Genomic DNA, 57,671 nt, shown 5'->3' on the forward strand with positions numbered 1-57,671 from the left:
GGTCTGTTCTGTCATGGCTGTTACGAATTAAGTCTGCAAACTTTAAAACGTACAACAGCCGCTGGCAGAACAGATTTTTTGTGTTAAACCGCGTGTACTATCACGCAACTTGAGTTAAGTAATGAATAACAAACCAGCTATACAGCCCATGTATAAACTACTTATACTTAAGCGAGCTATACTTGTAACTATACTTGCTGTGACAGGACTTGTACTTCCGCTGCAGGCCCAGCAAACCTACGCCAACGACTGGATAAAGCACGACCAGACATACTATAAAATAAAAGTAGTAACAACAGGCCTTTACCGCTTAAACCATACTTACCTGAATAACCTTGGCCTGGCTGGTGCAGACCCGCGTAATATCCAGCTGTTCAGGAGAGGGAAAGAAATACCTTTATATGTAGCCGGTGAAGCAGATGGTAATCTGGGCCCTCAGGATTACATTGAGTTTTTCGGAGAACGTAATGATGGAGCGCTGGACCGAGAATTGTATAAGGACCCCACGCACCAGGTACACCAACTATATAGCATCTACACCGATACGGCTGCTTATTTTCTAACAGTAGGCACAATAGCCGGCAAGCGCATGCGCGAAGTAAACCCGGCTGCAAACGGTGCTACTCCGGAGCCATACCATCTACAAAAATCCTTTTACTGGGGAGCGCAGGATTACTACTTGGGGGTGAAGCGCGGCGGTGAAAACCGAATGCCCTGGATGGACAAGGGAGAAGGCCGTTTTATCAATACGTCGCGGTTTGAAAAAACATATCCACTGAGCGGTATAACTAACGTGGAAAGCACCGGGCCAAAGCCATTTATTCGTTACTCAGTTTATGCGAGGAATGATATTGAGCATAACATGGCAATGCGAATCACTAGTGCAAGTGGTGGTATCCGAGAAGTCTCAAGGCATAGGATAGTAGGTGATGGCCACCAGCATGCAACTTATACGGCAGAGTTTACCGATATAACAGCATCTGGTATACTTACTCTTAGAACTTTAGCTGATCCGATGCCTCCCTTTCCAGATGGGCGTCCAGACGAGAGAAATCAGGTAAGTATGGCTCATGCTATTTTAACCTTTCCTCAGAAATCTATCTTCCAGGGCAGCTCCATGATCATTTATACGGATTCATCCCGATCTGTAAATCCATACTATGAGTTTTCGAATATCCCGGCAACAGTGGTAGCATACGATGTAACTGATGTAACGAATGTAACGCGTATTGCTGGTTTTGATGTAAGTGGCAAGCGCGGCTATGTTGTAAATGCAGGTGATGGTAAAAGCCATAAGCTATTGCTGGCAGATACGAATAACCCGATTAACCCTTTACCGGCACAGCGGGTAACTTTCAGGAACATCAACCCGGCTGCTCATAACTATATTATACTTACCAACAAGCGTTTAATGGGTACAGTGAGTGGATCATCATTGCCTGCTCCGAAAGAATATGCCGCATACCGAGCGTCCGCAGCCGGTGGTGGTTATGACACGCTACTTGTGTTTATGGATGAACTGGTAGACCAGTATCACTATGGTGAATTCTCTTCTTTCTCTATCAAGAACTTCCTGAGCTTTATGTCTTCGTCCTCCAGGCCGAAGCAACTACTGATTCTGGGTAAAGGCAGTGACCTTAGCCGTGTAAATTACAGAAACGCTGCACAGAGGCAATTGGATATTGTTCCGACAGGAGGCAGCCCTGGCTCCGATATCATTTTCTCTGCCGACTTTAAGAATAACAAATTTGTGCCAGGTGTACCAACAGGCAGGGTGTCAGCCCAATCAGCGACGGAAATTATTAATTATCTGAACAAGATAAAAGAGTACGAGGCTGTTCCGGATGGCGTAGAATGGCGAAAAAATATACTTCAACTTGGTGGTGGGAAGTCTATCAGTGAAATAAACCAGATTGCAGCATACCTTAAGTCTTATGCCAAGACTGCTGAAGGTCCTTTAGTGGGCGCAAAGGTTATTGAGAAGTACAGGCAAAATGTAAGCGAGGTAACTGAAGTAGTAAACGTATCGGATGAACTGAATAGAGGCCTGTCGCTTATAACATTTTTCGGTCATAGCTCAGCTGGCTCAACCGATCTGGATATTGGCTATGCATCCACAGCTGTAAACAACTATAAGAATAAAGGCAAATACCCCGTTATGCTGATGAACGGCTGTAATGTGGGCGATGCGTACACGCCTAATGCGGTATCGTTTGGGGAAGATTGGCTGAACACAGCTGATAAAGGGGCAGTAGCCCTTATAGCACACGTAGGGGCCGGCTACGCTCACCTCCTGAATCTGTATTCTTCATACTTCTATTCGGCGGCCTTCCGTGAGGAAGAGTTTTATGGTGCTACATTGGGACAGGTGCAGCAAGAAACCATTAAACGTGTAGCCCAGACTGCAGGAAGCAATGAAATTGCAACAGCCATGATCACGGAGATGGCACTGCAGGGCGACCCCGCGATAAAGATTTATAACCCGGCCAAGCCAGATTACCTGTTTAAAGACAACAGCTTTAGTGTAAAAGGCCATAGCGGTGAAACTGTAGTTGCCACTGCCGATGACTTCGTAATTACTGTAAATGTAAACAACCTGGGCAAAGCCATTACAGACTCAGTAACTGTTACTATTAAAAGAACCCTTGCCGATAATACGACTGTAACTTATGATCCTATAAAGATCGGCCCGATCATTAAAGACAGGAAAGTACAGCTTACATTAAATAACAAAGGTATGTCAGCGCTGGGCATGAACTCTTTTGAAGTAAAGCTGGACGGAACAAACGAGATCGATGAACTGAACGAAAGCAACAACACGGCTATTTTTCAGCACTTTTTCCCTGTTAGTGGCCTTGTAGCGCTAAGCCCTTCAGATTTTGGTATAGTAGGCAAAAGCAATGTAAAACTGTCTGTACAGGCAACACAGCTTAACACTAATACCAAAGGGTTTTATTTTGAGCTGGATACTACACAGACTTTCAACAGTCCGCTTAAGCAAAGCTTCTCTACAGGGTATGCTTTGATGCCAGCCTGGGATGTGGCGTTACCCAAAGGGGCAGCAGACAACGACAGCACCGTATACTACTGGCGTGCCAGGTTTGATGCCTATGCTGTGGGAGAGGATACTGCCTGGGCTCAAAGCTCTTTCCGCTACATTCCTAATGCGGGTAACGGCTGGTCGCAGAGCCATTATGGGCAGTTTACAACAGCCTCTACCGATAAAATAGCAAACCAGGGTAAGCAAAGTATAAACTGGAATTTCCAGCAAACCAAAACAGAAGTTTCTATTAAAACAGTTGGCGGCGACTATAGATATACGAACCCGCCTTACGGTCTCTTTTTTACCGGCGAGATGCTTTTTCAGGCTGCTTGTGGTAACCCGGGAGGAAGTGCCACCCCACGAATCTTTGCGATTGTGGTAGATAGTAAAACCCTGCAGATGGTAGAGGGCATGGGAAGCTTTTACTGCTCTAGTTTCCCGTATCTGTATGAGTTTGGCGATATGAATGTGGCTGCTAACAGAGATAAGATCGTGGCTTTTATGAACTCGGTGCCAGAGGGTCATTACGTAGTGGCCATGAGCGTGAACAAAGTGCCGTTTGAGAGTTTTACAGCTGCACAGAAGGCGGCCTTCGGTTCTATTGGTTCTGCTCTGATCAAGGATTTGAAAAACGGCTACCCGTTTGGGATAGTGGGCCAAAAGGGAACTGCCCCTGGTGCAGCCAACGAAAAGACTGGCCTTGCTGATGACAGTACACCTATTACCTCACAGGTAGTTGTCATGGATGATGTGCTGTTTTCACGCCAAACAGAGGGAGTTATTACCTCAACGCTTATTGGCCCTGCCCTTAAATGGAGTAGCCTGCACCATAATATAGAGAGACATAAAGCCGGAAACGATACCTATAAGCTAAGTATAATCGGTGTAAATGGTGCCGGCGAGGAAAAGGTACTTGTAGAAGAAGTGCCAGGGAAGGCGTTTGATCTTTCCGGTATCAATGCTGTTGAGTATCCATCGCTGAGGTTAAAAGCTACACTAACCGACTTACAGGACAGATCTGCTCCTCAGCTTAGAGAGTGGTTTGCGTTTTATGATGCGGCACCTGAGGGTGTGATCAGGCCAGACCTTGTAAATGTAAGTGAGCCTATACTTACAGAGCAGGCACAGAAAGGAAGTATAACAGTACCAATGGCTTTCCAGAACCTTACTTCGACTGCATTTTCAGACTCCCTTACGGTAGAAATGACCCTGACCGGTGAAAAGTCTGATCCGGTTGTTACCAGGTTTAAGATCAAGCCGGTTGGGCCAAATGAGATCGTAAACTTCCAGTATACCATGTCTACGCTGCAATTGGAGGGTGAATACAAGTTGAACATGTTTGTGAACCCGCGCATTTTGCCGGAGCAGCAGTATTTTAACAATATCTACGAAGTTAACTTTAAAGCCAAAACAAGGCTACACCCTATACTTGATGTTGCTTTTGATGGCGTGCATATTCTGGATGGGGAGCTGGTAGCGCCAAGCCCTTTGATAAGTATAACCGTAAAGGATGAGAATCGCTTTGTGCATTTGCAGGACCCGTCTACGATGCTAGTTGTGATGATTGACCCGGATGGAAATGAGCAGGAAGTAGACCTGATGGGTAACCCGAATGAAGTGCGCTATTTCCCGGCTGATGAGAAGAATGACTTTAGAGTAGAGTATAAACCGGAAAAACTAAACAACGGAAAGTATACCATGGAAGTACGCGCCAGCGATGCCGCAGGCAGAGCATCCGGAGTATCGCCTTACCGCATCAGCTTTGAGGTGGAGAATGCTTCGAAGATCACAAACTTCTATCCATTCCCGAACCCGTTCTCTACTAAAACCAACTTTATCTTTACCCTGACCGGTAGCCAGGTGCCGGAGCATCTTAAGATCCAGATTATGACGGTAACAGGCAAAGTGGTGAAGGAGATCATGAAGGAAGAGATTGGGCCTATAAGAATTGGTAACAACAAAACAGAGTATGCCTGGGATGGTACCGACATGTATGGCGATAAACTGGCCAATGGCGTTTACCTGTACCGTGTAGTAATGAGCCAGGTAGACGATGGCATGAAGCACATGTACAAAACCGGCGACAAATCGTTTAAGAACGGTTATGGCAAACTTTATATACTTCGTTAAAAGTATAAGCCTGATTATCAAACAGAAGAGGCCGCTAGCAGTAGCGGCCTCTTCTGTTTGATACTACTTCCTTTTTAGCGTCAGGAAAGTATAACTATACTTGTTCTTTTCGTCGGGCTCGTGTTTCTCTTCAGCTACTACTTCCCAATCCTTTTCATTTATTTCCGGAAAAAAAGTATCGCCGTCAAAGCTGTGGTGTATTTTAGTAAGCTCAATACAATCTGTTAGCGGCAAAGCCTGCTTATAAATCTCAGCACCACCGATAATACATACTTGTTCGTCCAGTTCTTTTGCTTTTTCAATGGCCTCCTGCACAGAGTGGGCTACGATACATCCTTCTGCTTCAAAATCTTTTTGGCGTGTGATGATGATGGAAGTACGTCCCGGCAACGGCTTGCCAATGGACTCGTAGGTTTTACGGCCCATAAGTATCGGGTGCCCCATGGTAAGCTGCTTAAAGTGCTTCAGGTCGGCGGGCAGGTGCCAGATAAGTTGGTTGTCTTTGCCGATTACGTTATTCTCTGCGGTGGCTACAATAATGTTTACCATGCTTACACGTTAAAAGTATAACCTCTTAATAGATCCTGTACCGGCATACGTTTCTTGCCTTCCATTTGCAGGTCAAGTACAGAAATGGCACCTGCCGCAGTTTGCACGTGCAGATACGTTTTGTTGTCGGTGTGGATGGTTCCGGGTTCTGAAGTATAAGCTGTATTCTCCAGCGCCTCTGCCTTAAAAATCTTGAAGGTCTTATCCTGAAAACGAGTCCAGGCGGCAGGGTAGGGGCTCAGGCCACGGATAAAGTTGCGAACCTGCTGAGCCGGCTGGTTCCAGTTAACCTCGCAGGTTTCTTTAAAGATTTTAGGTGCATGCTTGGTCTCGGATGTGGTTACCTGTGGTTGTGTTATTACCTCACCAATTTCGATAGCCTGTACCGTACGCAGGGCCAGTTCGGCACCGGTATACTTTAGCTTTTCATACACGCTGCCAAAATCGTCCTCCTCCAGCACAGGCACCCGCTCCTGGAAAATAAGGTCACCGGTATCGATCTCGTGCTTCAGGAAAAACGAAGTAACCCCTGTTTCTTTCTCGCCATTGATGATGGCCCAGTTAATAGGCGCTGCGCCACGATATTGAGGAAGTAAAGAGCCATGTATGTTAAAAGAGCCTAGTTCCGGCATACTCCACACCACCTCCGGCAGCATACGGAAGGCCACGATGATCTGCAGGTTAGCTTTGTAGCTGCGCAACTCCTCCAGAAAAGCCTCCGATTTAAGGTTGGTTGGCTGCAAAACCGGAATACCTTGCGAAGCGGCATACTCTTTTACAGGCGACTGATGGATTTTTTGTCCGCGGCCAGCTGGTTTATCCGGGGCAGTTACAACAGCTACTACATTATACTTATGCTCTACAAGTGTTTGCAGGGTAGGCACGGCAAAATCAGGCGTACCCATAAATACTATCCGTAAATCTCTCTTCATGTATGATAAAAGTATAAAGCAACTCTGCGTTTCATTACAGAGTTGCTTTTGTTTTATACTATGATATTAGGTTAAAGTAAATCAGAAATTATCTGGCTTACTCAAAATCCGGGTACATCAGGTACTGCTTGCGCATCTTTTTATAGTCGCTAAGGCCTGGCTCCCAGGTTGCTCTTATCTCAGCTTCTGTTTTGCCGGCAATTACCTGCTCTCTCAGTTTAGATGTGCCTGCCAGCTTCTCAAAGAAGTTATTAAAGAACTTATCTTTATTCGTTGAGTTCTGGTACATGTCCAGCAAGTAAGAAAGATCAACTTTATCGGCAACTTTCACATTAGTTAAGTCTTTGCCATAGCAAACCACATCTTTGTGAGGCGGGTTGGTAGCGCCAGGTGTACTTACCGGTGTAAAGCTAAATTCTTTCTTCGTATAGTATGGGCTGCCAATAACCTGGAACGGCGTTGGTGTGCCACGGCCTACACTCACATTGGTACCTTCAAAAAAGCAGATAGAAGTATAAAGTTTGATAGCCTGGTCGTTTGGCAGGTTTGGTGACGGTTTGATTGGCAGTGAGTAAGGCATCTTGTGGTTGTAATTGGCAACAGGTATAACCGTAACCTTAGCCTGGCGCTGTCCTTCCAGCCACTTCTCACCGTTGATCATATTAGCCAGCTCACCTACCGTTAAACCATGCACAATCGGAATCGGGTGCATGCCTACAAACGAAGTATGCTCCTTCTCCAAAACAGGGCCATCTACATAATGGCCGTTCGGGTTAGGACGGTCAAGTATAAGTACTTCTTTGTTGTTCTCGACGGCAGCCTCCATTACATAATGCATGGTGCTGATGTAAGTATAATAACGGGTTCCTACGTCCTGAATATCGAACAGAAGTACATCCAGGTCTTTTATCTGCTCGGCTTTTGGTTTTTTGTTAGCGCCGTAAAGTGAGATGATCGGAAGGCCTGTTTTCGTATCTTTTGCGTCTTTTACGTATGCACCTGCATCAGCATCGCCTCTAAAGCCATGCTCCGGGGCAAAAATGGTTGTGATCTTTACACCACGGGCAAGCAACGTATCAACTAAATGCGTGTTGCCAATAGTAGACGTCTGGTTTACTACCATGCCTACGCGCTTACCGGCCAGCTTTGGCAAGTATAAATCCAGCTGCTCGGCGCCGGTTTGCATTTTTTTGGCTACAGGTGTAGTTGTAACTTCTGTCTGGGCTTGAGGCGTTTCCTGCTGGGTGGCAGGAGCCTGTTTTGGAGTGCATGCGTTAAAGGCAAGCAGCACCGAAGTATAAAGGAATAGCATAGGCTGTGTCATAGTTGTAAGGGATAAATCAAAATTCATACCTATCTTTAAGGCAGATTAGAAACAAGCGCGAGTGAACATCTCCAAGTACATATCCGATAAAATATCCGAAGTGCAGACCGGTACGTTTACAACGTCGGTTACAAAAATAGCAATTATAAGCATAGCAGCAGGCATTGCCATCATGATTGTGTCTTTTGCTATTCTGGAAGGCTTCCGTAACGAGATACGCGATAAGATATTCAGCTTTGGCTCGCACCTGCAGGTATCCAAGTATGACACCAACAACTCCTACGAAGGCGCACCCATCAGTAAGAACATTGGCCTCACTGACTCAATCCCTGGCATAAAGAAAATTCAGCCCTTTGCCCGTAAAACGGCCATCATTAAAACAGATGACGAAGTGCTGGGCGTGGTGCTGAAAGGCGTAGGCAGAGACTATGACCTGAGCGCGATGCAGCAGAACCTGCAGGAAGGTGAACTGATTGCCTACAATGATTCTGCTTCCTCGATGGATGTGCTGCTGAGCCAAACCATTGCGTCTAAGTTGCGCCTTAAAGTTGGAGACGAGACCATCTTCTACTTTATTCAAAATCCGCCTCGTGCCCGAAAAATGAAGGTTAAGGGTATTTTTAATACCGGCCTGGAGGAGTTTGACGAGGTTTTTGTGATCGGGGATATCGGGCTGATACGTGAACTGAACAACTGGCCGGACTCTTTGGCCGGAGGCATCGAGATTGTACTCACAGATTTTAACCAGATAGACCAGGTGGCTGAACAGGTTTTTGATGAGATGAACTATGATCTACAGCTGGAAAAGATTACAGACCGCCACGCACAGCTGTTCGATTGGCTCAAGCTACTGCAGAAGAACGTTATCATCTTCCTGGTGCTTATTGTTTTTGTAGCCACCTTCAACATGGTGTCTACGGTGTTTATCATGATTATTGAGCGTATAAACATGATAGGTGTGCTTAAAGCTGTTGGTGCCACCGATGCGCAAATACGGCAGATATTTGTTTTTAGAGGGCTACGCCTGACGTTGAAAGGTCTTTTTTGGGGCAACCTGATAGGGCTCGGGTTTTGCGCGTTGCAATATTACTTTGAATTTATCCCTCTGGACCCAGAGAACTATTACATGGACCGCGTTCCAATCAGCTGGAATTTTGGGATGATACTGGCGCTGAATGTGATAACGTTGGTGCTGACGATGCTGGCCATACTTATACCTGCCGCCATGGTAGCCAGAATAAAGCCGGTAAAAGCGATCAAGTTTGACTAAGTATAAAAAAGAAGCCCAGACAGTTGCGTGGGCTTCTTTTTTATTATGATAGGCATAAAACATAATCAATAAAAAGAACATCCTATTGAGATGAAGGATGTATCATTCTTAATCAGTATACTTTTATCAAGAAAGATATTTTAGTGGCAGATTGATCCATAGGGGAGCCAAACCATTGTTCATAATAATTTAGGTTTGAGTTTTCATTAGTCAGGATTGTTTGAAAAGAAGCTTTAACGCACTTGTCATTCATTCTGCCCTTACTTAATCCGCTGCCTATCCCCATAAGATAAATGCCCGGCTTCTTGGGAATGAGCCCCACGCGCAATTTGTACTTTCCATCATTCTCCTCATACCGGAGCTGTTGCATACGTTCGGGAGAAGGGATGTCAGTAGAATTATAAATCCGGCCCCACACATTGATATAATCGAAACTGGATACAGCGCCAGAAGTGCTTTTCACGCTTTCCAGGCGCAGAAGCCCCAAGGTGTTACCTATGGCTGTGGATTTGCTGTAGTCTACAGCATCCTGTTCCCCTATAGGCACTAAGAAGTTAGGGAACTCGGAGACAAGATAAAGTGTATCGCCCACCCTTATGCTGTCACGCTCGGGAGTGAAGTGTGCGGTGACGGCGAAGGAATAGCTAGGGTTGGGGTTGAGGCACAGCGGACTGGGGCAGCCTGTGAGGGCTATGCCCACCAATACGAGAAGAAGTTTTATTACGTGTGTTTTCATGCTGCTTGAACTATTTGCTCTATGTTAAAATAAATATAGTCACACTTGACTATAATTCAAGCGATAGTGGTTAATAAATATTAGAAATATCCTATGGTTAAACTTTGATGTTGTTTAAATTTTAGCATTAGTAATATTACTCAGCATTTCTCTACGTGGCACCGGAAGCGCAATGTTATTGGTCTCAAAAGCAGCCTTAGCTTTCTCGGTCATGTCCCAGAACAGGGGCCAGTAATCTGTGCGGTTACACCAGACGCGGGTGCTAATGGTAATGGCATGCTCTGCAAAATTAGTAACTACAATAGCTGGTTCAGGCTCCGGCAACACACGGCTGTCGTCGTTAATTAACTGCTGTATGAGCTGGCGCACTTTGCCAATATCATTGTTAACCGAAATAGTAAAAAGCAACTCTACACGTCGGGTATTCTCTACAGAGTAGTTAACCACCACCGAAGAAGCCAGCGGGCCATTTGGCAGGTAAATCGTTTTGTTATCGCCGGTTTTAAGAACGGTGTTAAAGATGTTAATGATATGTACTGTTCCGCTCTGACCCTGGGCATCAATAAAATCGCCTACCCTGAAAGGTTTGATGGTAAGTATAAGCACACCACCTGCAAAGTTGGAAAGGCTACCCTGCAGCGCTAAACCGATAGCCAGGCCTGCAGAGCCGAGTATAGCAATAAAGGAAGTCATCTCTACTCCAATTTGAGAGATAACCACTACAATTAGCGAAACCCAAAGCAATACCCCGATAATGCTGCCCAGGAAAGGCCTTAACGAAGGGTCCACATTTTTGCGTACCATCATGTTGTTAAGGAATCTGTTCAAGCGCCTGATTACCCAGGTACCAATGGCAAGTATAAAAATGGCAACAATCAGTTTCATGCCGTACAGCACCACGAAATCTACTAACACGCCACGGTACTTCTCAATGTCAAACATGTTTTCTAAAGTATAAATGAAAGGTAAAACAAAAAGGCGCTGCCTGCGAAGCAGCGCCTTAAAAGGCATTTTAATCAAAAATTAAGGGTTTTGCAAAATCAGGAAAGATGGCGACACTTCAGAATAAGGTTCGGGTTGGGGCAAAGTGCCTCATACTTAGCTTTTTCTGCCGTAGTGGCCACACCTGGGTAATCGCCATACTTTTCGTCCATGGCACACATCACCTGAAAGTGCAGGTGCGGCGGCCAATTTCCATTTTCAGGGTAAGGACCAACCTCGGCAATCTTGTCGCCTTTGGCAAAACGCTTTCCAACTTCCAATCCATCCAACGATGCCCGGCTCAAGTGGCCGTACAAAGTATAAAAGGTAACGCCTTCGAGTTCGTGCTCCAGAATAATGGTAGGGCCGTAGTCTCCGAAGTTGTCGTTATCCTTAAAGCTGTGCACCGTAGCATCCAGGGGTGTAAACACAGCGGTGCCTGCATCCAGCCACACATCTACACCAAGGTGCAGGTTGCGGCTTTCGGCGGCAACGTCAAAGTGCTTGCTTCTCCGGTAAATAAACCGGTCTTCCAGGTAGCCGCCTACGCCTATACTTGCCTGCTTTTCATGCAGCATTTGTTGTACTGCATTGTTAAAAGCTTCGGTGTCGAGTAAGTCGGTTTGTTGCAGGCGGTTATTGCCAGCTGTAAAGTCTAGAGAGCAAACTGCATCTGTGTTCAGGTCGGCATCCAATACGGGTGCAAAGGCATGCCTGTGCCGGCTTAGTATAGCACTAAGATTTTTTGAGTTATCCATAAGTTATTGAAGACGCGGAAAACGCAGATGCAGTTTGCAGGAGGGCTAAGCCATCTCTTCCTCTACATACTTAGAGAGCGTTTTAAGGCTCTTGGTTTTACCGAAAAGTTCTTCTGATTTTTTACTGTAGGCAAGAGCTGCCTCCTGCAAAGTTTCGAACGTGCCTAGGTTAATGCGCTGTTTGTTGTAGTGTATGATGGCCCGGTATTTCTGAGCCTCTTTGTGTACACCACGCACACCCAGTTTGTTTTCTGTTTTGGCTGTGTTTCTTACAATTTTACAGAGCGGAGCCCATTCCAGGTTCTCACGGCGGCAGTCCAGCTTATTGCCATTTATAAAATGGACATAGAGCTTTATGTCGCTCTCAGGCTTCTCCAGCAACTGCTCACCGATCATCTTGTGCAGATAAATGGTTTCGTTACGGTACTTGCCGTCTTTTAGCGGCCAGTTCTTCTGAAAGAAGGCGTAGCCATTAGAGTGAATGCGCAGGTGCTTCAGAAATTCGATCTGCTGCAGGTACGCGTTGTTTTGAATGTACTCGTAGGTGCGGTCGTCCACCACTACAGTTTTTTCACAGTTTTTGAGTGTCAGTTTGTAGAGCATTATTGTTTTCAATAGTTGTTATTGCAAAGGGCGGCGGCTTGACCTTGGGTAAGGCCAGGTCTCGTTTCGGTGCCCGAAAGCACAATGCAAAGGTGCATCTTTTTTTTATATCAATTGCAACTAATATTTATTTAATTACATTAAATATCAAAAAAATTTAGTGAAGGTTGATTTTTTGCCCGACACGCTAAAAGAAGAAGCTATATTATCGTAACTTTCAACTCCTAAAAATGTTTAAAGGCAAAATTATTAAGCGTTAAAATATAGCAAAATGAGTAGTCCATACTTAAATCTGAAGGTAGTAGAAATCACCCGCGAAACTTCAGACGCCATCACCATACATTTCGAACATCCTGAAAAGCAAACAATACCTTATAAACCAGGCCAGTTCCTGACCCTGATCCTGAACATAGATGGTAAAGAAGTTCGCCGTTCTTACTCCCTGAGCAGCACCCCGCACGAAGGTCCCCGGTTGGCTGTAACTATAAAGCGTGTTTCGGGTGGTTTAGTATCAAATTACCTGATGGATCATGCAAAAGTTGGTGAAGAGATTAGGGTAATGCAGCCTATCGGTAACTTTTGCCTTACCTGCGCCCCGGATAACCAGCGCCATGTACTTTTGTTTGGCGCCGGCAGCGGTATTACGCCGCTCATGTCTATACTTAAGTCTGTGCTGCGCGAGGAGCCAAACAGCCGTGTAACCCTGCTTTACGGCAACACCGACGAAGACTCCATTATCTTCAAAGACCAACTGCAAAACCTGGAGGCTGAGTATGTCGACAGATTTAAGGTAGCCTATATTTTTAGCCAGCCGAAGCAAGCCTGCGAAAACCGCGGCCGCATGAACCAGAGCCTGATCATTAAGATTCTGGAAAGGCTGCAGTTGGCCAAGGTCGACAACGCTGTATACTACATGTGCGGACCAGAGGGAATGATGGATGAAGTGCGCCATGCGCTTAATGTGCTGCATGTGCCTGCTGAAAATATTTTCAGGGAGAGCTTTGTCAGCAATAAATTGATAGAACAGCAGCAGCAGCAGGCCCAGCACGGCGATGTGCTGGCGTCTGATGATGACGGTGAAATTACTGCCCAGACTGTAACCATAATTTATGAAGGCGCCGAGTACCACGTAGAGGTGCAGCCGGACCAGACCATACTGGAGGCTGCACTGGAGCAGGACGTTGATTTGCCGTACTCTTGCCAGGCCGGACTTTGTACTGCCTGCCGTGGCAAATGCCTAAGCGGGAAAGTACACCTAGATGAGCGGGAAGGCCTGTCGGATGCGGAACTTGACGAGGGTTATGTGCTTAATTGTGTAGGTCATCCGTTAACAAGTAACGTAGTGATAGAGATCGGTTAACAAAAAATAAACGTATATACATGTAATAGGGCCACATCTTATAAATGTGGCTTTATTATTTTTTGCACTTTCGTATGAAGTAGCTATATTACCTCTTTATAATGTACTTTATAACTATGACCACAGCCTCCAAAACCTTAGATATACCTAAACGAAAACAACGCACTTATCTTTCCCATGACTTTAAAGTTGAAAAATGGGAGACCATTGAGCCATACTTCGAAGAGCTTAAATCGAGGCAGATTAATAGTGCGCAGGAGTTAGAGAAGTGGATGTATGACCGTAGTGAGTTGGAAAGTGTATTGTCAGAGGAAATGGGTTGGCGCTACATCCGGATGACCTGCGATACCCAGAACGAGGAAACAACTGCCGCATTCCAATATTTTGTGTCGGAGATCGAGCCTAAGATTGCGCCCCTGGATCATGAGCTGAACCTGAAGCTGATGCACTCGCCTTATGAGCCTGCTTTGGAGCGTGAGAAGTATAAAATATACCTGAGAGGCGTGGAGCGTGCCCTGGAGATTTTCAGGGAAGACAATATTCCGCTGCAGACGGAGATAAGTACGAAACAGCAGCAGTTTGCAGCCATTTCTGGTGCCATGACGGTGACGCTGGATGGCGAGGAGATGACGCTGCAGCGCGCCGCTGACCGTTTAAAACGTACCGACAGGGCTGTACGCGAAGAAACTTGGCGAACTGTGCAGGAAAGACGCTACGAAGACCGTGAAAAGCTGGACAACTTGTTTGATGAGTTGCTGAAGCTGCGTCACCAGGTAGCGGTTAATGCCGACTTCGACAACTTTCGCGACTTTATGTTTGCTGCCATGGGCCGCTTCGATTATACCCCAAAGGATTGCTTTAATTTCCATACTTCCATTAAAGAGACCATCGTACCTCTGCTGACAAAGCTTGATGAGGAGCGCAAACAGCAGCTTGGTGTAGAAGAGCTTCGCCCATGGGACCTGGATGTGGACCCGACAGGCAAAAAGCCGCTGGAGCCCTTCCAGACAGGAGAGGAACTACTTGAGAAAACGGTGCAGGTATTCTATAAACTTGATACATACTTAGGCGACTGCCTTGCCATCATGCGCGAAATGGGCCACCTGGACCTGGAGTCCAGAAAAGGGAAAGCACCGGGTGGGTATAACTATCCATTAGATGAGATTGGTGTGCCGTTTATTTTTATGAATGCTACTTCCAGTCTGCGTGATGTGATTACGATGCTGCACGAAGGCGGCCATGCGGTACACTCGTTCTTAACCCGGGAACTACCGCTTAATGCAGCAAAGCACCCACCTTCAGAAGTGGCAGAGCTGGCATCTATGTCCATGGAACTGATCTCGATGGATTACTGGGATACTTTCTTTGAAGACGAGGACGAACTGAAACGGGCTAAGCGAACGCACCTGGAAAGTGTTTTAGAGACCTTCCCGTGGGTGGCTACTATAGATAAGTTTCAGCATTGGATTTACGAGAACCCGAACCAGACGCAGGAAGAGCGCCAGCAGGAGTGGGTAAAGATATTTGAGACATTCAACCACCAACTGGTTAGCTGGGACGGCATTGAAAAGTATAAACCTTTTATGTGGCAAAAGCAGCTGCATATTTACGAGGTGCCTTTTTACTATGTAGAGTATGCCATGGCCCAGTTAGGTGCTATCGCTGTCTGGAAAAACTATAAAGAGAACCCTGCCGAAGGGCTGGCAGCCTATAAACGTGCGTTGAGTCTGGGTTATACTGTGTCGATAGGAGAAGTTTACGAGGCAGCCGGTATTAAATTTGACTTTAGCACAGCTTATATTAAAACGCTTGTAGATTTTGTGAAGGAAGAAATGGCGAAGATATAACTTGTCGGACCACTTTTTCCTAAAGCTCCCTTGCTACGTATCGTGTGGCAAAGGAGCTTTTCATTTTGTCGACATCAATGTTAAAAAAACAGCTACTATGTTTGAGTCGTACTACATACTATGAAAATACAGAATATAATGCTTTGGGTTTGGGTGGCGCAATGGTTTGTCCTTGCCTCCTGCTCTAGAAGCTCAGTGATGGATGTGGATGACTGGGAGGATACCGAAGCTGTTGTCGTAGATAAGAATGTTGCACCCAATGATGTAGTAGGGTCGTGGCACGGATTTATTCCTTGCCCGGGCTGCATTGGCTATACTTACGGCCTGGTGCTGATGGATGACTACAGTTTTGAAGAAAGAATAATTTATGAAGACAGAGAAGGCGAACCTGTTACCCGTATTGGAACGTGGAAAGTAACTGAGGGTATTGTAGAACTAAGTGGTAATGAGGCTGAGCGGAGACGTTTTTCTCTGGATGCTGCAGGCAAACTACGTATGCTAGACTTTGACGGAAAGCCAATAAACGAGGATCTGAAGGTACAGTATAGTCTAAAGCGTGGTGCAGCCTTTAATGAGGAGGATACCCAATTTTGGGAGGGCAGCAGAAAAGCAGGAGTTGACTTTGTAGCTACAGGGCACAACCCAAGTTGGGTACTGGAGGTTGATAAAGAAGGAGAGATGCTGTTTAAAACAAGGCCTGAAGAGACTGTGAAGCTACAAGTTAAAACCCCTGTGCCCACTACCAATGGAAGTACAACCAGTTATCGGGCTCCAACAGATGCTGGAGAACTGGCAGTAGAACTGACTGAGCAAACCTGCGCCGATGCGATGTCGGGAAAGGAGAGGCCTTATACCGTACGCGTAACTGCCAATGGTAAAGTTTATACCGGCTGCGGGTTATACTTAGGAGATAATCAAAGCAAATAAATATACTTTACCGATAAAACAGAGGCGCCTGCTATACTTTAGCAGGCGCCTCTGTTTTATGTATACTTCTGTTAAAGCGGCTTAAACTGCTCAAACATCTGCTTGCAATTGTTGCAGTAGTGCATGGAGCGGCAGAGTGTTGGCCCGAATGGAGTTCTCAAGTCTGTGTTGTCGCTGTCGCAGTACGGACACTTTACATGCTCCAGAATATCCAAGTCCAGGATGAGATCATACTTTGGAGGCGGTGCCAGGCCAAACTCTTTCAAGTGCTGGCGGCCTTTATCACTCAGTTTGTTGCTATCCCAAGGCTTATCGAAGGTCATATTAACCGTATACTTGCTGATGCCGTGCTTCTCCAGCGTTCGCTCCACATCCTTTTTCATGTAGTCCATGGCAGGGCAACCAGCAAAGGTAGGGGTCATGTTCACGGTAACGTGGTCTTCATCAGAAATCTCCACACCCGTGATTACGCCCAGATCCACCAGCGACAATACCGGTATTTCAGGGTCTTTTACCTCCTCCAGCAGGGTTAATATGTTTTCCTTGGTCAGCATTTTCGTTATTGGTTACTCGTTGTTCGTTATTCGATATAATGTAAGTGGAAGGCACTGATAAGTATGGCGATCAACGAATAACGATCAACGACAAATTACCACTCGGCAGTTGGGTCTATCTTAAACACTTCGGCCATTTCGTCAAGCAGCGGTTGTAGGTGCTCGGTGTGTTCGCCGTAGCGACCGCCAAACTTAGGCTTTATACTTTCCAGGTCTGGTAGCTTCAGGTCTGTCTTTTCTATCACTGCTGTTATGCGCTTCAGCCATTCTGCTTTTACAGCTTCTTCACCGGCATAAACACCGGCATCGATCAGTTCCTGCTCAAACTTCGATTTTTCGAACATACCCAAAGCATAAGGCAGCGCCTCATTCAGCGAAGACTGTAAACGAAGTATAGCTTCCTCAGTAGACGTTCCCAGATTCTTAATCCAGGTATTGGCATGCAGCACATGGTACTTTACCTCGCCCTTTAGTTTGGTAGCTACCTTGGCAATTGGCTCGTAGCTTGACTGACTCAGCATCTCAAAGCGGATGATCTCAGCGTTGTCGTACAGAAAGTGACGGATCAAACTGAAATCGTACTCGCCGTTTGGCAGTTCTACCAGTTGGCTGTTATGAAACTGGTTAGCATTGCGGGTAAAGGCAACGGTATCCGGTTCGGCTTCGCCAAGTTCCTGCAGCAATGTATAAAATGCCAGGCTATGGCCGATCTTATCCTGCGCCATCGACGAGAAAGCAATGTCCTCTTCCAGTATGGGGCCGAAGCCGGTCCATTCGGAGTTGCGGTGGCCAAGTATAAGCTGGTCGTCTGCCAGTTTGTATAACAGGTCTTTTATCGCTTGCTCGTTCATTATTGGGCTGTTGTTGGTTTGTTCTCTTCTTTATACTTCGTGATCTTATCCATTACTTTATAGGCAATGGCTTCGCGGTATTTCTTCTCCGGAATGGTGGTCCACATGTCTTTATCCTCTTCCGCAGACTGCAGCACATCTTTCGATCTTACTACCCACACATTCACGACAGGGCCTTTCTCTCCGAATTGCTGTTTTGCCTCTTGTAGGGCTTCTAAATACGAAGTTGCCATTACTCTACCAGCATGTACATGTGCCTTGCCACGTTTCTTCAGGTGGAAGATCTCGTAAGGTTCCGGTTGCTCACTACGCTCCGCCGGTTCCTCTACTCGCATCATATCATACACATTTTCGCTATCGTTGCCATAAAGCGTTAATTGTATATTTTCGGTGCGTGCAATCCAAATACCAGTACAGGCAAAACGGCGGCTATACTGCTCCTTAGCAAACAGAAATGCCACATCTTCGTTTGGGGCATGTACAGGGCCTACATAAGTATAAGCCGCGCCTTCTTTTTTTTGATGGAAGGCTTCATATGTTTCAAACTGATCCAGCTCTGGCTTCGGCTCCATAGCAGGCACTTCGCCTTCTGGCAGGTTCAGTCGTGTTACTCTTGGGTCTAATGATTTTAAGCTCATAGTTTTATATCCTTAGGCTAGCGGCTTCACGTATTTTGCTTTTGGGTTAAGCAGGGCTCTGCGTACCCAGGCACCACGCTCTTCTGCGGTACGGCGTACAGCAAGGCGCTCAGCGTTGCACGGGCCATCACCGTTGATCACACGCTTAAACTCATCCCAATCCGGTTCGGTATATTCCCACTGGCCGGTTTCCATATTCTTTTTCAGGTTCGGATCCGGCACAGTAAGGCCTAGTTCCCAGATCTTAGGCACGTACATATCCAGGAACTGCTGACGGCACTCATCATTGGTTGCCATCTTTACTTTCCAGCGAACAAGTGTTTCAGTGTGCGTACTCATTTTATCAGACGGGCCAAAGAATGTCATGATCGGAGGCCACCAGCGGTTAAGGGCAGCCTGAATCATTTCGCGCTGCTTTGGTGTACCGGTTGCCATGTGTACAACAGCATCGTGGCCATACTTCAGGTGAAAGGCCTCTTCGGCGCAGATACGCTCCAGAGCTCTGGAGTAAGGTCCGTAAGAACCTTTGGCGTTGGCCATCTGGTTTACAATTGCGCCCGCATCAATCAGCCAGGAAATAATGTTGGAGTCTGCCCAGGTAAAGGCAGGGTAGTTAAATACGTTTGAGTATTTCGATTTACCATTGATTAAATCAGTAAGCATTTGCTCTCGAGACTTACCCAACGTTTCAGCAGCAGAGTATAAAAGCTGAGCGTGACCTACTTCATCCTGAACCTTGGCCATTTGCGCCATTTTGCGGCGGAAGCCAGGGGCACGTGTAATCCAGGTGCCTTCCGGCAATGCACCGATAATTTCAGAGTGCGCGTGCTGCTCGATCATGCGAATCAACTGCTTGCGGTATAATTCCGGCATCCAGTCAGTAGGCTCAATCTTTTCGCCTCTGGCAATGCGTGCCTCAAATTCGGCTAATTTTGCAGGATCTTCAGTCTGCAGGTCGTCGAATTTTGTGGCTTCAAAAACGTTTCCTCCTCCGTACATAATATCTATAGTTTAAAGGTTCAGTAAAAGGTGCCGGGCCGCGTTACCAGCCCGGCGGTTAGTTAGTTTAGTTAGGTGTATTAAGGTGAATCGGGTTAACCGATGTATTATGCTGTGTATTATTCAATCCTGTTAAAAGCATTGCCGATAAGTTTTCAGCAATTTCCTCAGGGTTCATTTTGCCGTCTGGTTTATACCAGGTATGGATCCAGTTAAGACCAGAGAATATCATCAGGGTTGCAAACTTCTCGTCAGGTACAGAAAATTCACCGTTGCTAATGCCCTCACGGATAACCTCACGGAAGCGGCCTTCATACCTATCGCGCAGCGAAAGGTACTCTGTTAAGTATGGCTCGCTTAGGTGGCGCCATTCATGCAGGAAAACTGCCGAGGCAGCTGTGTTCTTAGTTAACACTTGCACATGCGCTGCAATAGCCCGCTGTAAACGCTCAGTGGCCGTTCCGTTTATACTTTCAGCAGTATCCAAGGCATCAAAAAACTCCTGCGCCATTCTAAAGCAAACCCGCTGCAAGATCTCTTCTTTAGACTTAATGTGCGAGTAAATACTGGCAGCCTCTATGCCCAGAGCATTGGCCAGATCGCGCATCGACGTAGCTGAGAAACCCTTCGTTTTAAAAAGGGCCGTAGCTGTTCTTTCGATTTGTTCTTTTCTGCTCAAAACTGCTTCCATGTATAATTAACAAATATAAGCAACCTAACGTTCGTTAGCAAATATATTTATTCCTTAACGGTTGTCCGGCACAAAGGTTAGTGACGTACGTAAGCGGTAATAAGCCTAAAAAGTATTTGAAAGTGCTTTGGCTTCTGCTATACTATTTATACTTTATTATATTTGAATGAATTGTTAACTTAATTAAATGATGACTGAACCAACTAACGATACAATAGCACATACCATGGAGTTTGTACATTATGAGCTAAAAGAACGGATAGGCTACATTACGCTGGCACGCTCCGAAAAAAGAAACGCCCTAAACTATGAAGTAGTAACACAGCTGAAAAAGGCGTTTGCCTTTGCCGAAGATGATGAGAAATGTAAAGTGATTGTGCTACGGGCCGAAGGAAAAGTGTTTTGCGCCGGCGCCGACCTAGAGTATATACAGCAGCTGCAGGAAAACGACTATCACGAAAATCTGGCTGACTCTACACACCTGATGGAGCTTTTCAGGCTTATTTATACTTTAAAGAAAGTAGTAATTGCCCAGATACACGGCCATGCCATTGCTGGCGGTTGCGGCCTTGCGGCAATATGCGATTTTGGCTTTACAGTGCCAGATGCAAAATTTGGCTACACAGAGGTTAAGATCGGTTTTATACCTGCTATTGTTAAAGTGTTTCTGCTACGCAAAATAGGAGAGTCCAGGGCAAAGCAACTATTGCTTACCGGTAATCTGATTTCAGCAGCAGAAGCAGAAAAGTATGGCTTGGTGCATTATATAGTGCCTGCAGAAGAGTTAGAAGATCAAGTGTTTGCCTTTGCGCAGAAACTGTGTGCAGAAAACTCGAAGCAATCGATGGAGGTGACAAAGGAGATGATCGCGCGCGTACAGGAGATGAGCCTGGAAGACGGATTGCAGTATGCCGCTGAAATGAACGCCATTGCCCGTGGCAGTGAAGACTGCCAGCGTGGTATTGCCTCTTTTTTGAACAAAGAACCTATTAGATGGTAAGTTTTGTTTAATTTCTTAAAACTAAATATTAAACTTGTTGTTTGCTTAGTATGATTGCAGGCATCGGAATTATGTTGTTAACCTTTGTAGCCATGGAGGGCGTAGCCTGGCTAATGCACAAGTATGTGCTGCATGGGTTTATGTGGTTCCTTCATAAGTCGCATCATACGCACCATAAGCATAAATTTGAGCTGAACGACCTGTTCTTTGCCTATTATGGCCTGTTGGCGATGCTGTTCTTTATTTTTGGCACAGAGCCCCTGGATTACAGATTTTGGATAGGAGCCGGAATTACGCTGTATGGTGTTGCTTACTTTTTTATTCATGATGTATTTATACACAGGCGCCTGAAGCTGTTCGGTAAATCGTCTAATGTTTACCTGAAAGCTTTAAACATAGCCCATAAGGTGCATCACAGCAAGGAAGGAAAGTATGGCTCAGAGTCTTTTGGGATGCTATGGGTAGCCCCGCAATATTTTAAGAAGGCGAAAGAGATTGTTCAAAAACAACAAGAAGGAGAAACGTGGCCCAGTACACCATTAAAGAATTAGAGCACCTGTCAGGTATAAAAGCGCATACCATTCGCATTTGGGAGCAGCGCTATAGCATACTTAGCCCCAAGCGTACCGAAACCAATATCCGGTACTACGACGATGCCGACCTAAAATCTATACTTAATATCTCGCTGCTGAACGAGCGTGGGTATAAGATATCTAAAATAGCACAGATGCCACCGGAGCAGATCATGCAGAAGGTGCAACAGCTTTGTGAGGAATCCTGCCGCGGGTCGCATCATATCAGCACCCTTGTAAAAGCCATGGTCGATATGGACGAAGAGGCTTTTGACAAAACGCTGTCAACGGCTGCGCTGCAGCTTGGCTTAAAGGAAACTATGAGCGAGGTAATTTACCCGTTTCTGACCAAGATTGGGATATTATGGCAAACTGGTAATATAACTCCCGCGCACGAGCATTTTGTAAGTAACCTTATACGGCAGAAGCTGATTGTGGCAATAGATGGGCAAGTGGTGAGGGCTCCTGAAGATGCACCTGTATATATATTATACTTACCCGAAGGTGAATTGCATGAGTTAGTGCTTTTGTATGTGAACTACCTGCTGCGCTCCTCAAACAAAAAAGTTGTTTACCTGGGGCAGAACCTGCCATTCACCGATCTGGAACTTACTTATCGCCAGTTTAATACAAAGTATATATTTACGGTACTAACAGCCACTCCGGAGCGTGACCAGGTACAGGGGTATATAAACAAAATGGCAGCCACATTCCCAGAATGCATTGTTTACATGTATGGGCATCAGCTACAAAACACTAACCTCACCTTTCCTGAAAGCATTAAAAAAATCGGATCTCCTGAGGAATTACTGACTTTGTTCAGATAAAATTATTTAACAGAAATCCAAGCCCCCTGTCGCTGACGTTTGTTAATGGCAGGGGGCTTTTGCTTTGTTGTTTACAGGGTATAAATGTGTATACACATGGTTTTAAAGGTTGTTTGTCTGTTTTGTTTAATAACAATGCAAAAAACATTTAACTAAATTGACTTAATTAAAATATTGACCGTATATTTGTTTATGATTTAATGATAAAATGATAAACAAAATGACAGCTATAGAATTTAATAACTTGATACAGGCTGTAGCGCAATCGCTTAATCCTGCTGCCATGAACCTGACCCGGAATTCTGACGATGCAAAAGACCTGGTGCAGGAAACAATGCTGAAGGCTTTGTCGAACAAGGATAAGTTTAAGGCAGGCACAAACTTAAAGGCATGGTTATACACGATTATGCGCAATACGTTTATCAATAACTACAATAAGATAACCAAGCGCAGCAGTAACATAGATAGCGCCGAGTACTTGAAATACCTGAATACCGACGAAAATTATGTGACGCAAAACAAAGGCACCTCAACTTTCGTCATGCATGATATTAACAAGGCAATTGCTGACCTGAGCGAAGAGCACCGCACTCCGTTTATGATGTACTATGTAGGGTATAAATACCTTGAGATTGCCGAAAAGCTTCGTATACCTATCGGAACTGTTAAAAATAGAATCCACATAGCCCGTAAAGAGCTGAAAGAAGTACTTAAGGTATATAACCAAAGTGCATAACATATAGATCATCTCTATGTCTTTAACCAAAGTTGTTGTTATCGGATCCGGTTTCTCTGGGCTTTCTGCAGCTACATGTCTTGCCGATCAGGGCTATGAGGTAACTTTGTTAGAGAAAAATGACAGCCCTGGCGGCCGTGCCCGAAGCTTTACCACTGATGGTTATACTTTTGATATGGGACCAAGCTGGTACTGGATGCCCGATGTGTTTGAGTCATACTTTAACAGGTTTGGCAAAAGCACTTCAGACTATTACGAGCTAAAGCGCTTAGACCCTTCTTACACAGTTGTGTTCGGAGAAGATGATTTTGTAGACATACCCGCCACTATGGCAGATCTGCGGCAACTCTTCGAAAAAATGGAAAAAGGCAGCGCTGCACAGCTGGATCTTTTTCTGGAGCAGGCAGCTTACAAGTATGAGGTTGGCATAAACCGGTTGGTGTACAAACCTGGCCGCTCTGTAACTGAGTTTATGAATCCGCGCCTGTTGCTGGATGTGCTTCGGATGGATATTTTCCAGTCGTTTTACAAGCATATCAGACGTTACTTTAAAAACGAACGCTTGCTTAAGCTGATGGAATTTCCGGTGCTTTTTCTGGGAGCCTTACCACAAAATACGCCTGCCCTGTATAGCCTGATGAACTACGCCGATATAAGCCTGGGAACCTGGTACCCAATGGGAGGCATGTATAAAATTGTGGAGGGCATGGTAGCCCTTGCTAGGGAAAAAGGAGTGAAGTTTGAGTTTAACCAGGATGTACAGCAAATAGAGGTTGCCAATGGTAAAGCCACACATGTTGTAACATCCTCCGGATATTATGAGGCTGACGTAGTAGTAGCCAGCGCAGATTATCATCACGTGGAACAGCACTTGTTGCCGAAAGCCTATCAGAGTTATACAGAGAGTTATTGGGACAGCCGGGTAATGGCACCGTCGTCGTTGTTGTTCTACCTGGGTGTTAATAAGTTATTGAAAAACCTGCAGCACCACAATTTATTTTTTGACGAAGATTTCGGGCCGCATGCCCATGAGATATATACCGATCCTAAATGGCCTGATAAGCCGCTCTTCTATGTTTCGGCACCATCTGTAACCGATGCATCGGTAGCACCGACTGGTTGCGAGAACCTGTTTATACTTATACCTGTGGCGCCTGGCCTGAAAGATACGCCTGAAGTACGAGAGCTATACTTTAACAAAGTAATGGACCGTCTGGAGCGACTTACAAAGCAGGATATACGTAATGCCATAGTATACAAGCGCAGTTACGCCCACAACGATTTTATATCGGATTACAACGCGTTTAAAGGCAACGCCTACGGTTTGGCAAATACCCTGATGCAAACCGCCTTGCTTAAACCAAGCCTGAAAAGCAGGAAAGTAAATAATCTATACTATACCGGTCAACTCACCGTGCCAGGCCCGGGGGTGCCGCCGTCGCTTATTTCGGGGCAGGTAGTGGCAAAAGAGATTGCAAAAGAATACGCAGCCCCGGTTGCGGTTAGAGTATAAAGTCGTCGAACCAAACACAGGTATATGGAACTCTTCAGGGATTGTTGTTTACAATGCAGTAAAGTTATTACCGAGGCTTACAGCACGTCGTTTACGCTGGGCATTAAAACGCTTAACAAAAAATTCCATTTGCCTGTTTATGCCATTTATGGTTTTGTGCGCTGCGCCGACGAGATTGTAGATACCTTTCATGACTACGATAAAGCCAAGCTGCTCCGGGAATTTAAGCAACAAACTTTTGAAGCTATTGATAATGGCATCAGCCTGAACCCTGTGCTGCATGCTTTCCAGTGTGTGGTAAATGAGTATAAAATTGATAAGGCATACATAGAGGCTTTCCTGAAAAGTATGGAAATGGACCTAGAAGACCATTCTTACGACAGGTCGTTGTACGAAGAGTATATTTACGGGTCTGCTGAAGTGGTGGGGCTAATGTGCCTGAAAGTGTTTTGCGAAGGCGACGAAGAGCAGTTTAAAAAGCTTGAAAAACCAGCCCGCAGCCTTGGAGCCGCCTTCCAGAAAGTAAACTTTTTGCGGGATATGCGCAGCGATTACGACGAACGGGGCCGGGTATACTTTCCGAAGGTAGATTACAAAACTTTTAACAATGCCAGCAAAGCCGAAATAGAAGCCGATATCCTAAAGGACTTCGAGGATGCGTACATTGGCATCATGGCGCTACCCAAGTCGGCCAGAATGGGCGTGTACCTGGCGTATGTGTATTACCTCAAGCTTTTCCGGAAGATACAAAACCTGCCGGCAACCCATATCCTTCAAGAACGCGTAAGAGTACCTGATAACACGAAGCTGGCATTGTTGCTTGGCTCATACCTCAAGTACAGACTTAACGCTATTTAATGATTACTTTATCTCTTTTTATACTGCTGGGCTTATTTATTGATAATCTGCCGGCAGAGAATACCCGGAATTATACTTTAAAAGAACTGCGCAATGAGTACCTGCAGGCAAGCAAGGATGAAGAGGCAGCCAGGCGTTTCCATAAAAAGATGGCTGCTTTTAACGAAAAGCAGCCAGTTAAGCTAGCCTACAAAGCATCATCTGAGGCTGTGATGGCCAAGTATGGCTGGAACCCTTACAACAAGCTAAAGCACGTAAAAACTGCTGCGGCTATTTTTGAAGAGGCAGTTGCCATGGACAGGTCTCATCCAGAAATTCGCTTTTTAAGGTTTACCGTAGAGCATTATATACCGCGCTACCTCAACCTTAGCGAACACATAAAAGAAGATAAAAAACTGATTATCGAGGGCTTGAAAAAGCATCCAAAGTCAGGTTTGTCTACGGAAATGGCGCAAACTATAAAGGACTTTATGCTAAGCAAAGACCATTGCACAGAAGCCGAAAAGCAGGAGATTAAAAGTATAATGATCAATTAATAATGAATAAGTAAGAATTAATTGCTCCTTCTTAATTCGTAATTAAAAATGTACCTCTACCTGTATTTAAACATTTTTACTGTACTTTTCCCCTTGTTGCTGTCCTTTGATAAAAAGGTGGCTTTCTACAAAGGGTGGTATGCACTTTGGCCTGCTATACTTGCTAATGCTGTTTTGTTTATACTTTGGGATGCCGCGTTTACAAAAGAAGGCGTTTGGGGATTTAACGCGGACTACCTGACTGGTCTATACTTTTTTGGGCTCCCTATCGAGGAAATTCTGTTTTTTATAACAGTGCCTTATGCCTGCGTGTTTATTTATGATGTGCTCAATGCGTATATTAAAAAGGATTTTCTGCAGCCTTACGCCAAGATAATAGCACTTTCCCTGATCATCATACTTCCGGTTGTGGCTATCTTCAATATCGGTAGGGTTTATACTTCCATTACCTTTATGCTGCTATCGCTGGCGCTGATACTGCATATAAAATTCTTTGATACGCGCTACCTGGGTCGCTTTTTTATGGCTTACCTAGTGCATCTTGTCCCTTTTTTGCTGGTGAACGGAGTACTTACCTATTTGCCTATCGTATGGTATAATAATGCCTATAACCTTGGCTACAGGATTGTTTCAATACCTGTAGAAGATACGATGTATTCTATGCTGATGCTGCTCATTACAATTTCTATCTACGAAGGTATAAAGCAGCGTAAGGGTATAAAACAATTTCAACCCTCAGTTGTATAAAGAGTATGAGCAGCCTGCACGTCACTATCGATTCTAATTCCGGCTTTTGCTTCGGTGTGGTTTATGCCATACAGATGGCCGAAGACCTCCTGGACGAACAAGGTTACCTGTATTGCCTGGGCGATATCGTGCATAACGATGTGGAGGTAGAGCGTTTGCAAAAGCGTGGTCTGCGCATTATCAACCACGACCAACTGCGCGAACTAAACAATGAGGCTGTGTTGATACGTGCCCATGGCGAACCCCCCGAAACTTACCAGCTGGCGCTCCAGAATAACTTAACTTTAGTAGATGCCTCGTGCCCGGTGGTACTAAAATTGCAAAACCGTATTAAAACCTCCTACGACAAGCAGGACCCTATCTTTATTTATGGCAAGCATGGCCATGCCGAGGTATTGGGCTTACTTGGCCAGACAAGTAACCAGGCGGTTGTTTTTGAAAGTATAGATGAACTGTTGCAGCACGAGTTGCCGCCAAAAATTACCTTATACAGTCAGACAACTAAAAGTACAGACAGTTTTTACCGCATAAAAAGCAAGCTGGAGCAGGATGGGTACGAAGTAGATGCCAACGATACGATCTGCCGCCAGGTATCTAACCGCGATAAGGAATTACGCAAGTTTGCTGCAATGTATGATAAGGTGGTGTTTGTGTCTGGTACCAAATCATCAAATGGCAAAGTGCTTTACCAGGTCTGCAAAGACACTAACTCCAATACTTATTTTATTTCCAAAGTGGACGAACTCCAGCCTGAGTGGTTCGGCACCGGCGACTCTGTTGGGATTTGCGGAGCAACCTCAACCCCCATGTGGCTTATGGAGGAAGTAAAAGGAGCATTGCAGCAGATGGAAGTATAAAACGTATCTCATAGCATGTGTCAAGGCTCTGAGACAAAAGACATAATGACAAAGGAAATCTTATAAAGTGTTACTTTTGTAGAGGATGTCTTTTGTCGAAGGTCTTTTGTTTTACACAAAGCCGTGCTGGGTGTGTTGTAATAATTGATACAGAATAAGGAAATGGCAATAAGTAGACAAAACGATAGGAGAGGCATAGTGATAGCGGCAGTTATTGTAATTTGCTGGACCGGTCTGCTTTTATACTTGCTTACTTCGTTTGAGGTCTCTTTTGCATCTCCGCTAACTTACCTGTTCATACTTTTACAAACGCATTTATATACCGGGCTTTTTATTACAGCTCACGATGCCATGCACGCGGTAGTGGCTCCAGGTAAACCGAAGCTGAATAAAGCCATTGGTACAGTTACGGCTTTTCTTTTTGCCTACAACTGGTACGCGCGTTTGTTGCCAAAACACCACCAGCACCACCGTCACGTAGCAACCGAGCAAGACCCCGATTACCACCGTGGATCTTTCTGGCCCTGGTATTTCAGCTTTTTAAAGAACTACATAACCTGGTGGCAGATAGTGCTGATGGCTATTACCTATAATGTGCTGCAGCTGTTTTTCTCATTAGAAAATGTCGTGCTCTTCTGGATGCTGCCAGCTATACTTGCCACCTTTCAGCTTTTCTATTTTGGTACATATCTGCCCCATCGTGGCGAGCATCCAGAGGATAATCCCCATAAATCAACTACGCAAAGTAAAAACCATGTGTGGGCTTTTATAAGCTGCTATTTCTTTGGCTACCATTACGAGCACCACGATAAGCCTTATCTGCCCTGGTGGCAGTTGTATAAAGCGAAGGGATAGAATAAGAAAGGCAGCCAAGTTTGGCTGCCTTTCTTGTTTGTAAGGTTATTAGGTTATCGCTTAATAAATTTCTTTCTTAATTGACTTTTGCTTGTTTCTACCTCCAGAATATAGGCACCTGAAGCTAACTTTGAGACATCGAAAGCATAATGTGCCGTTGGCTTAAGCGCCTGCTCCTGTACAACCTGCCCTAGTAAATTATAAATGCGAATTAGGGTAAAGCTGGCAAGTGTGCTGCTAAGATGTAAAGTGGTAGCTGTTGGGTTAGGGTAAAGAATCAGTTCTTGTTTGTGGTCTTTTTTTGTACTGGTTAAATTTTCTGCCTTAAAGTTGAGTGGGTAGCGGCCATTACTACTATCCAAGCCATCGCTTACATCAAATGTAAAGCCGGTAATAGTTGTGCTGTTTTCTGAGGGTGTATATACCAGTTTATTTAGTTCTGTTACAAATATTTCCTGGCCCGCTGTTACTGCCATACCTTTAAAGGTTAGGCTGCCTTCTTCAGGGAGAGTATGTATTTTAACCTTGGTTAGTCTGTCGTAACTGTCCTCGTCGTAAAATGGGAAACTATCTTCCGAAAAAGTATGAGGGGATGTGCTGCTTATTTTAACTGTTGCAGCCTCTGAAGTAGGAATATTGTTTGTATAATTCCATAGTTCGTTCCCATAAAGTTGGCTATAGGCGTTAAAATGAAGCTTGCCTTTGCACATAAACATACTCGTGGCTGATTGCTGGCCAGGATAAGTATAAGTAGGAGGATTTATGGCAGATATCCTTGCTGTGCTTCCCGGTGTTCCGCTGCTTTTCCATAATTCGCCCTGTACAAAAAAAAGCAGTGCATCTTGCACTACCTGCATGTTAGCCACTGAGGATAAGCCCATTGGTAAAGTTTCCAGAACGGTGGTGCCTGTAGCTGCGCCATCTGTTGTCCATAGGTCATCATAGCTGTTGCCTGGCCAGTTACCGTTGCGGATAGTAAAGTACAGCCTGTTCTGGTATGCCACCAGGTTATACATGCCAGAGAATCCCCCGTTCAGGTCCAACTGTTTTACCTTTACTGTGCCTTCCGGAGTTCCGTCTGTTTTCCAGAGAGAGCCATAGTTTGTCTGCGGGTACGGAGGTGCTACTGTAAAATATAAAGTGCCGTTTACATCTGTGAGCCATTGAGGCGAGGAGGATTGCTCTCCGGGGTATATGTCTTTAAGCTGTATGGTTCCCTCCGGAGTACCGTCGGTTCGCCAGAGTTCGCATCCTGCTTCGGACGTGCATGCCGAGAAGTAAAGGTAATTACCAGATACTTTTATGTTGTGCTTCTGGCTACTGCCTGCCAGATACTTTAATCTGCTCGTTCCTGATGTAGTTCCGTCTGTGTACCATAAGCCTGCTTCTGTAGTATAGCCATTCATAAAAAAGTATAGCTTATTCTTAAAAGCAACAGTTTGGCCTATGTTAGATGGGCCGAACTCAAAAATCTTGATAACTTTAGTTCCTTCGGAGGATCCATCTGTCACCCATAATTTATTTGATGTGCTGTAGGCCCCAGTCCAGAAGTATAGTTTGTCATAAAAGTTGCCGGCTACTCCTGTAAAATAGTCGCCATACCCTGATCCTGCTGATGCATAGTTTATAGTAGATGCGGCATCGCCTGATGAACTCCACAGTTTCGTGTCCTGGTTATTGTGACTCATGGTGATAAACCCAAGTTTGTCTTTTTAAACAGACAGCCCCTTTATATTATCTGCTGGTATATTATAAACTTGTGGCTTTACTATTTGTGATGTTCCGGCAGAAGAGCCGTTGCTCTGCCACAATGCGTTTCCTGCTATGCCATTGTTGGCTACAAAGTAAATCAGGTTGTTATGCCGTATAAATTGGCCTGGCTCTGATCCCTGTGTGCTGGGATTTATGTCTTTCACCATTTTAGTGCTTGAGGCGGTGCCTTCAGAAATCCAGAGTTCTTTGCCATGTACGCCATCAGCTGCAGAAAAAAGAATTTTGTTGCCAAAAGCGTGAAGGTCATTTGGAGAAGAGTCGTCAATGCCGGGCAATATGTCTTTAACCAGCTTAACCAATGGCGCAGTGCCCTCCAATAACCATAGCTCTTTGCCATAGGGATGTAAACCTGCTGTAAAGTATAAATTGTTGCCAGCAGAGGTTAACTGCTCCGGATAGCTGTTAAAGTAATTTGCCCCCTCAATATTAACCTGCTCAGGTGCAGTGCTAATACCATCAGTTCGCCAGATCTGCGGCCCTCCGTTATAAACAGAAAAGTATAGGTATCCCTGGTGTGCAACAAACCAGGCATTCAGGTCAAACTGTTGGGTGGTAGGAGATATTACCTGTGCTGTTCCACTGGCTGTGCCGTCAGAAGCCCAAAGTGCCTGGGTATTATCCTGAGCCAGAACAAAGTAAATCTTGTTATTAAAACTAAAGAGTTTGCCTATGGCTGCTCGGCCACTCCCAGATCTGGCACTTGCAATCAGTTTTGTGTTTTCTACAGTGCCGTCGGTTTCCCAAAGCTCTTCTTCTGAGTATGACTTTGTTACACGGAAGTATAATTTACCGTTCAGGGTTAAAATGTCTTTTGGTTCGCCAGCCGGAGGTGCCAGCTCTGTGGGTTCTAATAAAACCCCGTTTCCGTCTGCTTCTACCTTCCAAATCTTATAACTGCTGTAATCCTTGGTGTATATGTAATAAAGTGTGTTTTCTAACGAGGCAAGGTCCCATTTAATACCATTTGCAATTGTCACCATTTGCTCGGAACCAGGGTTGCCATCTGTTGCCCAAAGTTGAAAATCGGGGTTGTCCTGTTCCAGAACTAAAAAGTATATTCTATTACCTGTGCTGGTAACTCTTGACGAATAAACAGATGCGGTTTTAAATGAGGTTACCTTTACTGTGCCTATGGCACTCCCGTCGGTTCTCCAAATATTTCTTCTGCCTTCGCTATCTAAAGCTGAGAAGTAGAGCATGCCGCCCATTTCCACAAAGTCCTTTACCTGGCTGGAGCCATTGCCCGGCATGATGTCCTTAACTAAAAATGTGCCCTCTGGTGTACCGTCTGAGCGCCATAATTCAGAGCCGTGCACACCATCGCTGGCATCGAAATAGGTAAGGCCATTGTAGGTATGCATCTTGCCGGGTTCCCTTGATCCGAACTGAGAAGGTTGTTTATTAATGTCTGCCACGAGTTGAACCTGGCCAAACACGACCTGCGAAAGGAGCAGCAGGATGAATACCGCCCAGAGATGTAAAGGTTTTTGCATCTGGAAGTGGATTTAGTTTGTTCTCGTAAAAGGCAGCAAATATATGGTTTTGCCCTAATGTTGTTACCAGTTATTTGGTGAATAGATTTTATAGTGACATTAATCTAAAGTATGGTATGCGATTATGTTTAAGTTTTTTGTTCATTATACTTCCTGATTGAGCTGATATGTGTTGCATATAGCTGTATTGTGATAGTTCTATTTTTGATATAAGCCAGATGATGTATAATATATTGATATTTAATTATTTGTATCTTTTTAAAGGCTTGTTTTTGAATCTTTTGTTGTTCTTTTTGAAACATTTATATGTTTCGGAAGTATGAACAGCTAAATGCTTTGCTCTGCATTTGACTTATAATATACGCTCTAGATTCTTCCGCTTCACCCTTAGCAACTCTTTATGAAATTACCGAAACGTATACTTTATATAATTCCTTTACTCTTCCTGCTCTCTCTGTCTACTGCCTTTGCTGGTAAAGATCCAAATATGCTGAAAGCCGGGGTAAGCTATATTTGGTTGTCTGAGTATGACAGCCAGGGACTTATGTTCAATAACCGCTTCAGTCACCATGTGAGCGATCGGTTTGCCGTTGGTTTGAACATGGGGCTTGCAGCTGGTTCAAGGTTTGATGATGTAAAAGAGATCTACTCTATTAAGAACACCTTTTACATGGCTAATTTAGAAGCCAGTTTCGATGTGCTGAACAATGAATCTGTCGCGTTTAGAATAGGAGGGGGCGTTGGCGCAAGGCATCGTGCAGAGATAAACTCAAATGCAGATGATGGAACCGTGGACGGATCTGTTAAGCATATTAAAACCTCAGAAGTAGGGTACAACGGCTTTATCGAGAACGACTTTAATATTCTGCGTAACGGAGTGGCAGGCGGCAGAGTAGGATACTTTGCTTATACCAAGGGTACTCCTGTATTTTCGATTGGCCTGCACATTGGTTTTAAATTCTGAAATAACGAATCACTAAACGAAAAAGGGGGAGCCACTAGTGGCTCCCCCTTTTTCGTTTAGTGATTTAGGCTTAGTGTGCCCCTGCTTCCTTTTTGCAGCAGTCGTCCAGACGCTTGTAGGCTCGCTCCGAGGCTGGCTTGTCGTCGGCATCGTAACCGGTTTCATTAACGGCCTTGCGCACGTTGTCAGCATTTGTTTTGCGGCTGTCAAACACTACAGTCAAGATCTTGGAGTCTACATCAAGCGATGATGATTTAACGCCTTTTTCGTAGGCCATTGCCTTTTCCATGGTTTTCTTGCACATACCGCAAACAGCAGATGTTTTGATCTTCAGTGTCTCTTCGTTTTTGTTTTGTGCCTGTGCATTTGCGCCAAAGCTTACAAATGCCATCATTAGTACAACTACCAGTGATTTTAGAATTTTCATGTGATCTATGGTTTAATTATAAGTTAATCAATTTTGAAGCGTAGTCCTGCGTATACAACACGGCCTGTAATCGGACCCCAGACCATGCTTGCATCAAAGTTTGGGCCAAAAGGCTGGTCGGCACCTAGTATAGGGTTTGTCTGTCTGTAATTTAGTAGATTTTCGCCCCCCACGTATACTTCCCAGCGTTTAAATGCACGGCTTACTTGTGCATTAAAAGTATAAAACTTGTCCGATTCGCTCATGCTTGCTGTGTTGCTTTGCTCTATTGGGGCCAATGGCATTAAGCCAAAATACTGTCCTGTCAGGTCGGCACGCCATTTATCAAAAGGTGTCGCAAAACCCAGGTTTACAAAAAAGCGATGCTGCGGAATCATCGGCTTCTGCAGCAGTTTTCCATTGTAAGTGGTTTTCACATCAAAGTACTTATAGGCCGTTTTTACATCAAACCCCTTAAAGACTTCATACTGCACCTCCGCCTGAAAGCTTTTGGAAAAGGAACGCCCATCTAAGTTATAAAAACTAGCCTGCGTAGGGTTCGTGTACATATCCAGCACTACCTGGTCTGTAAAAGTTGTATAGTAGTAATCTGTTACAAAAGTGCCAGGCCTGCCGCCCCACTCAAAGAACTGGGTAAATGAGCCACCCAGGTTCCAGGCCTGTTCCGGCTTAAGTGTTTCTGTGGTTCTGATGGCACGGGAGCTTACAAGTATAGCTGAGTTTTCTGCAATAGGGTTAGCTACTCTAAAGCCTTTACCAGCTGCCAACCTGAAAATAGTGTTTGGTGTAGCGTCGTACTTCACATTCAGCCGGGGCGTGAATATTGTCCCGAACAGGTTATGGATGTCAACTCTGGAGCCGGCTACCACGGTCAGGTTGGTAGTATTGTTGTAAATGTATTCCACAAAAGCGCCTGGTATATGCTCGTTTCGGCCAAAAGTACTGTCGGCAAGGGTCTCCGAATAGTTATCATAAGTATAGCTCAAACCGGCTTTGTACGTGTGGCCGGTGTGCCCCAATATAGACTGAAAGATCAATCTGGCAGAGGCGCTGTTTTGTTCTCCGTCGTAATTACGCAAGCCATAACTGGAGTCGAACTTATGATGCGCAACAGAAGTGATCATGCCTATACTTTGGTAAGGCTTGCCCGGAAAAGTATAAGACGATTTGTTATAAGCCATTAACCTGTCCGTTTCAGAGGTGGTGCCATAGTATGGCTGTTGCTCCTGCGGCACGTCTTCATTATACTTTAGCTGCCCACCTGTCTTAGTTTCACGCAATGCATTTATCCCAAACTCCGACACTACATCCTTGTGGCTATACTTCCACTTGTTAAACACATTGTACTGCGTGCCTACGGGTAGGTCCATAAAACCATCCTTGTTGCGGTCTACACGGTTGCCCAGGTGGTTAGAGTGCAGCATAAGTATGGTGTTCCACTTTTTGCCGACAGATGTAGCCAGGTTCAGGTTGGCATCAAATTTTGCCAGGCTGTTGCCATACAGGTTAAAGTATAAACGCTCCGCTTTTTCAGGGTCTTTCAGCATCACGTTTACCTGCCCGGATATCGATTCGTAACCGTTAAGCACGGACCCTGTGCCCTTAATAATATCGATGGACTCGATGTAAGTGCCCGAGAGGTAGTTAAGCCGGTAGGGCGTAGCAAGGCCCCGTAGAGCCGGAATGTTGTCAGTAGTCAGCAGTGTATAAGAACCGTCCAAACCAAGCATCTGTATCTGCTTTGCTCCGGAAACAGCATCTGTTGTGGAAACTTCTACAGAGGCATTGGTCTCAAAGCTCTCAGCCAGGTTGCAGCAGGCCGACTTTTCCAGGTCGCGGGTTGTTATCACCTGTGAGTTAGTGGGAGTGAGGGAAGAATAGCGTGCCTGCTGGCCTTCTACTACCACTTCCTGCAGCTTACCCGTAGCGGCAAGTTGTATAATAACGTTGCTTTTGCCGCTTACATTAATTGTATCTGGCTTATAGCCAATATAGGTAATAATGATCTCTGGCGTTAATGCATCGGCTGTAGAAAGTGCAAAACTGCCTGTGATATCGGTAGAGGTGCCTTTTGCAGTTCCTTTCCATACTACGTTGGCGCCAATAAGGGGCAGGCTGTTATCTGTTTGGTCTACCACTCTGCCGGTTAGCTGCTGTGCTGCTGCCGGAAGTATGGCTATAAAGTATAAGGTAAATAGCGCATACAGTACACGCTTTATACTTGTGGAATTGAATTTCATTTTAAATAGTCTAAGTAATGATCAAAATACATAAAGGTAAAGGCACAAGCTGGGTGCAGGTGCATTTCTTGTATTTTGATGCTAGACTATAAGGGTGTGCAGTTGGTGGAGCAGCCGGCGCCCATACAAAGGTGGAGAGCTGTCGGAGTAAGTATAGATGCGTTCCTCAATGGCATCGTGATGAGCCTGAATAGGAACAAACAACTTGATGTGTTGCTGGAAGTATACCGGCAGCTGTAAGTTAAACGCCTTAAGCGAAGAAATAGGCTCCAGTTTTTCGTACAGCACTTTAACAGCGCAGCACTCATCGGTTTGCGCGCCTTTGTCCGACCCTTCCTCGCAACAATCATCAGCCTCTGTAGATAGGGCCGAAGTCTTGATGCCAGCCATCAGGCAGAACTGCTCACTAAAAGCAACGCCAACCGAACCGAGCAGAATGCTTAGTGTCAGGATGGATAACATGCTATAGCGAAGTATACCTTTCATGTTGCAAATATAAGCGAAGTCTACCACTTTCTACCACTTTTCCATAAGAATGGTTTATGTCTGCCACTTTGCCCCACTTCTGCTGTGGAAATCTATGGGATATAGTATTTTTGCTATGTCTTACAATGTAATTAACTAAAAATCAATAAGTTGGCGTGTTTGTGTCTCGTATTTTAATCAAAAAGAGCACACAGTACAAAAAAACTTATACCCAATATATAGCGTTTATAGTGTGGATAATGTGGATAAGTGGTGTGGATTACCATAATTTATCCACAAAGTGGTAAAAAGTGGTAGATTGTGGTTGTGGTGTTTTGTTGAATCGCTACATTTGTAATATCCGAGAACTATACGGATTAAACTGTTAGAGTCTATGAACTTCCTCTCTGGCGAATATGAGTGCAAGATTGACCCAAAGGGAAGGTTGGTTTTACCTGCAAAGATAAAAGCCAACCTGCCGGAGGCATCGGGAAACCATGTGGTGCTGATGAGAGGATTTGAGCCTTGCCTTGTGCTTTACCCAAAAGCCGAGTGGAAGGTGATTTACGACAAAGTAGCAGGCTTAAATGAGTTTAACGAAGAGTACCGTCATTTCCAGCGTAACTTTTTCCGTGGTAACACAGAGATAGAGTTGGATGGCGCAGGCCGTTTTATAGTGCCAAAAACCATGTCGCGTTTTGCCGAGCTGGAGAAAGAGGCTGTAGTAGTTGGGTTGGGCAACCGTGTAGAGATCTGGAATCCTGATAAGTATGAGGAATTCCTGATAAAAGACCAGCAGAATTTCTCTCAGCTGGCGCAAAAGTTTTTAGGTGATAAACCGGCTGAGGAGCCTTTGATTTAATGGAGTACCATCGCCCCGTACTGTTTGAAGAGTCTGTAGATGCCCTGGCCATTAAGCCGGATGGTGTTTATGTTGATGTGACCTTTGGAGGTGGTGGCCACTCTTCGCTTATAGCAAGCAAGCTTACAGACGGTAAGCTGTACAGTTTTGACCAGGACCGAGATGCGGAAGAGCAGTCGAAGAAAATAGACAGTCCTGCTTTCCAGTTTGTGAGAGCCAACTTCAGAGACCTTAAAAAGTACCTGAGGCTTTACGGGGTAAAACAGGTGGATGGCATACTGGCTGACTTGGGTGTATCTTCTCATCAGTTCAATGTACCGGAACGCGGTTTCTCGACCAGGTTTGAAGGACCATTGGACATGCGCATGAACGCTGAGGCGGGCACTACTGCCGAGGAAGTGCTGGAGACCTATTCAGAGGAACAGTTGCATCGCATTTTCGGGATTTACGGCGAAGTAAAAAACGCCAGAACACTTGCCCGTACCATAGTGGAGAAAAGAGCCAGAAAGCCTTTTGAAACGATCGGGGAGTTTAAGCAGGCCATTAGCTCTTGTACGCCAAAAGGAAAGGAAAATAAGTACCTGGCACAGGTTTTTCAGGCGCTTCGGATAGAAGTGAACGACGAGATGAAGGCGCTGGAGGAGATGCTGGAACAGGCTGCAGAGGTTTTAAAGCCCGGAGGCAGATTGGTGGTAATATCTTACCACTCGCTGGAAGATAGGCTGGTGAAGAACTTTATAGCTAAAGGCAAGTTCTTTGGGGAGGTAGAAAAAGACTTGTTCGGAAACGAGAAAAAGCCGCTTGATGCCGTTAACCGGAAACCAATTGTGCCATCCGAGCAGGAATTGCTCGAAAACAGCCGCTCTAGAAGCGCAAAACTGAGAATAGCAGAGAAAAGATAAAAAGATGATTAAATAACAGGCTATTACATAGCTCCAAATTATTGCAGTAACTATGGCTTCAAATGTTCTGATCAAACAAAATAACCCGCCGAAGACCAACTCGGCGCGTATGAAGCCAGAAGTGGAGCAGCCTAAAAAGCCTAAAGCCAAACGTAACGGTTTTAGCCTCTTCAAACTCCTCGACAAGTATGCTAACGTAGATGCTTTGTTCGAAGAAGGAGTTCCGCTCAAGTATCTTCCCTATATCCTTTTTACAACACTTATTACCCTTTTCTATATTGGTAATACCCATTTTGCGGAGAAAACTATCCGTAAAATAGATAAGATTAAAGTAGAAACAGAAGATTTGCGCGCAGACTATACTACGCTTAAGTCGGATTACATGGAGGCCAGCAAGCAATCCGAAGTTGCGCGCAACGTGGAGCCGCTCGGCCTACTCGAAAGTTCATCGCCACCCTATCAAGTGATTGTGCCTGCCGATGAATATTAAGAAATCCATAGTTATAAGGGTACGGGTGGTGTTTTTACTCATCTGCCTTTTTGCGTGCGCCATTGTGTACAAAATAGTACAGATACAGTTTATGGATGGTGCCCGCTGGAAAGAGATTTCCAAGGAGCGCCGTATCCGTTACCAACCTGTTTTTGCCACGCGCGGCAATATTTATTCTGACAACGGAAGTATACTGGCTACCTCGCTGCCTTTTTACCGCGTAGCTTTTGATCCGACTGTTGCCGATGCAGAAACCTTTAACAGGGGTGTGGACTCACTCTCCATGTTACTGGCACGTTTTTACAAAGACAAGTCGGAAGATTACTACCGCCGTAAAATAAAAAACGCACGTCACGATGGCAGACGGTACCTGCGCCTGAATAGCCGCCAGATAAACTATCAGGATAAGAAGATGATGGCGCAATGGCCTATTTTCAGAGCCGGTAAAAACAAAGGCGGGGTGATCTTTGAAAAGGTAGAGAAGCGCTTTAAGCCATTTGGCCTGCTTGCCGAGCGTACCGTAGGCTTTATAAACGAAGATAAAAACGGTGCCGGCCTGGAATTCAGTTTTAACAACCATCTGGCAGGTACCGACGGGGAGGCTCTTTTCGAACGTATAGCTGGCGGTAATAAGCCTATTTACGATGGCACAGAAGTAAAACCGCAGCACGGCTACGACATCAAGACCACCATCGATATCAACCTGCAGGATGTGGCGGAGAATGCCTTGTACAAAGCACTGGAAAAAACCAATGCTGAGTATGGATGTGTGATCATGATGGAGGTAAAAACCGGTGAGATAAAGGCTATAGCCAACCTGGGCAAGACAAAAGGCGGGTATATAGAAGACTACAATTATGCAGTTGGTAACCAGGGACGTACAGAGCCAGGGTCTACCTTTAAGCTGGCTTCGATGATGGCCTTGTTTGAATATGCGCCGGATGTCAGGCTAGGTGATACCATCGATACCGGAGATGGCCGCTACCGCATCAAGAATACCATTATGACAGATGCTAAAACAGGCGGTTACGGCAAGCTGTCCGTGCAGGAGATATTTGAGAAGTCGTCTAACATAGGTGTGGCAAAGCTAATGGAACAGCACTTCAGTAGCAACCCGCAGGCCTATGTAGATTATCTGAACAAATTCGGGTTAAACAGTACGCTTGGCTTCCAGATGGACGGCGAAGCACGTCCTTTCATGAAGAGCCCGCAGGATAGGACCTGGTATGGCACCACGCTTACTTCTATGGCCATTGGTTACGAGTTAAAGCTGTCGCCTTTGCAAACGCTGGCTTTCTACAATGCCGTTGCTAACAACGGAGTGAAGATCCAGCCGATCATAGTGAAGGAAATCAGTAAAACCAATACCGTTATACAGTCTTTCAACACGCGTGTGCTAAACGAGAAGATTTGCTCTGACGAAACACTAAAGAAATTGCGCAGCATGCTGGAAGGTGTAGTTGCGAATGGCACAGCTAAAAACATACTTAGCAAAGACTATAAGGTAGCCGGCAAAACCGGAACTGCCCGTAAGGTAAAGAACGGACGCTATGTTATGGAGTACTCTACTTCATTTGCTGGCTATTTCCCGGCTGATAATCCAAAGTATAGCTGCATTGTGATCATTGACAGTCCGAAAGGCGTGAACGTGTATGGTGGCGATGTGGCGGCGCCGGTTTTTAAGGAACTGGCCGATAAAGCCTATGCCCGCGACCTGGCCATGCACAAATCACTGCGTGCCAGAGTGGCGCCAAACAAAGACAGCATGCCTCAGGTAGGTGCCGGCAATCTGGATGACCTGAGCTATATCTGCAACAAAATCGGCATAAGTCACCACCCCAATATTACAGACGAGGAGTGGGTGAAAGTAGAACAGAAAATGCGTTTCCTTGATTTTAAGCCGAACCCTGTAATGGCTAACAAGGTGCCTGATGTGAAAGGCATGACCCTGCGCGACGCCCTTTTTATACTTGGGAATCAGCAAATGGATGTGAAGGTAGTAGGTACTGGTAAGCGGGTAGCGCAGCAGTCGTTAGAGCCGGGAACAGATATTACAAAAAGAACTAAAATAACTATTGTACTGAGCTAATGCAGTTGCTACAGAACATATTAAAGGATATTAGAACCCTGGAGGTGAAGGGGAGGATGGATGTGTCCATCGAGTCGATCACATTCGACTCGCGGCAGGTGCGCGAAGGCGTTGCTTTTGTAGCTGTGCGAGGCGTGCAGGCCGATGGGCATGAGTATATCCAAAAGGCAGAGGAGGCGAATGCAGCAGCCATTATCTGCGAAGCACTTCCTGCAGAACTTCAGGAAAGTATAACCTATGTAGTGGTGCAGGATTCAGGTGAGGCCTTAGGTAAAATGGCTTCTGCTTTTTATGGTCATCCTTCTACTAAACTTAAACTGGTAGGTGTAACAGGTACTAACGGCAAAACAAGCTCTGTTACTTTGTTGCATAAGCTTTTCAGGGAGTTGGGCTACCATGTGGGTATGCTGTCTACGGTGCAGAACCAGATAGATGAGGAGATTATTCCATCTACGCATACTACGCCTGATGCTGTGAAGCTGAATGAATTGCTGGATCAGATGGTGAAGGCCGGTTGTGCCTACTGTTTTATGGAGGTTAGCTCACATGCCATGGTCCAAAAGCGCGTGGCAGGCCTGCAGTTTGCCGGAGGGGTTTTCACCAACATCACGCATGACCACCTGGACTACCACAAGACCTTTGACGAGTACATAAAGGCTAAAAAGCTGTTCTTCGATGGTTTGCCAAAAGGAGCCTTTGCGCTGGTGAACGCCGATGACAAACGCGGGGCAGTAATGGTGCAGAATACAAAGGCATCAGTACATGAGTTCTCGCTGCGAAAAGTAACAGAGTTTAAAGCCCGCATTATAGATAATACCATTCAGGGGCTACACCTGGAAGTGGACGGCCACGAAGTATGGTGCAAACTGATCGGTGCTTTTAATGCATATAATTTTTTAGGTGTCTACGCGGCGGCAGTACTATTAGGCGAGGAAACGATGGAGGTACTGACAGTGCTTTCGAGCCTGGATACAGCAGCAGGCCGCTTCGACTACATTGTGTCGGATACGCAGATAACCGGGATTGTAGATTATGCCCATACCCCGGATGCGCTGGAAAATGTGCTGAATACGATTCAGCAGATCCGTACGCCGCTGCAAAAGGTAATTACTGTAATAGGCTGTGGTGGTAACCGCGATGCCGGCAAGCGGCCTATTATGGCAGATATTGCCTGCCGCTTAAGCGACAAGGTTATACTTACCTCAGACAATCCACGCTTTGAAGAGCCCCAGGCTATACTAGAGGATATGCAGAAAGGTGTAAAACCGCTTGACTTTAAGAAGACACTATCTGTGCTGGACAGGAGAGAAGCCATTAAAACAGCTTGCGTACTGGCCGAGCCAAACGATATTATACTTGTAGCCGGAAAAGGCCACGAAACATACCAGGAAATTAAAGGCGTTAAAACTGATTTTGATGACAAGCAGGTTTTGCGAGACATGTTTCAGCAACTGGGCAAGTAAAAATTATAAAGCTAAAGGAAACCGAAATAAACGTTAATGTTATATCACCTTTTCACATACTTAGACCGCGAATTTGACTTTATTGGAGCAGGTGTGTTCCAGTACATCTCTTTCAGGGCGGGTATGGCCACCATTGTATCGCTGCTGATAGCCATGATATTTGGAGGCAAACTGATCAATGTGCTGCAGCGCAAGCAGGTAGGCGAAAGCATCCGTGACCTTGGTCTGGAAGGGCAGCTCGAGAAAAAAGGTACACCAACCATGGGCGGTCTTATCATTATCTTGGCCATTCTGGTGCCAACGTTGCTATTTGCCCGGCTTGATAATATTTACATCATCCTTATGCTGGTATCAACCATATGGCTGGGCCTGATCGGCTTTCTGGATGATTATATTAAGGTATTCAAGAAAAACAAGGAAGGGCTTGCCGGCCGCTTTAAAATACTGGGTCAGATTGGTTTAGGCTTGATCGTGGGCCTAACTTTATACTTTAATGACGACGTGGTGGTACGCCAGTATATTTTCTCGGATGGCAGCACTTCGGCAGTAAATGCATCAAGGCATTACACAGATGTGCATAGTATGATCACCACTATACCGTTCCGCAAGAACAATGAACTGGATTACTGCAACCTGTTCTCGTTTGCCGGGCCATTATTCCAGGGCTGGTCATGCTATTTATACATCCCATTCGTGATATTGGTAATTACGGCTGTATCAAACGGTGCCAACATTACAGATGGTATTGACGGATTAGCTGCTGGAACATCGGCCATTATCGGGGTAACACTGGCAATTTTTGCCTGGGTATCAGGTAATACCATTTTCGCAGATTACCTGGATATCATGTTCATACCAAATTCTGGAGAACTAACGATATTCTGTCTGGCTTTTGTGGGAGCCTGCGTGGGTTTCCTGTGGTACAATACCTATCCGGCTCAGGTGTTTATGGGTGATACAGGCAGTCTGGCAATAGGCGGTATCATAGCGGTGTTGGCCCTGATCGTACGCAAGGAACTTCTAATTCCGATTCTATGCGGCATCTTCCTAATTGAAAATCTATCTGTAATGCTGCAGGTGAGTTACTTTAAATATACTAAAAAGAAGTATGGTGAAGGACGTCGCATTTTTAAAATGTCGCCGTTGCACCACCATTACCAGAAACTAGGTTATCACGAATCTAAAATTGTAGGCCGCTTCTGGATCGTGGGTATTATGCTGGCCATTTTGACATTGGCGACACTAAAACTTCGCTAATTGTCGTGATTCGTTACTCGTTGATCGGGAAAGAAGCAAAGTATGGACTATAAGAATCTGGATGTGTGGAAGAAGTGCAGAAAGCTGGCTGATAGTGTTTATGAGATCTCTAAAAGTTTTCCGAAAGAAGAGATTTTTGGTTTAACGATTCAGATAAGAAGAGCTGCGGTTTCAGTGGTGTCAAACATAGCAGAGGGTTGTGGGCGGCAACATTCAAAAGATGCGATACAAATATTTTATATAGCTCGTGGTTCTTTGTATGAAGTAGAAACACAGCTTTATGTTGCACTTGATCAGAATTACATAAAAGAGTCAGTTTTTGAAGATTTAATATTAGAACTGGTAAGCTGTAAGCAAATGCTGAACGGCCTGATAAAATATTTTAAAGGATTGTAGTTGAATTCGAACAACGATCAACGAACAACGAACAACGAAAAATGAAGATAGCAATTCTAGGAGCAGGGGAGAGTGGCGTAGGAGCTGCATTGCTGGCACAGGCAAAGGGGCTGGACGTCTTTGTTTCGGATATGAGCCAGATTAAGGATCAGTATAAAGCTAAACTGGCAACGGCTGCTATCCCTTTTGAAGAAGGAACTCATACTTTAGATAGAATTCTTGATGCTAACGAAATCATTAAAAGTCCTGGCATTCCTGATAAAGCTGCAGTTATACAAGAAGCAGCCAAAAAGCAGATACCGGTAATATCAGAGATCGAGTTTGCGGGAAGGTACACTGATGCGGAATTTATCTGCATCACAGGCACCAACGGTAAGACCACGACTACACTGCTTATTTACCACCTGCTTAAAAACGCGGGGCTGAATGTAGGTTTGGCAGGCAATATAGGGGAAAGTCTGGCAGAGAAGGTGATCGAGAATAGGCACGAGTACTATGTAGTAGAGCTGAGCAGTTTTCAGCTGGACAACATGTACCAGTTTAAGGCGCACATAGCGGTGCTAACTAATATTACGCCTGACCACCTGGATCGCTATGAATACAGCATGGAAAAGTATGCCGCCTCTAAGCTGCGTATTGTGCAGAACATGACAGGCAGTGACTTTTTTATCTACAATGCAGATGATGAGAACATAGCCAAAGCATTTGACTCGCCAAATTTTGGCGGAACAACGATACCGTTCACATTACAGGGCGCAGCAGGTGCTAAGGTATACTTCGAGGGCCAAAGTATAAAAGTAGACGCTAAGTTTTACGAGGGTACAATAGATACCTCAAAGTCCGGCCTCATCGGGAAGCATAACCAATATAATACGATGGCTGCCGTAGCAGCGGCAAAGTTGTTGGGTGTTTCAGATGAGCAGATTGAAAAGGGTCTGGAAACATTTGTGAACGCGGAGCACCGTTTGCAGCAGGTTGGTGTCGCCAAAGAGGTTACTTACATAAACGACTCCAAAGCGACCAATGTGGAAGCCGTATGGTATGCACTGGAAGGTATAAAGCAACCGATAGTATGGATCGCTGGCGGAGTAGACAAAGGAAACGACTACAGTACGTTGGTAGACCTGGCCCGTGAAAAAGTAAAGGTGCTGGTTTGCCTTGGTAAAGACAACGAAAAATTAAAGCAGGTATTTGGCCGGGTGATTCCGATCATTGCTGAGACAACCTCCATTGATTATGCCGTGCGCCTGAGCCGTTCGCTATCTACACCCGGAGATGTGGTGCTGTTGTCGCCGGCCTGTGCAAGCTTCGACTTATTCAACAATTACGAGCACCGCGGACAGCGCTTTAAAGAGGCTGTAGAAAAGATAGTTTTAAAAAAATAAATAAAAACATAACCGATTTAGCCAAAGGTTTATGATAAAGCAGTGGTTACAGAAAAACCTGAAGGGAGATCCTGTATTGTGGGGGATCGTCTTTATGTTCTCGCTTATAAGCGTGGCGGTGGTGTATTCTGCCACTGGTACGCTTGCCTATAAATCCCATGAGGGGAACACAGAGTATTTTCTGTTGAAGCACTCTTCGCTGATCTTGGTTGGACTTGGCTTTATGTGGGCTGCCCATAAGGTGCCTTATCGTTATTATTCCAGGCTGTCGTTAGTGGCGCTTATACTTTCTGTGCCATTATTACTGTTCACCTTTTTCTGGGGTTCCAACATTAACGAGGCATCCCGCTGGATCACGATTCCGGTTATAAACCAGACATTTCAGCCCTCAGACTTAGCCAAACTGGCGCTTATCTCTTACCTGGCAAGTATGCTGGCCAAGGTACAGTTAGAGCTTAAAGACTGGAAAAAGACTTTGCTGCCGATGTTGGTCTGGACTGTGGCAATCTGTGGCCTGATCGCGCTTACCAATACATCCACAGCGGTTCTGCTTTTCGCAACCTGCATGCTGCTGATGTTTATCGGGCGCGTGCCTTTCAGATACCTGATAACGGTTTTCCTGTTTGTAGTGGTTTTTGGAGGAGCAATGCTGGCCCTGGGGCAGCGTCTTGAAACAGCGATAAGCAGGGTAGAAGCGTTTATGGATCCGAATGAGACGGCGTTTCAGCTGGAGCAGTCTTACATTGCCATTGCAACAGGTGGCGTGGTTGGCAAAGGCCCAGGCAACAGCGACCAGCGTGACATTCTTCCCCACCCTTACTCCGACTTTATATTTGCGATCATACTGGAGGAATACGGTTTGATAGGAGGCGTAGTAGTGCTGTTTTTGTACCTGGCACTACTTTACAGAGGGCTCGTAACAGTTACAAATAGCACAGGCGCATTTGGCGGCTTGCTGTCTGCCGGGCTTAGTTTTAGTCTGGTGATACAAGGTATGATAAACATGGGCGTGGCTGTTGGGCTTGGTCCAATTACAGGTTTGCCGCTACCCCTGCTAAGTATGGGTGGTACTTCTTTGATCTTTACAGGTATCTCGTTGGGGATTATACTTAGCGTGAGCCGCACAGACAGAGAGGCAAGCAAGGAGCATGCTGCAGCCAATAATGATGTTTTACCCTCTAACACACTGGTAAATGCCTGATCAGCAGAAACCATATCGTGTTATTATCAGCGGTGGCGGCACCGGCGGGCATATTTACCCGGCTGTGGCTATTGCCAACCAGCTAAAGGAAGTTAACCCTGAGGCAGAGATACTTTTTGTAGGTGCCCAGGGCCGCATGGAAATGACTAGGGTACCCGAAGCCGGTTACAAGATCATTGGCCTGTGGATCAGCGGCATACAGCGCAGACTTACATTGGATAACCTGTCGTTTCCGTTGAAGGTGCTGTCAAGTATAAAAGCGTCGCATAATATCATACGGGAATTTAAACCCGATGCGGTTGTTGGTGTAGGTGGCTATGCCAGCGGACCTCTGTTGTATGCGGCAACAGCCAGAAAAATTCCGGCACTTATACAGGAGCAAAATTCGTATGCCGGCATTACTAATAAACTATTAGCCAAAAGGGTTAATAAAGTATGTGTAGCCTACCCAAATATGGAAGCCTTCTTTCCGGCAGAGAAGCTGGTATTAACAGGCAACCCGGTTCGCAGCGATATTTTGGATAGTAACTCTAAGCGCGCGGAGGCACTGGCTCACTTTGGAATAACTGCTGAAAAGAAAACTATACTTGTAATTGGCGGTAGCCTGGGTGCCAGAACCATTAACCAAAGTATAGCCGCCGGCATAGTGCAGATCGTGCAGGCTGGTTACCAGTTGATCTGGCAAACTGGTAAAGCATTTTATCCGGAGGCGCAGGAGTTGGAGCAAAAGTATAGCACACAAGGTATAAAAGTTTTTGACTTTATAAAGCGTATGGATTTGGCCTATGCGGCGGCCGATGTGGTTATCTCAAGAGCAGGGGCGTTATCCATATCAGAGCTTTGTCTGGTTGGGAAACCTGTTGTGCTGGTGCCATCGCCGAATGTGGCCGAAGACCATCAGACTAAAAATGCGATGGCCCTGGTGCAGCAGCATGCAGCTATACTTGTACGCGACCAGGAAGCAAGTCAGCAACTTGTGCCAGCTGTACTCGAACTTGCTCAGGACGAGCAGGAGCAGCAAAGGCTGAGCCAGAACATACTTAAAATGGGTAAGCCAAATGCGGCTGCCGACATTGTAAACGAATTAATAAAACTGATCAAGTGAAACTGGAGCAGTATAACTATATCTACTTTTTAGGCATCGGGGGAATTGGCATGAGTGCGATTGCCCGCTGGTTCAATGCAAAGGGTTATCCGGTGTGGGGTTACGACAAAACCCGAACACCGCTAACCGAAGCACTGGAGCAGGAAGGAATTCGTGTGCACTACGAAGACGATGTAGCGTTTCTGCCACAGGAGATACTGGATAATAAAGAACAGACACTAGTAGTGCTAACACCTGCTATACCAGCAGAGCATTCTGAGTGGGCTTACCTGAAAGTGCAGGGTTATACTATCAAAAAGCGATCAGAGGTGTTGGGCATTATAACAGCTGGCGCCTTTACTATTGCGGTAGCGGGTACGCACGGTAAAACCACTACGTCCTCTATTGTAACACACTTGCTGCACCATGCCGGCGTGGATTGCTCTGCTTTCCTGGGAGGAATTTCCACTAACCTGAATTCAAACCTATTGATAGGCAAGGGAGAGGGTGGTAAGGAAATCGTAGTGGTGGAGGCAGATGAGTACGACCGTTCTTTCCTGACGCTGTTTCCGGATGTGGCTATTGTTACTTCTGCTGACCCGGACCACCTGGATATTTATGGCGACAAGGATGAAATGATCCGGACCTTCCAGAAGTTTATCAGCCAGGTGAAACCAGGAGGTTACTTGTTTATCCATGAAGGTATAGATACACGCATGACTGACCTTGTGCAGGAGGGCGTGAAAGTAGTAAAGTATGGCTTAAATGAAGGGCAAGCGCATGTGCAGCACCTGCATATAAATGGCCGTTGGTTTGAGTTTGATGCCGTTAGTCCATTTAGTGAAATTAAAGGTTTGCGTTTAGGCTTACCGGGTTTCCATAATGTGGAGAACACGCTGGCAGCTATACTTGCGGCACAGGTTGTGCAAATTAATGCGCAAAGTATAAAGGCCGGCGTAGAAAGTTACTTGGGTGTTAAAAGGCGCTTCGAGTTTATCTATGAGGGGCAGGGGAAAGTGTACATTGATGACTATGCCCATCACCCGAAAGAGATTGAAGCCTTCATGACTTCGCTGCGTGTGCTGTATCCGGGTAAGCATATAAAAGTACTATTTCAGCCGCACCTTTTTACCCGCACACGCGACTTTGCAGAGGAGTTTGCAGCGAGCCTGAGCATGGCTGATGAACTGGTTTTGCTCGATATCTACCCGGCACGCGAAAAACCCATACCCGGGGTAAGCTCTGAGATGATTTTGGAGCAGGTTACATGCAAGAAAAAAGAAATATTGCACAAAGAAAATATAATTGAAAATTTGCTTAAAAACGGCGATTTTGACGTTCTGGCCACGATTGGGGCCGGTGATATCGACACGCTGGTGAAGCCTATCAGAAATTTTTTAGAAAAAGAACGTCATGGGCTTGAATAGTAAAATAAAATCTTTAATTTTTGCAGGTTGTAGCATCGTATCAATCGGGGCACTGGCAGGTTTTGCTGATTCCAGGCAAAATGAAAAAATTTGCAAAAAAGTGTCAATAAATATTGATAATGAGTACAACAATTACTTTATTGGGGATAAGGAAGTAAGGGGGTTATTAACCCGCGAAGGAGAACGAAAGTTAGAGGGTCTTCCGAACCGCAATATCGATCTGAAAAACCTGGAGAAACGCATCAAAGCAAACAAGTTTGTGAAGGATGCCGAAGTATACCGGGGGCTCGATGGAAATGTGCATGTAAATGTAAAACAGAATAGGCCTATTGCAAGAATTATACGACCAGACCAGGATGTCTACATTGATGTGGAGGGTAACATACTTCCGCTTTCAGACAGATACACAGCTCGTGTAATACCAATTACCAAATCGGCTTTAAAACAGTCTCTGGACAACGAGTTCTTTCAGGACTCTACAGGACAGGGTTACCTTTCTTTGCTGCAGTTCATTGAGAACGACCAGTTTTGGAAAGCACAGATTGCCCAGATGCACATTGACGGCAGAGGCAAAGTATCGTTTTTACCTCAGGTAGGAGAGCATACCATTGAGTTTGGTAAGCCTACCGAAGTAGAACCAAAATTCAGGAAACTGATGATCTTTTATAAAGAAGTGCTGCCTGTGGTAGGCTGGGACAAATATAAAAGAGTGAATGTAGAGTACGAAGATCAGATTATTTGCGAATAAATATACAGATATGCAAAACGACAAAATAGTAGTAGGCTTGGACATTGGCACCACCAAAGTTTGCGCACTTGTAGGTCGGAAGAACGAGTTTGGAAAGCTGGAGATACTGGGCATGGGCAAAGCCGTATCGGAGGGTGTGGTACGTGGTATGGTCAGCAACATCGACAAAACTGTTGAGGCGATCAAGAAAGCTATCCGTCAGGCCGAGGAGCAGTCAGGTATCAACATAGGCGTAGTGAACGTTGGGATTGCCGGACAGCATATCAAGAGTTTACTGCACAATGGCAGCATTACACGCCAGATCACAGACCACGAGATTACAGTAGAGGATGTGAACCGCCTTACAAACGACATGTACCGTTTGGTGACGCCTCCGGGCAGCGAAATCATCCATGTAATGCCACAGGAGTATAAAGTGGATTACGAAGAAGGCATTATTGACCCGGTTGGAATGTCAGGTGTGCGCCTGGAAGGTAACTTCCATATCATTACAGCACAGTCAAACGCAATCAACAACATCAACAAATGCGTAACGCGTGCCGGCCTTGCAGTAGATCATCTTATCTTAGAGCCGCTTGCCTCGTGCATGTCGGTGCTGAGCGATGAGGAGAAAGAAGCAGGCGTAGTTTTGGTTGATATAGGCGGTGGAACAACGGATTTAGCCATTTTTAAAGACAATATTATCCGCCACACGGCAGTTCTACCATTTGGAGGTAACATAATTACTTCTGATATTAAACAGGGCTGCATGGTAATGCAAAACCAGGCCGAACAGCTTAAAGTGAAGTTTGGTAAGGCAATTGCCGACGAAGCCTCTGAGAATGAGATTGTTTCGATACCTGGTCTGCGCGACAGAACGCCAAAGGAGATATCTTTGAAGAACCTTGCCTATATTATTGAAGCAAGAATGGAAGAGATCGTGGAACTGATCTACGCAGAAATTATGCGTTCAGGGTATGGCGGCAGCCTGGCAGCAGGTATAGTTATTACCGGTGGTGGATCTCAGCTACAGAATCTTGTACAACTGGTAGAGTATATTACCGGTATGGACACGCGCATTGGCTACCCTAACGAGCATCTGGGGAAATCTAAGATTGATGCTGTTAAGAGCCCAATGTATGCTACCAGCGTTGGTCTGGTACTTGCCGGCTATCAGTCTATTGACCAGATGGCCGCAGGTTATACTGAAACACAAGAACAAACAGAGCACACGAAGCCAGCAACTGCGCAAAAAACAGCCAAAGACAAAGATAGTAATGGCGGTCTTTTCCAGATGATCAAAGGTTTCCTGTCTGACGACATAGACAACAAACAAAGTTATTAACTCATTTTAGAGCAGGAGAAATTAGCATGACTTCAATGTACACTTTTGACTTACCATCTAGCAGTAAGTCCATCATCAAGGTGATTGGCGTCGGGGGCGGTGGAAGCAACGCTGTTAACCACATGTATAGCCAAGGCATTAAAGATGTCGAGTTCATTATATGTAACACCGATGCACAGGCCTTAAAGAGCAGCAGCGTTCCTAATAAACTAGGAATTGGCCAAAACCTGACAGAAGGTCTTGGAGCTGGTGCCAACCCTGAAAAAGGCAAACACGCTGCCCTTGAAAGTAAAGAGGAGATCCGCGAAATGCTGAGCTCCGATACCAAGATGGTGTTTATCACAGCTGGTATGGGCGGTGGTACCGGTACAGGTGCCGCTCCGGTTATTGCTAAAGTAGCCAAAGAACTCGGCATCCTGACGGTGGGTATCGTTACGGCACCTTTCGCTTTCGAAGGAAAGAAAAAGAAGATAGCTGCAGAAAACGGCGTGAAGGAGCTAAGCGAAAACTGCGACACTATACTAGTGATCTTGAATGATAAGCTGCGTGAGATGTTCGGTAACCTGACTATCCGCGAGGCTTTTGCTAAGGCTGACAACGTGTTAACAACGGCAGCAAAGTCTATCGCAGAGATCATCACAGTTACTGCTGAAGTAAACGTTGACTTTGAAGACGTGAAAACTGTTATGAAAGACTCTGGCGCTGCAGTTATGGGGTCTGCAACTACAGAGGGTGAAGGCCGTGCCTTGCGTGCTGCCGAAGAAGCGCTTTCTTCTCCTTTGCTGAACAATACAGATATCCACGGTGCTCAGAAAATCCTTCTTTCTATTATGTCTGGTGAGCAGGCTGAACTTGAGATGGACGAGTTAACCGAGATCACAGAATATATCCAGGATAAAGCCGGCCAGGAGGCTGAGGTTATCTTTGGGCATGGCATTGACTCTTCTTTGGGTCAAAGCATCCGCGTAACAGTTATCGCAACTGGTTTTGCCAGCAACTCCGATAACATCATGGAGCCAAAGAAAACCGTTTTTGACCTGGATAGCCAAAAAAAAATTGAAGTAGCTGAGCCTGCTAAAGTAGAATCTCCTGAAGTTGCAGCTTTTGTAGCAAAGCCAGTTGTTGCTCCAGTGGCAACTCCACAGGCACAGTCTCCAGCGCCATCACCTGCTCCGCAGCAGTCAATTTACGAGCAGCCGCAGCAGCCTGTACGCAGACCTGTAGAACAGCCACAGCCACAGCGCACAATCTATACTTTAGACAGTAACTCGCAGAATGAATTCTTTGGTTCTGTTGCTAGAGACGAAGAGCGCGCGACCAGAGAAACTGAAAGAATCGCTGAAGAGCGTGAGTTGATGCAGCGCCGTGCCGAGGAGCGCCGTGAGCGCCTTCGTATGCTAAGCTCTGAGATAACCACTGAGGCTATTAAGGAGAAGCTGGACGTGCCTGCTTACCTGCGCCGCAATGTGTCGTTGGAGAAGGTCTCACACTCTTCTGAGCGCAACATCTCCCGCTTTAACCTTAATGATGACAATGAGATTCTTGGCGACAATCGTTTCCTGCACGATAACGTTGACTAAGTAACACCTCAAGTATAAAAGTAAAAGGGCCGCTGATACAAGCGGCCCTTTTACTTTTATATTTTTTATACTTTAAGTATAGATTTTACACTTTGCTATACTTAAAACCTGATAAACTGGTCTACATGCTGCTCCAACAGCTCCTGATAAAGTTCGTTTGTTAACTTTACTCCATCAAAGTTCTTTTCAATGTGTGCGAATTTTGGCTTCATAGCCATAATGTGCATCCCTAGGTAATTAAGTATATCTGTCAGGTGGCTTAACGATAAGCCGCTGCCTTGCATGCCTGATGATATACCTAATAAAGCACCCTTCTTATCCCTGAATGTGTTAGGATATTCCAGTCCGTCGATGAATGCTTTTAGCACTCCAGGGAAAGAGGAATTATACTCCGGTACTACAAATACGAACTTATCTGACGAGGCAATCATATTTGCTAACTTGTTAAATGACTTATTCTTTCCAATGTTATCGTAAAGGGCAGATGTTGTAAAGTCGGCAGGCAGCTCAGCAAGATCAAGTATCTGGTAAGTGATGTTTCTTTTAGATAATAGATCTGCATATATGTTTACGACAGCTCTTGAGTTTGATTCAGGGCGGTTTGTGCCGGATATTAATGTGATCATTATATAGTATTGCGTTTATGCTTGCTTAACAAGTTAACTCTGCTAAGGTTATACTTGCTGCTAGTATACGGTATATGTTAAAAAAGAAAAAGGCGAGGAGCTATAGCCGCCTCGCCTTTTATATAGTAGCTATGAGGTTTAAGCCAGGTTCTCAGACGTTAGTCTGGCGCCCAGATATTCTCTGTTCAGCATGGCGATGTTCTCTAAAGAGATACCAACCGGGCATTCTGCTGCACAGGCTCCTGTGTTTGAGCATGCACCGAATCCTTCGATATCCATTTGCGCAACCATGTTCTCAGCACGTGTTTTACGCTCTGTTTTACCTTGTGGCAACATAGCCATCTGAGATACTTTAGCTGACACAAACAGCATAGCAGAAGCGTTTTTACAAGCAGCTACACAGGCGCCACAACCAATACAGGTAGCCGCATCAAAAGCTTTGTCAGCAATTGATTTCGGGATTGGAATTTCATTAGCATCCGGTACACCACCTGTATTTACAGAGATATAACCACCAGCCTGCTGGATACGGTCAAACGCAGAGCGGTCTACAATCAAATCTTTATGCACCGGGAAAGCAGCGGCTCTCCAGGGCTCGATTGTGATCGTGTCGCCGTGGCTGAAGTGGCGCATGTGCAGTTGGCAAGTAGTAGTGCCACGCTCCGGGCCATGCGCACGGCCGTTAATAAATAAGCTACACATACCACAGATACCTTCGCGGCAATCATGGTCAAAAGCGATTGGTTCTTCGCCTTTGCGCAGCAAGTCTTCGTTTAAAACGTCCAGCATCTCCAGGAAAGACATGTCAGGAGAAATGCCCACAACAGGATATGTTACCATGGAACCTGCTGAGTTTCTATCTTTTTGGCGCCAAACCTTCAGCGTAAGGTCCATCGGTTTAGCATTTGGATTACTTCCAGCCATTTTTTTATTAATTACGAATTAAGAATTATGAATTAAGAATTTTAAATCGTCTGTTTTCAGATCCATTACTCATTCTTAATTATTAATTAATCATTACTTATAGCTACGCTGCGTTAGCTTCACATTCTCGAACTTCAGTTCTTCTTTGTGCAGCACAGGCTCGTTGCCTACACCTGTAAACTCCCAGGCCGCAACATAAGCAAAGTTCTCATCATCGCGCAGAGCTTCGTTTTCAGGGGTTTGGTACTCCTCACGGAAGTGGCCACCACATGATTCGTTTCTGTGCAGCGCATCGTCTACCATCAGTTCGCCTAGTTCTAAGAAGTCGGCAACGCGGTAAGCTTTCTCCAAAGTCTGGTTCAACTCTTCGTTCACTCCGGTTACTTTTACGTCTCTCCAGAACTCATCGCGTAGCTTACGAATCTCCTGTTTTGCAAATTTCAGGCCTTCAGCATTACGAGCCATACCACAGTAATCCCACATGATCAGGCCAAGAGCCTTATGGAAATCGTCTACTGTACGGGTACCGTTGATGCTCAGCAGTTGGTTGTTTTTGGCGATAACCTCAGCCTCTGCTTCTTTAAAGGCAGGATGGTCTGTACTTACTTTGTCGTAAGGAGTTTGCGCCAGATAGTCACCAATAGTATAAGGTATCACGAAGTAACCATCAGCAAGACCCTGCATCAGGGCAGATGCACCTAAGCGGTTAGCGCCGTGGTCAGAGAAGTTACACTCGCCGGTTGCGTATAAGCCAGGGATGTTGGTCATCAGGTTATAGTCAACCCAAAGGCCACCCATCGTATAGTGTACAGCCGGGTAAATACGCATTGGTCTTTCGTATGGGTTCTCGTCTGTGATCTTTGCATACATCTCAAACAGGTTGCCATACTTAGCTGCAATAGCAGGCTGGCCTTCACGCTTGATCGCATCAGCAAAATCAAGGTATACAGCAAGACCAGAAGCACCCACACCACGACCTTCGTCGCATACCAGCTTGGCATTGCGAGATGCTACGTCGCGCGGTACCAGGTTGCCAAATGCAGGATACTTACGCTCCAGGTAGTAATCGCGGTCAGCCTCAGCAATATCGTTAACAGTGATCTCGCCTTTTCTCAGCCTTTCAGCAATTTCTTTTGTTTTAGGCACCCAAACACGGCCATCGTTACGCAACGACTCAGACATAAGCGTTAGCTTAGACTGGTAATCGCCTGATACCGGGATACAGGTTGGGTGAATCTGTGTATAGCACGGGTTAGCGAACAAAGCACCTTTTTTGTGTGCTCTCCAGGCTGCCGTCGCGTTAGAGCCCATTGCGTTGGTAGAAAGGAAGAATACGTTACCATAACCGCCTGTTGCCAATACAACCGCATGTGCGCTATGCGACTCGATCTTACCTGTGATAAGGTTACGAACCACAATACCACGCGCTTTGCCATCAACCATTACAAGGTCAAGCATTTCGGTGCGCGGGTACATTTTTACTTTACCGTAAGCTATCTGGCGGTTAAGCGCAGAGTATGCGCCTAGAAGCAGCTGCTGTCCGGTTTGGCCACGGGCATAGAACGTACGCGACACCTGAGCGCCACCGAACGAACGGTTAGCAAGCAGGCCACCATACTCACGGGCAAAAGGAACACCCTGAGCTACGCACTGGTCAATGATGTTGACAGACACCTGTGCCAGGCGATAAACGTTTGCCTCACGTGCACGGTAGTCACCACCTTTAACAGTGTCGTAGAACAAACGAAAAATGGAGTCGCCGTCGTTCTGATAGTTTTTAGCAGCGTTGATACCACCCTGTGCAGCAATAGAGTGCGCACGGCGCGGAGAGTCCTGAAAGCAGAATGCTTTTACATTATAGCCAAGCTCACCGAAGGTAGCGGCGGCAGAAGCGCCAGCCAGACCAGTACCAACAACAATAATATCGTATTTACGCTTGTTAGCCGGGTTTACCAGCTTCACATTAAATTTATGCTTATCCCACTTTTCAGCTAAGTTGCCTTCCGGGATTTTAGAATCTAGTATCATAGTAAACTATATCAGTTTAATTATAACTCAAAGAAAAAGAAGAAGTATAGCGGAATGATAGCAAATCCCAGGCAAATGATAACAGAGAAAGCGTAACCGAACTTCTGGATAAATGGCGTATACTTTTTGTGCGTAAGGCCAAGCGACTGGAACGCGCTCTGGAAACCATGAATCAGGTGGTAAGCCAGTGCAACCATAGCCAAAACATAGATGGCAACATACCACCAGATCTGAAACGACTGAACTACTTTAATGTACAGGTTATCATACTCCACGTTCTCTACCACAATTGGGTCCAGACCACCGAAACGAGCCGGTACAAAGAAGTTCCACAGGTGGATAATCAAAAACACAAGTATAACTGTGCCCAGCAATCCCATGTTACGGGAAGACCATGTGCTGTTTTCCTGTGGGTGGTTGTTTGCATAACCTACCGGGCGAGATGCTTTATTGCGGCGTGTTAGTGCAATTGCATCATATATATGGAAAAGGAATCCTAGCAGCAGGACAATTTCCATGGTGCGGATAATAGGGTTGTTTCCCATAAAATGAGAATAAACGTTGAAGGCTGCGCCTCCGTCATCCTTAAAAAGCTGCAGGTTACCAACCAGGTGGACCACCAGGAAAGAGATCAGGAAAAGACCCGTGATCGACATGATGATCTTGCGTCCGATTGTACTGGAAAACGTTTTAGTAAACCAATTCATCTGTATTAGTTATAGGTTAATTAATGATGCGATTTTAATCTCTCAAAGGTACTAGCGCACCATTTATAAAACAATTTTAGGTTAATATTTTGAATCAATCTAAATTGGAATGCGTAGGACAAAAAACCTTTACTATGTAAACCTGCTTTTCTTCCATTTGTTGATAATAAAATCAAAGTTTTTTAGTTTACTTTATAACTGATTATACCGCCAAACCTAAGATATATGCCAAAAAGTTTACGCAAATGGTATCTGCTGCATGGTGGTCTGTTGTGGGTGTTGATATTGTTGTTGGGAGCTTTAACTGAAGCACAGGCTACGCACATAAGAGCAGGAGATATTACTGCCAAGCGGGATACTACACCCAATCCGAACCCGCTACGCTTCTTCTTCACCATGAAAATCTATACTGATGCACCTTCCAACGCAGAGGATCCTACGGTGCAAATTTCTACTGGTGTCGCAAATCAATTTATTACGGTGCCCCGCATTGGACCGGAAATACCGGTTGGGGATCCTGCTGACCAGGTAAATGTAGCCATTTATAAATGGGAGTATACGTATCCTGCCCCAGGAACTTATGTTGTTTCCTGGACTGGTGTTAATCGTAACCCTAATATCCTGAACATGGCTCCGCCTTCAGATCAGGTTACCTTTTACATCTCCACCACTATTAACATTAACCCGCTTCGTGGTTTTAACAGCACACCTGTGCTTACGGTGGCCCCTGTGGACCTCGCCGCAGTGGGCCGTATTTATGTACATAACCCAGGAGCCTTCGATGCAGATGGTGATAGCCTGGCTTTTAAATTAAGAGTGCCGCAACAACGTGGCGGCGCAACCGGAACAATAGGCAATGTGCCTGGCTACGTGCTGCCTAACCTTTATGCAGGAGGCTGTGCGAGGGCTTCGGGCACGGGGAGCTCCATTCTCACCCTGGACGTGCTTACCGGACAACTGGTCTGGGACGTGCCCTGTATCAAGGGTGAGTATAACGTGGCATTTGTCGTAGAGGAGTGGCGTGTGTCGGCTAATGGGGCAATTAAAATCGGCGAGGTGGTACGCGATATGCAAATTATTGTGAAAGAAACGCCAAATCGGCCTCCAAAGCTCGCACCGAAG

The 57,671-nt window shown here is 45.5% G+C and carries 52 protein-coding genes (1 of these 52 running past the window's edge); 31 read left to right on the plus strand and 21 right to left on the minus strand.

The genetic code is table 11. The annotated features are described in order from the left end of the window. The first annotated feature begins 121 nt into the window (after positions 1–121). Positions 122–5,173: a putative type IX secretion system sortase PorU2 gene (gene porU2 / locus K0O23_RS13475; RefSeq protein WP_219877960.1), complete on the plus strand. Its 5,052-nt coding sequence runs from the start codon at positions 122–124 to the stop codon at positions 5,171–5,173. A 63-nt stretch (positions 5,174–5,236) separates the two neighbouring features. On the opposite strand, the gene K0O23_RS13480 is transcribed toward porU2, so the two are convergent. The 3 genes from K0O23_RS13480 to K0O23_RS13490 all read right to left on the minus strand — a co-directional run bounded on the left by K0O23_RS13480 (position 5,237) and on the right by K0O23_RS13490 (position 8,005). Further along, entirely contained in the window at positions 5,237–5,722 is a 486-nt protein-coding gene (locus K0O23_RS13480) for a dihydrofolate reductase (RefSeq protein ID WP_219877961.1), read from the minus strand. Between the two features lie 2 nt (positions 5,723–5,724). Further along, positions 5,725–6,654: a methionyl-tRNA formyltransferase gene (gene fmt / locus K0O23_RS13485; protein WP_219877962.1), complete on the minus strand. Its 930-nt coding sequence runs from the start codon at positions 6,652–6,654 to the stop codon at positions 5,725–5,727. Positions 6,655–6,751: 97 nt separating this feature from the next. Then, complete coding sequence (locus K0O23_RS13490; protein ID WP_246597110.1) at positions 6,752–8,005, minus strand: exo-beta-N-acetylmuramidase NamZ family protein; 1,254 nt, start codon at positions 8,003–8,005, stop codon at positions 6,752–6,754. A gap of 34 nt (positions 8,006–8,039) precedes the next feature. On the opposite strand from K0O23_RS13490, the gene K0O23_RS20405 reads away from it, so the two are divergent. Beyond that, positions 8,040–9,248, plus strand: a complete 1,209-nt coding sequence (locus K0O23_RS20405; protein ID WP_219877963.1) for an ABC transporter permease — start codon at positions 8,040–8,042, stop codon at positions 9,246–9,248. Between the two features lie 112 nt (positions 9,249–9,360). Here K0O23_RS20405 and K0O23_RS13500 read toward each other — a convergent pair whose 3' ends face one another. From K0O23_RS13500 to K0O23_RS13515, 4 genes are all read right to left on the minus strand, one after another. Next, positions 9,361–9,984, minus strand: a complete 624-nt coding sequence (locus K0O23_RS13500) for a hypothetical protein (protein WP_219877964.1) — start codon at positions 9,982–9,984, stop codon at positions 9,361–9,363. A gap of 114 nt (positions 9,985–10,098) precedes the next feature. Continuing rightward, positions 10,099–10,995 (minus strand): mechanosensitive ion channel family protein, encoded by an 897-nt coding sequence (locus tag K0O23_RS13505; protein WP_246597115.1) that lies wholly within the window; start codon positions 10,993–10,995, stop codon positions 10,099–10,101. 29 nt (positions 10,996–11,024) lie between these two features. Continuing rightward, entirely contained in the window at positions 11,025–11,723 is a 699-nt protein-coding gene (locus K0O23_RS13510; protein WP_219877965.1) for a peptidoglycan DD-metalloendopeptidase family protein, read from the minus strand. Positions 11,724–11,768: 45 nt separating this feature from the next. Then, positions 11,769–12,326, minus strand: a complete 558-nt coding sequence (locus K0O23_RS13515) for an HNH endonuclease (RefSeq protein ID WP_219877966.1) — start codon at positions 12,324–12,326, stop codon at positions 11,769–11,771. Between the two features lie 271 nt (positions 12,327–12,597). On the opposite strand from K0O23_RS13515, the gene K0O23_RS13520 reads away from it, so the two are divergent. From K0O23_RS13520 to K0O23_RS13530, 3 genes are all read left to right on the plus strand, one after another. Continuing rightward, entirely contained in the window at positions 12,598–13,686 is a 1,089-nt protein-coding gene (locus K0O23_RS13520) for a ferredoxin--NADP reductase (protein ID WP_219877967.1), read from the plus strand. Between the two features lie 116 nt (positions 13,687–13,802). Beyond that, positions 13,803–15,533 carry a M3 family oligoendopeptidase gene (locus tag K0O23_RS13525; protein WP_219877968.1) on the plus strand — a complete coding sequence of 577 codons (1,731 nt, stop codon included), beginning with the start codon at positions 13,803–13,805 and terminating at the stop codon, positions 15,531–15,533. A 120-nt stretch (positions 15,534–15,653) separates the two neighbouring features. Then, positions 15,654–16,460 (plus strand): copper resistance protein NlpE N-terminal domain-containing protein, encoded by an 807-nt coding sequence (locus K0O23_RS13530; RefSeq protein WP_219877969.1) that lies wholly within the window; start codon positions 15,654–15,656, stop codon positions 16,458–16,460. Positions 16,461–16,531: 71 nt separating this feature from the next. On the opposite strand, the gene paaD is transcribed toward K0O23_RS13530, so the two are convergent. The 5 genes from paaD to K0O23_RS13555 all read right to left on the minus strand — a co-directional run bounded on the left by paaD (position 16,532) and on the right by K0O23_RS13555 (position 20,193). Beyond that, positions 16,532–17,014: a 1,2-phenylacetyl-CoA epoxidase subunit PaaD gene (gene paaD, locus K0O23_RS13535; RefSeq protein WP_219877970.1), complete on the minus strand. Its 483-nt coding sequence runs from the start codon at positions 17,012–17,014 to the stop codon at positions 16,532–16,534. 95 nt (positions 17,015–17,109) lie between these two features. Beyond that, positions 17,110–17,865: a 1,2-phenylacetyl-CoA epoxidase subunit PaaC gene (paaC, locus tag K0O23_RS13540; RefSeq protein WP_219877971.1), complete on the minus strand. Its 756-nt coding sequence runs from the start codon at positions 17,863–17,865 to the stop codon at positions 17,110–17,112. Next, positions 17,865–18,503 carry a phenylacetic acid degradation b gene (locus K0O23_RS13545; protein ID WP_219877972.1) on the minus strand — a complete coding sequence of 213 codons (639 nt, stop codon included), beginning with the start codon at positions 18,501–18,503 and terminating at the stop codon, positions 17,865–17,867. Before K0O23_RS13545 ends, paaC begins: the two co-directional genes overlap by 1 nt. Positions 18,504–18,515: 12 nt before the next feature. Continuing rightward, positions 18,516–19,502: a 1,2-phenylacetyl-CoA epoxidase subunit PaaA gene (paaA, locus tag K0O23_RS13550; protein ID WP_219877973.1), complete on the minus strand. Its 987-nt coding sequence runs from the start codon at positions 19,500–19,502 to the stop codon at positions 18,516–18,518. A 67-nt stretch (positions 19,503–19,569) separates the two neighbouring features. Continuing rightward, a complete protein-coding gene (locus tag K0O23_RS13555) occupies positions 19,570–20,193 on the minus strand; it encodes a TetR/AcrR family transcriptional regulator (RefSeq protein ID WP_219877974.1) in 624 nt (207 codons plus the stop codon). A gap of 226 nt (positions 20,194–20,419) precedes the next feature. Between K0O23_RS13555 and K0O23_RS13560 the strand changes: the two genes are divergently transcribed. The 10 genes from K0O23_RS13560 (at position 20,420) to K0O23_RS13605 (ending at position 28,694) form a co-directional block, all read left to right on the plus strand. Next, the gene (locus K0O23_RS13560) at positions 20,420–21,193 is read left to right on the plus strand and encodes an enoyl-CoA hydratase/isomerase family protein (protein ID WP_219878063.1); all 774 of its coding nucleotides are present in this window, start codon (positions 20,420–20,422) and stop codon (positions 21,191–21,193) included. Positions 21,194–21,243: 50 nt separating this feature from the next. Then, on the plus strand, positions 21,244–21,744 hold the full coding sequence (locus K0O23_RS13565) for a sterol desaturase family protein (RefSeq protein ID WP_219877975.1): 501 nt from the start codon (positions 21,244–21,246) through the stop codon (positions 21,742–21,744). Continuing rightward, the gene (locus tag K0O23_RS13570; protein ID WP_219877976.1) at positions 21,717–22,592 is read left to right on the plus strand and encodes a MerR family transcriptional regulator; all 876 of its coding nucleotides are present in this window, start codon (positions 21,717–21,719) and stop codon (positions 22,590–22,592) included. The genes K0O23_RS13565 and K0O23_RS13570 overlap by 28 nt, the downstream gene beginning before the upstream one ends. A gap of 220 nt (positions 22,593–22,812) precedes the next feature. Continuing rightward, complete coding sequence (locus tag K0O23_RS13575; protein ID WP_219877977.1) at positions 22,813–23,328, plus strand: RNA polymerase sigma factor; 516 nt, start codon at positions 22,813–22,815, stop codon at positions 23,326–23,328. A 16-nt stretch (positions 23,329–23,344) separates the two neighbouring features. Next, a complete protein-coding gene (locus K0O23_RS13580; RefSeq protein ID WP_219877978.1) occupies positions 23,345–24,841 on the plus strand; it encodes a phytoene desaturase family protein in 1,497 nt (498 codons plus the stop codon). A gap of 24 nt (positions 24,842–24,865) precedes the next feature. Beyond that, positions 24,866–25,699, plus strand: coding sequence for a phytoene/squalene synthase family protein (locus K0O23_RS13585; protein WP_219877979.1), 834 nt, complete (start codon positions 24,866–24,868; stop codon positions 25,697–25,699). Further along, positions 25,699–26,235 carry a hypothetical protein gene (locus tag K0O23_RS13590; protein ID WP_219877980.1) on the plus strand — a complete coding sequence of 179 codons (537 nt, stop codon included), beginning with the start codon at positions 25,699–25,701 and terminating at the stop codon, positions 26,233–26,235. The genes K0O23_RS13585 and K0O23_RS13590 overlap by 1 nt, the downstream gene beginning before the upstream one ends. 48 nt (positions 26,236–26,283) lie before the next feature. Further along, entirely contained in the window at positions 26,284–26,982 is a 699-nt protein-coding gene (locus tag K0O23_RS13595) for a lycopene cyclase domain-containing protein (RefSeq protein ID WP_219877981.1), read from the plus strand. 5 nt (positions 26,983–26,987) lie between these two features. Further along, entirely contained in the window at positions 26,988–27,839 is an 852-nt protein-coding gene (locus K0O23_RS13600) for a 4-hydroxy-3-methylbut-2-enyl diphosphate reductase (protein WP_219877982.1), read from the plus strand. A 162-nt stretch (positions 27,840–28,001) separates the two neighbouring features. Continuing rightward, positions 28,002–28,694 carry a fatty acid desaturase gene (locus tag K0O23_RS13605; protein ID WP_219877983.1) on the plus strand — a complete coding sequence of 231 codons (693 nt, stop codon included), beginning with the start codon at positions 28,002–28,004 and terminating at the stop codon, positions 28,692–28,694. Between the two features lie 53 nt (positions 28,695–28,747). On the opposite strand, the gene K0O23_RS13610 is transcribed toward K0O23_RS13605, so the two are convergent. Next, on the minus strand, positions 28,748–30,382 hold the full coding sequence (locus tag K0O23_RS13610) for an ELWxxDGT repeat protein (protein WP_219877984.1): 1,635 nt from the start codon (positions 30,380–30,382) through the stop codon (positions 28,748–28,750). 24 nt (positions 30,383–30,406) lie between these two features. After that, entirely contained in the window at positions 30,407–31,960 is a 1,554-nt protein-coding gene (locus K0O23_RS13615) for an ELWxxDGT repeat protein (RefSeq protein ID WP_219877985.1), read from the minus strand. A 400-nt stretch (positions 31,961–32,360) separates the two neighbouring features. On the opposite strand from K0O23_RS13615, the gene K0O23_RS13620 reads away from it, so the two are divergent. Further along, on the plus strand, positions 32,361–32,924 hold the full coding sequence (locus K0O23_RS13620) for a hypothetical protein (protein WP_219877986.1): 564 nt from the start codon (positions 32,361–32,363) through the stop codon (positions 32,922–32,924). A 70-nt stretch (positions 32,925–32,994) separates the two neighbouring features. Here K0O23_RS13620 and K0O23_RS13625 read toward each other — a convergent pair whose 3' ends face one another. The 3 genes from K0O23_RS13625 to K0O23_RS13635 all read right to left on the minus strand — a co-directional run bounded on the left by K0O23_RS13625 (position 32,995) and on the right by K0O23_RS13635 (position 36,053). After that, entirely contained in the window at positions 32,995–33,351 is a 357-nt protein-coding gene (locus K0O23_RS13625) for a heavy-metal-associated domain-containing protein (protein WP_219877987.1), read from the minus strand. A 23-nt stretch (positions 33,352–33,374) separates the two neighbouring features. Next, complete coding sequence (locus K0O23_RS13630) at positions 33,375–35,591, minus strand: TonB-dependent receptor (RefSeq protein WP_219877988.1); 2,217 nt, start codon at positions 35,589–35,591, stop codon at positions 33,375–33,377. Between the two features lie 81 nt (positions 35,592–35,672). After that, a complete protein-coding gene (locus K0O23_RS13635; protein ID WP_246597111.1) occupies positions 35,673–36,053 on the minus strand; it encodes an HYC_CC_PP family protein in 381 nt (126 codons plus the stop codon). Positions 36,054–36,450: 397 nt separating this feature from the next. Between K0O23_RS13635 and mraZ the strand changes: the two genes are divergently transcribed. The 14 genes from mraZ (at position 36,451) to ftsZ (ending at position 52,264) form a co-directional block, all read left to right on the plus strand. Continuing rightward, positions 36,451–36,918, plus strand: a complete 468-nt coding sequence (gene mraZ, locus K0O23_RS13640) for a division/cell wall cluster transcriptional repressor MraZ (RefSeq protein ID WP_219877990.1) — start codon at positions 36,451–36,453, stop codon at positions 36,916–36,918. Beyond that, a complete protein-coding gene (rsmH, locus tag K0O23_RS13645; RefSeq protein WP_219877991.1) occupies positions 36,918–37,820 on the plus strand; it encodes a 16S rRNA (cytosine(1402)-N(4))-methyltransferase RsmH in 903 nt (300 codons plus the stop codon). The genes mraZ and rsmH overlap by 1 nt, the downstream gene beginning before the upstream one ends. A 52-nt stretch (positions 37,821–37,872) precedes the next feature. Continuing rightward, a complete protein-coding gene (locus K0O23_RS13650; protein ID WP_219877992.1) occupies positions 37,873–38,310 on the plus strand; it encodes an FtsL-like putative cell division protein in 438 nt (145 codons plus the stop codon). Continuing rightward, positions 38,300–40,399, plus strand: coding sequence for a penicillin-binding protein (locus tag K0O23_RS13655; protein ID WP_219877993.1), 2,100 nt, complete (start codon positions 38,300–38,302; stop codon positions 40,397–40,399). Before K0O23_RS13650 ends, K0O23_RS13655 begins: the two co-directional genes overlap by 11 nt. Then, positions 40,399–41,862 (plus strand): UDP-N-acetylmuramoyl-L-alanyl-D-glutamate--2,6-diaminopimelate ligase, encoded by a 1,464-nt coding sequence (locus tag K0O23_RS13660; RefSeq protein ID WP_219877994.1) that lies wholly within the window; start codon positions 40,399–40,401, stop codon positions 41,860–41,862. The genes K0O23_RS13655 and K0O23_RS13660 overlap by 1 nt, the downstream gene beginning before the upstream one ends. Positions 41,863–41,898: 36 nt before the next feature. Further along, positions 41,899–43,119: a phospho-N-acetylmuramoyl-pentapeptide-transferase gene (gene mraY / locus K0O23_RS13665; RefSeq protein WP_219877995.1), complete on the plus strand. Its 1,221-nt coding sequence runs from the start codon at positions 41,899–41,901 to the stop codon at positions 43,117–43,119. A gap of 42 nt (positions 43,120–43,161) precedes the next feature. After that, positions 43,162–43,515, plus strand: coding sequence for a four helix bundle protein (locus K0O23_RS13670; protein WP_219877996.1), 354 nt, complete (start codon positions 43,162–43,164; stop codon positions 43,513–43,515). Between the two features lie 41 nt (positions 43,516–43,556). After that, positions 43,557–44,900 carry a UDP-N-acetylmuramoyl-L-alanine--D-glutamate ligase gene (gene murD, locus K0O23_RS13675; protein ID WP_219877997.1) on the plus strand — a complete coding sequence of 448 codons (1,344 nt, stop codon included), beginning with the start codon at positions 43,557–43,559 and terminating at the stop codon, positions 44,898–44,900. Positions 44,901–44,931: 31 nt separating this feature from the next. Further along, the gene (locus K0O23_RS13680) at positions 44,932–46,101 is read left to right on the plus strand and encodes an FtsW/RodA/SpoVE family cell cycle protein (protein WP_219877998.1); all 1,170 of its coding nucleotides are present in this window, start codon (positions 44,932–44,934) and stop codon (positions 46,099–46,101) included. Beyond that, on the plus strand, positions 46,094–47,206 hold the full coding sequence (gene murG / locus K0O23_RS13685) for an undecaprenyldiphospho-muramoylpentapeptide beta-N-acetylglucosaminyltransferase (protein WP_219877999.1): 1,113 nt from the start codon (positions 46,094–46,096) through the stop codon (positions 47,204–47,206). Before K0O23_RS13680 ends, murG begins: the two co-directional genes overlap by 8 nt. After that, the gene (gene murC / locus K0O23_RS13690; protein WP_219878000.1) at positions 47,203–48,612 is read left to right on the plus strand and encodes a UDP-N-acetylmuramate--L-alanine ligase; all 1,410 of its coding nucleotides are present in this window, start codon (positions 47,203–47,205) and stop codon (positions 48,610–48,612) included. The genes murG and murC overlap by 4 nt, the downstream gene beginning before the upstream one ends. 100 nt (positions 48,613–48,712) lie before the next feature. Continuing rightward, complete coding sequence (locus K0O23_RS13695; RefSeq protein ID WP_317195693.1) at positions 48,713–49,360, plus strand: cell division protein FtsQ/DivIB; 648 nt, start codon at positions 48,713–48,715, stop codon at positions 49,358–49,360. A 10-nt stretch (positions 49,361–49,370) separates the two neighbouring features. Continuing rightward, positions 49,371–50,684, plus strand: coding sequence for a cell division protein FtsA (gene ftsA / locus K0O23_RS13700; protein WP_219878002.1), 1,314 nt, complete (start codon positions 49,371–49,373; stop codon positions 50,682–50,684). 26 nt (positions 50,685–50,710) lie between these two features. Next, positions 50,711–52,264, plus strand: coding sequence for a cell division protein FtsZ (ftsZ, locus tag K0O23_RS13705; protein WP_219878003.1), 1,554 nt, complete (start codon positions 50,711–50,713; stop codon positions 52,262–52,264). 101 nt (positions 52,265–52,365) lie between these two features. Here the strand turns inward: ftsZ and K0O23_RS13710 are convergent, their stop codons facing one another. The 4 genes from K0O23_RS13710 to K0O23_RS13725 form a co-directional block, all read right to left on the minus strand. Continuing rightward, the gene (locus tag K0O23_RS13710) at positions 52,366–52,890 is read right to left on the minus strand and encodes an NADPH-dependent FMN reductase (protein WP_219878004.1); all 525 of its coding nucleotides are present in this window, start codon (positions 52,888–52,890) and stop codon (positions 52,366–52,368) included. 138 nt (positions 52,891–53,028) lie between these two features. Next, positions 53,029–53,784: a succinate dehydrogenase/fumarate reductase iron-sulfur subunit gene (locus K0O23_RS13715; RefSeq protein ID WP_219878064.1), complete on the minus strand. Its 756-nt coding sequence runs from the start codon at positions 53,782–53,784 to the stop codon at positions 53,029–53,031. Positions 53,785–53,907: 123 nt separating this feature from the next. Further along, on the minus strand, positions 53,908–55,842 hold the full coding sequence (locus tag K0O23_RS13720) for a fumarate reductase/succinate dehydrogenase flavoprotein subunit (RefSeq protein WP_219878005.1): 1,935 nt from the start codon (positions 55,840–55,842) through the stop codon (positions 53,908–53,910). Positions 55,843–55,862: 20 nt separating this feature from the next. Next, on the minus strand, positions 55,863–56,549 hold the full coding sequence (locus K0O23_RS13725) for a succinate dehydrogenase cytochrome b subunit (protein WP_219878006.1): 687 nt from the start codon (positions 56,547–56,549) through the stop codon (positions 55,863–55,865). 225 nt (positions 56,550–56,774) lie between these two features. Here K0O23_RS13725 and K0O23_RS13730 point away from each other — a divergent pair, with 225 nt between their 5' ends. Beyond that, positions 56,775–57,671: the 5' portion of a T9SS type B sorting domain-containing protein gene (locus tag K0O23_RS13730; RefSeq protein ID WP_246597112.1), read on the plus strand. It continues 1,881 nt past the right edge of the window; the window shows 897 of its 2,778 coding nt (coding positions 1–897); it begins with the start codon at positions 56,775–56,777; the stop codon falls past the right edge of the window.

The organism is Pontibacter aydingkolensis (assembly GCF_019443125.1).
GTDB lineage: Bacteria > Bacteroidota > Bacteroidia > Cytophagales > Hymenobacteraceae > Pontibacter > Pontibacter aydingkolensis.

What these genes read in the sequence shown, in the direction of transcription:
- K0O23_RS13480 (WP_219877961.1), bottom strand. Translation starts at nt 5,722, where the DNA reads ATGGTAAACATTATTGTAGCCACCGCAGAGAATAACGTAATCGGCAAA.
- K0O23_RS13490 (WP_246597110.1), bottom strand. Translation starts at nt 8,005, where the DNA reads ATGAATTTTGATTTATCCCTTACAACTATGACACAGCCTATGCTATTC.
- K0O23_RS13635 (WP_246597111.1), bottom strand. Translation starts at nt 36,053, where the DNA reads ATGTTATCCATCCTGACACTAAGCATTCTGCTCGGTTCGGTTGGCGTT.
- K0O23_RS13505 (WP_246597115.1), bottom strand. Translation starts at nt 10,995, where the DNA reads ATGCCTTTTAAGGCGCTGCTTCGCAGGCAGCGCCTTTTTGTTTTACCT.
- K0O23_RS13530 (WP_219877969.1), top strand. Translation starts at nt 15,654, where the DNA reads ATGAAAATACAGAATATAATGCTTTGGGTTTGGGTGGCGCAATGGTTT.
- K0O23_RS13615 (WP_219877985.1), bottom strand. Translation starts at nt 31,960, where the DNA reads ATGCAAAAACCTTTACATCTCTGGGCGGTATTCATCCTGCTGCTCCTT.
- porU2 (WP_219877960.1), top strand. Translation starts at nt 122, where the DNA reads ATGAATAACAAACCAGCTATACAGCCCATGTATAAACTACTTATACTT.
- K0O23_RS13595 (WP_219877981.1), top strand. Translation starts at nt 26,284, where the DNA reads ATGTACCTCTACCTGTATTTAAACATTTTTACTGTACTTTTCCCCTTG.
- paaD (WP_219877970.1), bottom strand. Translation starts at nt 17,014, where the DNA reads ATGCTGACCAAGGAAAACATATTAACCCTGCTGGAGGAGGTAAAAGAC.
- fmt (WP_219877962.1), bottom strand. Translation starts at nt 6,654, where the DNA reads ATGAAGAGAGATTTACGGATAGTATTTATGGGTACGCCTGATTTTGCC.
- rsmH (WP_219877991.1), top strand. Translation starts at nt 36,918, where the DNA reads ATGGAGTACCATCGCCCCGTACTGTTTGAAGAGTCTGTAGATGCCCTG.
- K0O23_RS13575 (WP_219877977.1), top strand. Translation starts at nt 22,813, where the DNA reads ATGACAGCTATAGAATTTAATAACTTGATACAGGCTGTAGCGCAATCG.
- K0O23_RS13600 (WP_219877982.1), top strand. Translation starts at nt 26,988, where the DNA reads ATGAGCAGCCTGCACGTCACTATCGATTCTAATTCCGGCTTTTGCTTC.
- murD (WP_219877997.1), top strand. Translation starts at nt 43,557, where the DNA reads ATGAAGATAGCAATTCTAGGAGCAGGGGAGAGTGGCGTAGGAGCTGCA.
- K0O23_RS13520 (WP_219877967.1), top strand. Translation starts at nt 12,598, where the DNA reads ATGAGTAGTCCATACTTAAATCTGAAGGTAGTAGAAATCACCCGCGAA.
- K0O23_RS13630 (WP_219877988.1), bottom strand. Translation starts at nt 35,591, where the DNA reads ATGAAATTCAATTCCACAAGTATAAAGCGTGTACTGTATGCGCTATTT.
- K0O23_RS13560 (WP_219878063.1), top strand. Translation starts at nt 20,420, where the DNA reads ATGGAGTTTGTACATTATGAGCTAAAAGAACGGATAGGCTACATTACG.
- K0O23_RS13525 (WP_219877968.1), top strand. Translation starts at nt 13,803, where the DNA reads ATGACCACAGCCTCCAAAACCTTAGATATACCTAAACGAAAACAACGC.
- ftsA (WP_219878002.1), top strand. Translation starts at nt 49,371, where the DNA reads ATGCAAAACGACAAAATAGTAGTAGGCTTGGACATTGGCACCACCAAA.
- K0O23_RS13625 (WP_219877987.1), bottom strand. Translation starts at nt 33,351, where the DNA reads ATGAAAATTCTAAAATCACTGGTAGTTGTACTAATGATGGCATTTGTA.
- K0O23_RS13515 (WP_219877966.1), bottom strand. Translation starts at nt 12,326, where the DNA reads ATGCTCTACAAACTGACACTCAAAAACTGTGAAAAAACTGTAGTGGTG.
- mraZ (WP_219877990.1), top strand. Translation starts at nt 36,451, where the DNA reads ATGAACTTCCTCTCTGGCGAATATGAGTGCAAGATTGACCCAAAGGGA.
- K0O23_RS13585 (WP_219877979.1), top strand. Translation starts at nt 24,866, where the DNA reads ATGGAACTCTTCAGGGATTGTTGTTTACAATGCAGTAAAGTTATTACC.
- K0O23_RS13555 (WP_219877974.1), bottom strand. Translation starts at nt 20,193, where the DNA reads ATGGAAGCAGTTTTGAGCAGAAAAGAACAAATCGAAAGAACAGCTACG.
- paaC (WP_219877971.1), bottom strand. Translation starts at nt 17,865, where the DNA reads ATGAACGAGCAAGCGATAAAAGACCTGTTATACAAACTGGCAGACGAC.
- K0O23_RS13650 (WP_219877992.1), top strand. Translation starts at nt 37,873, where the DNA reads ATGGCTTCAAATGTTCTGATCAAACAAAATAACCCGCCGAAGACCAAC.
- ftsZ (WP_219878003.1), top strand. Translation starts at nt 50,711, where the DNA reads ATGACTTCAATGTACACTTTTGACTTACCATCTAGCAGTAAGTCCATC.
- K0O23_RS13655 (WP_219877993.1), top strand. Translation starts at nt 38,300, where the DNA reads ATGAATATTAAGAAATCCATAGTTATAAGGGTACGGGTGGTGTTTTTA.
- K0O23_RS13590 (WP_219877980.1), top strand. Translation starts at nt 25,699, where the DNA reads ATGATTACTTTATCTCTTTTTATACTGCTGGGCTTATTTATTGATAAT.
- K0O23_RS13620 (WP_219877986.1), top strand. Translation starts at nt 32,361, where the DNA reads ATGAAATTACCGAAACGTATACTTTATATAATTCCTTTACTCTTCCTG.
- K0O23_RS13580 (WP_219877978.1), top strand. Translation starts at nt 23,345, where the DNA reads ATGTCTTTAACCAAAGTTGTTGTTATCGGATCCGGTTTCTCTGGGCTT.
- K0O23_RS13660 (WP_219877994.1), top strand. Translation starts at nt 40,399, where the DNA reads ATGCAGTTGCTACAGAACATATTAAAGGATATTAGAACCCTGGAGGTG.
- K0O23_RS13725 (WP_219878006.1), bottom strand. Translation starts at nt 56,549, where the DNA reads ATGAATTGGTTTACTAAAACGTTTTCCAGTACAATCGGACGCAAGATC.
- K0O23_RS13510 (WP_219877965.1), bottom strand. Translation starts at nt 11,723, where the DNA reads ATGGATAACTCAAAAAATCTTAGTGCTATACTAAGCCGGCACAGGCAT.
- K0O23_RS13710 (WP_219878004.1), bottom strand. Translation starts at nt 52,890, where the DNA reads ATGATCACATTAATATCCGGCACAAACCGCCCTGAATCAAACTCAAGA.
- K0O23_RS13605 (WP_219877983.1), top strand. Translation starts at nt 28,002, where the DNA reads ATGGCAATAAGTAGACAAAACGATAGGAGAGGCATAGTGATAGCGGCA.
- K0O23_RS13715 (WP_219878064.1), bottom strand. Translation starts at nt 53,784, where the DNA reads ATGGACCTTACGCTGAAGGTTTGGCGCCAAAAAGATAGAAACTCAGCA.
- K0O23_RS13720 (WP_219878005.1), bottom strand. Translation starts at nt 55,842, where the DNA reads ATGATACTAGATTCTAAAATCCCGGAAGGCAACTTAGCTGAAAAGTGG.
- paaA (WP_219877973.1), bottom strand. Translation starts at nt 19,502, where the DNA reads ATGTACGGAGGAGGAAACGTTTTTGAAGCCACAAAATTCGACGACCTG.
- K0O23_RS13610 (WP_219877984.1), bottom strand. Translation starts at nt 30,382, where the DNA reads ATGAGTCACAATAACCAGGACACGAAACTGTGGAGTTCATCAGGCGAT.
- K0O23_RS13545 (WP_219877972.1), bottom strand. Translation starts at nt 18,503, where the DNA reads ATGAGCTTAAAATCATTAGACCCAAGAGTAACACGACTGAACCTGCCA.
- mraY (WP_219877995.1), top strand. Translation starts at nt 41,899, where the DNA reads ATGTTATATCACCTTTTCACATACTTAGACCGCGAATTTGACTTTATT.
- K0O23_RS13500 (WP_219877964.1), bottom strand. Translation starts at nt 9,984, where the DNA reads ATGAAAACACACGTAATAAAACTTCTTCTCGTATTGGTGGGCATAGCC.
- K0O23_RS13565 (WP_219877975.1), top strand. Translation starts at nt 21,244, where the DNA reads ATGATTGCAGGCATCGGAATTATGTTGTTAACCTTTGTAGCCATGGAG.
- K0O23_RS13680 (WP_219877998.1), top strand. Translation starts at nt 44,932, where the DNA reads ATGATAAAGCAGTGGTTACAGAAAAACCTGAAGGGAGATCCTGTATTG.
- murG (WP_219877999.1), top strand. Translation starts at nt 46,094, where the DNA reads ATGCCTGATCAGCAGAAACCATATCGTGTTATTATCAGCGGTGGCGGC.
- K0O23_RS13670 (WP_219877996.1), top strand. Translation starts at nt 43,162, where the DNA reads ATGGACTATAAGAATCTGGATGTGTGGAAGAAGTGCAGAAAGCTGGCT.